Genomic DNA, 55632 nt, shown 5'->3' with positions numbered 1-55632 from the left:
GCCGGCGCCGTCGGTCGCCGCCGCGCTGATGGGCACCGACCACGTGCGGCTGCATCACGACCACCTGCTCGTGAAGGAGCCCGGCACGCGGCAGCGCACGCCGTGGCATCAGGACCAGCCGTACTACAACATCGAAGGCGACGACAACGTCAGCATGTGGATTCCGGTCGATCCGGTGCCGCTCGAATCGACGCTGGAATTCGTCGCGGGCTCGCATCGCGGGCCATGGCTGATGCCGCGCACGTTCATGGACAAGGAGGCGAAGTGGTTTCCGGAAGGCAGCCTCGCCGACCTGCCCGACATCGAAGCCGACCGCGCGGCGTTCCCGATTCGCCACTGGGCGCTCGAACCTGGCGACATGGTGTGCTTCCGGATGCTGACGCTGCATGCGTCGGGCGGCACGCAGAACCGCCGGCGCGCGTTCTCGATCCGCTTCGTCGGCGACGATGTCCGCCACGCGCCGCGCCGCTGGAAAACCTCGCCCGATTTCCCCGGGCTCGCGGCGCAACTGGCCGACGGCGCGCCGCTCGACCACCCGCTGTTCCCGGTCGTGTGGTCGCGCGATGCAGGGCAGGTCGGCGCGATCTGACCTGCTGTCACCCACACGGCGGCCGTTTCATGACGAAACGGCCGCCGTGCGTTCGGGGGCGTGCGTGCGCCGAAGGATCAGGTCGGGTGGCGCCCCGCGCCCGGCTTGAAGCGCGAGCCGAGCCGGTAGCGGTTGCCCGGATGCAGGAAGTGCACGAACGTGACGGGCAGCCCGTCCGTCCACGTGCGCCGCGTGAGCGTGAGGCACGGCTCGTCGGCGCGCATGTCGAGCAGCCGCGCCTGCTCGCCGGTGGGCAGCGACGCGTCGACGACGTGCTCGATTTCCAGTTCGTAGTGCGACACGTTGTTGTACAGGTACTCGGACGGCGGCTCGGCCTCGAAATCCTGGTCGATGAAGCCGGGCGCGGCGGCCGGGTTCACGTAGCGGTCCTCGAGCTGGATCGGGCGGCCGTTTTCCTCGTGCACGCACACCACGTGAAAGACCGGCGTGTTGACCGGCAGGCCGAACGCGGCGGCGACGTCGAACGACGCGGGTTCGCTCGACCGGCTCAGCACGCGGCAGCGATATTCGTGCCCGCGTGCGCGGATTTCGTCGCGGATGTGCGCGATCATCAGCAGGTTCGACTGCGGCTTCACCTCGGCGACGAAGGTGCCGACGCCCGCGATGCGCTTCAGCACGCCTTCCTCGGTCAGCTCGCGCAGCGCGCGGTTGACCGTCATGCGCGCGACGCCGAACTGCGCGGCGAGGTCGAGCTCGGACGGGATGCGGTCGCCGGGGCGCCAGTCGCCCGACTCGACGTTCTGGCGAACGAGCGTCTTGATCTGCTGGAACGGTGCGGTGGCCTTGGTGACCATCGGAAGATCCTTGCGCGAAGAAGTGACGAGGCTAGTCGTCGTGGCTGACGATGACCAGGATCTCCGCCTGCGCGGTGCCGAGGCTGCGCGTGCGGTGCGGGATGAGTGCGTTGAAATAGACTGAATCGCCAGCCCTGAGTTGCACCGTCTCGTTCGGAAATTCGATTTCGACGCGCCCCTTGTGCACGAACAGGAATTCCTCGCCTTCGTGCTCGCGGAACGTCGACGCGACGAATTCGTGCGGCGGATGCACGACGAACGGCAGCATCTTCTTCGGCGCGACGCCGGCCGCGATGCTCTCGAAGCGGTGCGCGTGGCGGTCGGCCGCCGCGCCCATCGCGGTGCGCTCGCCGGCGCGCGTGACCGTGATCAGCTCGCGGTTGCGGCTTTCCGAGAACAGTTGCTCGACGTCGACGTTCAGCGCCTTCGACAGTTTCAGCGCGACCGCGATCGACGGCACGCTCAGGCCGCGCTCGACCTTCGACAGGTAGCTCTTGGTGAGGCCCGTCTCGTCGGCCAGCACGTCGAGCGTCCAGCCCTTCTGTTTTCTGAGCAGCTTCAGGCGAATCGTCATGGGGCGCCAGGTGTCCTTCGAAAAACCGATTGTAACGCATGACACAAAGTGTCATTCGGTGTATCGTGTGTCGCGTGTGACCGGGGAAACGGCCGCGGACGGCGTGGCAGGCCCGGTCCATTCAGGAGGCGAACATGGCGGAAACGCTGAATTTGACGAAGGAAGCGCTGGTCGCGCTGGCGGAGCGGCGTCTGGACAACGCGGTGGGCGACAGCGGCTGGTCCGCGCGGCAAAAGCTCGCGCTGACGTGCCGGATCTTGTTCGACGCCGGCCACGACTCGGGCCTGGCCGGGCAGATCACCTGCCGCGCGGATGCGGCCGGCACGTACTACACGCAGCGGCTCGGGCTCGGCTTCGACGAGATCTCGGCCGCGAACCTGCTGCGCGTCAACGAGGATCTCGACGTCGTCGATGGCGAAGGCATTCCGAACCCGGCCAACCGGTTCCATACGTGGATCTATCGCGAGCGCCCGGACGTGAACTGCATCATCCATACGCACCCGGCGCATGTCGCGGCGCTGTCGATGCTCGAGCAGCCGCTCGTCGTGTCGCACATGGACACCTGCCCGCTGTACGACGACTGCGCGTTCCTGAAGGACTGGCCGGGCGTGCCGGTCGGCAACGAGGAGGGCGAGATCATCTCGAAGGCGCTCGGCGACAAGCGCGCGATCCTGCTGTCGCATCACGGGCAGCTCGTGGTCGGCAAGACGATCGAGGAGGCATGCATCCTCGCGCTGCTGATCGAACGCGCGGCAAAACTGCAACTGCTCGCGATGTCGGCCGGCGAGATCAAGCCGGTGCCGCCGGCCCTGGCGCGTGAAGCGCACGACTGGATCTCGAAGCCGAAGCGCGATGCGGTGACGTTCGACTACTACGCGCGCCGCGCATTGCGTACGCATCAGGATTGCGTCGCGTGAATCGGCGCATCGTTACCACTTCGCCAGACAATCATTGAGGAATGCATATCGTGTCCATCCTGCTGAAAGGCATCATTGCCTACCCGGTCACGCCATTCTCCGCCGACGGCGGCGTCGACCTGACCGCGCTCGATGCGTTGATCGAACGCCTGGTCGCCGACGGCGTTCATGCGATCGCGCCGTTGGGCAGCACCGGCGAAAGCGCCTACCTGTCCGATGCCGAATGGGAGGCCGTCGCCATCGCGTCGATTCGCGCGGTGCGCCGGCGCGTGCCGACCGTCGTCGGAATCTCGGATCTCACCACGGCGGGCGCGGTGCGCCGCGCCCGCTTCGCCGAGCAGGCCGGCGCCGATGCGGTGATGGTGCTGCCGGTGTCGTACTGGAAGCTCGGCAACGACGAGATCGTCGCGCACTATCGTGCGATCGGCGACGCGATCGGCATCCCGATCATGCTGTACAACAACCCGGCGACGAGCGGCGTCGACATGTCGCCCGAGCTGATCGCGACGATCTGCCGGACCGTCGACAACGTGACGATGGTCAAGGAGAGCACCGGCGACATCGGCCGGATGCACCGGCTCGCGCAATTGAGCGACGGGACGATCCCGTTCTACAACGGCAGCAATCCGATGGCGCTCGCCGCGCTGGCCGCGGGCGCGGCAGGATGGTGCACGGCCGCGCCGAATCTCAACGCCGCGTTGCCGCTCGCGTTGTTCGACGCGATGCGCACGGGCGACCTCGTGCGCGCCCGATCGGTTTTTCACGCGCAGTTGCCGTTGCTGCAGTTCATCGTCAACGGCGGGTTGCCGGTGACCGTGAAAGCCGGGCTGAGGCTGCGCGGCTTCGACGCCGGTGAACCGAGGCGGCCGCTGCTGCCGCTCGGCGAGGCACGCACGCGCGAACTCGAGCGCCTGCTCGCGGCGCTGCCGGACGGTGTGGCGGCATGAGCGGCGACGCGCGGCCGGCGATCGCGGCGGCCATCGGCGCGGTGCGGATCGGCGCGAGCCGGCCGCTCGCCGGTACGCCGCACGCGAGCGCGATCGACAAGCAGCCGGTGGATGCGCGCCTGTGGCTGGGCGCACTCGGGTTTGCCGGCGACGAGCAGGCCGATGCGCGGCATCACGGCGGCCCCGACAAGGCCGTTCACCACTACGCGCACGATCACTATGCGTGGTGGGCCGACCAGATCGGCGCACGCGACGTGCTCGCCCGGCCCGGCGCGTTCGGCGAGAACCTGTCGACGCGCGGCATCACCGAGCACGACGTGTGTCTCGGCGACGTGTTCACGCTGGGCGGCGCGGTGCTCCAGGTCTCGCAGTCGCGGCAGCCATGCTGGAAGCTCAACGCACGCTTCGACCATCCGCGGATGGCGGCGCTCGTGCAGCACAGCGGCCGGACCGGCTGGTACTACCGCGTGCTGCAGGAAGGCTGGGTGGCGGCGGGCGATGTGCTGGCGCTCCACGAGCGCCGCTACCCGCAATGGCCGCTGTCGACGGTGCTCGACGTGCTGTATCGCCGCACGCTCGACGTGGCCGCGCTCGATGCGCTGTGCGACGTGCCGCTGCTGCCGCCCGGCTGGCGCGCGATGCTGGAAAAACGCCGGACGGCGCGGCAGGTCGAGGACTGGACGAAGCGGCTCGAAGGATGACGGGCCGCGTCCGACGCCTACTGCGTCGGCAGATTGCGCACGTCGGCCGTCGGCTCGGTACCGAATGCGTCGCTCAGCGCATAGCCGATCAGTTGCCGGGCGGTCGCCTCGGGCGTCGCGAGCGCGCCGCTCGATTTCAACTGGTCGAATTTCTCGCGCATCGGGAAATTGTCTTCGTCGGTCGCGCGGATCGTGGCCTGCATGCCCGTATCGACGACGCCCGGCGCCACGCTGCAGATGCGCACCCCGCCGTTCGCGTCGAGCGCGACCGCGCGCGCATGGTGATCGAGCGCGGCCTTGGTCGCGCAGTAGATGCTCCAGCCCGCATATGCGTTGCGGGCCGCGCCGCTCGACAGGTGCACGATCCGGCATTCGGTCGCGGCCGATACGGCCTGCGCGAGCGCCGCCGACAGCATCAGCGGCGCGGCGACGTTCAGGCCGACCGCGCGGGCGACGATCGCCGGGTCCTGCGTGGCGAGCGGGCCGATCGGATCGACGATGCCCGCGTTGTTGAACAGCAGCACGAGCGACGCGCCGTCGACGAAGCGGCGCAGCGTGTCGCCGGCCAGCCAGCTCGCGATCGTCTTCGAGTCGGACAGATCGAGTTCGACCTCGGTCAAGCGCTCGCCGGCCCGTGACGCGAGCGACGGATGACGGCTGCGCGACACGCCGAGCACGGCGACGCCTTCCTGCAGCAGTTGTTCGGCGAGCGCCGCGCCGACGCCGCGGGTGTGTCCGGTGACGATGGCGCGCACGGGTGCGGAAGAAGATGCAGTCATGGTGGTGAACCGGTGAGGGGGTGAACGGGTTTGACGAGCGGCGCGCAGGCACGGCGGCAGCGCATTCAACGCGGGTGCTGCGTGGTGTCGACGTGTGAAGGCGGTCGTGTGCGGCGCCGCTGATATCGGGATGAACGTCTATCGTAGCGCCGGCATGCGCATCGCGCAAACGCCCGGCGCGCGCGAAGGATGAAGCTGCGGTGCCGCGCACGCGCATCGCCGCGCTGCGCCGCACGCTATCGCGCGCGCCGCTACGTCCGACGAAAGCCCGCTGCGGCAAGTCCGCACGCTGCTGCGCCAAGGGCGCCGGGCCGAGCGTCGCGAGCTATCATATGGCTCGCCCGTGCGCGATGCCGGACGGGCCGCGACCGTTTCCCTTCACCTGCTGCACGCTGCGATGTCACTCATGAACACCACGCCGGATACGCCCACGCCCCGCGCCCTTCGCGAACTCACGCCCCTCGAGGCCCGCATTCTCGGCGTGCTCGTCGAGAAACAGCACACGGTGCCGGATACCTACCCGCTGTCGCTGAACGCGCTGACCGCGGGCTGCAACCAGAAAACCGCGCGCGCGCCGGTGATGAACGTGAGCGAGGACGAAGTGACGACCGCGCTCGACGGGCTGAAGCACCTGAGCCTCGTGATGGAGGGCAGCAGCAGCCGCGTGCCGCGTTTCGAACACAACATGAACCGCGTGCTCGGCATCCCGAGCCAGGCGATCGCGCTGCTGACGATCCTGCTGCTGCGCGGCCCGCAGACGGCCGCCGAGCTGCGCCTGAACAGCGCGCGCCTGCACGGCTTCGCGGATATCTCGTCGGTCGAGGCGTTCCTCGACGAACTCGCGGCGCGCGCGCAACCGCTCGTCGTCCGGCTGCCGCGTGCACCGGGCGCGCGCGAGAACCGCTGGATGCACCTGATGTGCGGCGAGGTGAACATGGCCGACTTCGCGAGCGCGGACGCGGGCGGCGGCGCGGATTCGGTGCCGCCTTCCGAATTCGAGGCGCTGAAGGCCGAACAGAAGCGCCTTGCGGACGAAGTGACGCGCCTGAATGCGCTGGTTCAACGGATGGCGAGCGAACTCGGCATCGACGTTGACACGCCGGGCAACGCGTCCTGATCGCTTCCTGATGCAGTGCCGGCGGTGCGCGCGCACCGCCGCGTCACTTCAGCTTGATGCCCGGGACGAGGTAGCGCGCGCCGCCCGGTCTCAGGATCGGCTTGAGCGCGGCAAACGGGGCGTCGAGCTGCGGGCCGAGACAGGCACCCATTGCGTGACCGATGCCGGATACGACGAACGACAGCTTGCCCGGTGCATCGAGTTCGAACGCCAGATACTGCGGGAACACGTCGGCGCACGACAGCGAATCGCCGTCGCCGTCCGTCGGCTGGTTGCCCGGTGCGGCTTCGTCGCGCAGCCGCGCAATGAACTTCACCATCGCGGCGCTCGTTGCCGATTCACGGTCGTCGGCCGGCGCGGCCGCATCGATCACGCGATTCCAGTCGAGATACGCACCGCGCAGCAGGTCGAACGTGACCGGATCGTAGTGATTGGCCGGGTGCGCGCCGCCGCAGTACGTGCTGCCGGCTTCCACGATGCCCAGTGCCGCACGCGACAGCCACGTGACCGTCACGCGCTCGTCGTCGTAGCTGCCGAGCGTGCCGGCGGCCGGGCCGTCGTCGGTATAGCGGGTCGACGCGCATTCGAGCGCCGCGAGACTCATTTGCCAGTGCCGCTGTTCGAGCAGATGGTTGACGCGCGCCATCACGGTTGGATCGGGATGACGGCTCAGCCGCGGATACGCGAGCACCGTGCGCGGGTCACGCCACATCCGGTACGCAACCGTGCCGTCGCCAACCTCGGGGCCGACCGGCTGCGCATGCCCGGCGAGCTTCAACGTGGCATAAGGCGCGTGCTGCATGTCGATGTCCGCGCCGCGGGCGATGCCGCTGCCGACACCGCCCGCCACGAGCGCGGTGACGGCTTCGACCGAGCCGGGCGCAACCGCGTCGGGATCGTATGCCGCCACGCGGCGCAACGCGAAGGTACGTGTCTTGCCTGAACGCGCATCGGTCCATCGGCCGCGATAGCCGTCCTTGTCCCGCGTGCCCTGCCAGGTGGCCGCCCCATGATCGAAATCGGGCTTGTCGCTGTATTCCGGCGCGGAGCGCGCATTGTCCGGCAATTGCGTGCGCACGAGCGGCTCGACGAGTCGCGCGGGCTTGCCGCGCAGCGGAATATCGACGCCGAACTGCGCGTAGAAATAGCGACCCGAGATCGTGCCGTCCGCGGCCGGGCGATCGTCGAGTTCCATCACGACGGTGCCGGCGCCTTGCAGCGTCCCTTCATAGACGGTGCGCGGCGCGGCATTCGCAAAGCCCGCGTGCAGTGTGATCAGGACGCACGCGCTTCGGAAGAACGGGCGCATCAACGGCGATAACCGGGTGGTTTTCATGAGGATGGGGGAACGATGAAGGTGCATATCAACCAACACTGATCCGCGTCGCGCCCGCGTCGACGAGCCGGAACAGCAGATCCTCGACGGCCGTCTCCGGCGCGGAACCGAGATCCGCGTGGATGCGCCAGCCCTGTTCCGTGCGAACCGGTTCCGACAGGTAGTGAACGATGCCGTGCAGCCCGTCCTCGGCCGGCGTGTTCTCGTCGTCCGCGTCGAACCACGCGAGGAACCACGTCTTGAACGCATCGTTCGCGGTACTTTCGTCGAGACCGTCGGCTTCGACCGCGGCCCAGTCCCACACGAACGGCTGGATCGACACGGCCGCCGTTTCCAGTTCGAAGGCGAACGGCTCGAAATCCAGCTGCGTGGCCGAATCGACCATCGCGGGCTGGCCGGCCGCCTCGCCCTCGGTCGCGATGGTGTCGGCGCGGCACGGCAGCGCGAGCGGGCCTTCGGTGGCCAGCGTGCCGTCGGCGCGCCGGTAGGCGGGTTCGACGACGATCGCCGGTTGCGTGGCCGCTTTCGCGAGCAGGTCGGCATAGGGTTGGCGGATGGCGCGGAGCAGTTCGGAGACGGTCATCGTGGCGTGTCGGTTGAGCAGGAAGCGATCGGTCACGGGCAGGCGGTGCACGGCGCGGCCGACGTGGCACGACGGGCCGCCTCGCTATCGGACAGCCATGATCGTACGGTACTTCGCTCGAACGCGAACATTCGGCCGAACGGCCGGGGCGCTCGCCTCGCGTGGCAAGCCGGTTTAGACGTTTACCTTCAAACAGTCGAAAACGCATCTCGAACGCATTCGCGTTGTGCTTCAATGAATCAGCTTTGCAGTCCTACCAAATTACAGAATCGGAACAAACCGGATCATTCACTTACAGGAGACAGTCGATGGCACGGAAACGCCGTTGAAGCGGCAATCGAGATGGTCTGCAACACCGCCGAATTTCCTTCGATGCAAGCAGGTTATCCCAGGGGCCTCCACCCATGTCCTCCAGACGTTTCATGATGGCCGCGGCCGCGGTGTCGGCCGCACTGGCCGTCGCCGCATCGCCGGCCGGCGCCGCCGCACCGGCCGTTTCCGATCCGTTCTACACATACACCGGCACCACGCCGCTGGCATCGGTTCCACCGGGCACCGTGGTCAAGACGCGCAACGTCACCTATCACGTGGCCGGCATGCCGACCGCGGTGACCGCGCAGCAGCTGCTGTATCGCACCCACAACGCGCTGAACCAGCCGGTCGTCAACGTGACGTCGGTGATCCGCAGCCCGGTCAGCAACGGCCGGGCGATCTCGTACCAGTCGGCCTACGATTCGCTGAACCCGTACGACGAACCGTCGCAGGTGATCGCCGGCGACCGCGACGTGACCGAGGTGATCAACGTCGGCACGTTGCTGTACAGCGCGGAATCGATTCCGCTGGCGACGCTGCTGCTGCTCGGCTACAACGTCATCGTGCCCGATACCGAGGGCCAGACGGCCGATTTCGCGGCCGGCCCCGAATACGGGATGACGACGCTCGATTCGATCCGCGCCGCGCTCAATACGCCGTCGACCGGGCTGAGTCCGTCGAGCAAGGTCGCGATGATCGGCTATTCCGGCGGCGCGATCGCGACCAACTGGGCCGCGCAACTCGCGCCGAGCTATGCGCCCGACGTCAACCGGCAGCTCGTCGGTGCGGCGGAAGGCGGCGTGCTGGTCGATCCGGCGCACAACCTGCGTTACGTCGACGGCAGCATCGTGTGGGGCGGCGTCGCCGCGGCCGCACTGGCCGGGCTGTCGCGTGGCTACGGTTTCGACCTGACGCCGTACCTCAGCGAGACGGGCGTCGCCGTATTCAAGGACATCCAGAGCCAGTCGCTCGCGTACATCCTGCCGAAGTACACGGGCCTGCGCTGGGGCACGCTGTTCAAGCCGCAATACGCGAACGACATCAACAGCATTCCGGTGTACGTCACCTATGCGAACAAGGTGAATGCGGGGCTGGCCGCGTCGCCGACGATCCCGATGTTCATCGGCCAGGGCACCGCGGGCGCGCTGGACGGCACGTTCGGCAGCCAGGTGGGCGACGGCGTGATGCTCGCGTACGACGTGCGCGCGCTGGCGCAGAAATTCTGCGCCAGCGGCACGGCGGTCACGTACACCGAGTATCCGCTCGAACACGTGGGCGCGATCGTGCCGTGGGTGGCGGGCATGCTGCCGTGGCTCTACGACCGCTTCAACGGCAAAGCCGCGCCGAACAATTGCTGGCTGACGTCGCTGCTGCCGAGCAATTCGCTCGCGCCCGAGACGCTGCACTAGTCGCTGCCGCGCAACGCGGCGAACGGCGGGCGACCCTTTTACGGGTCGCTTTTTTTTGTCTCGTTTCGACGTCGGTCGCGTGACTGCGGCGGCCGCCGCCCGCACTGCCTCGCCGTACCCCGCTGCCACCTCGTCCGGGTGCCATAATCGAGCCTGCCCATCATTCCAGACAGACGTCCCCCGGAGAATCACCATGCAGAACCTCGACAATCCTTCCCACGATCGCGAGGTAGGCAGCGCCGACGCGACGCAGGACACCACCCGCATCGACGACGTCCGCATCGGCGCCGTGCGTCCGCTGATTTCGCCCGCGCTGCTGCTCGACGAACTGCCGGTGCCGGCCGCCACGCAGACGCTCGTCGAGGATACGCGCCGCGCGATCGGCGACATCCTGCACGGCCGCGACGACCGGCTGCTGCTCGTCGTCGGCCCGTGCTCGATCCACGATCACGACCAGGCGCTCGATTACGCGCGCCGGCTGAAGGTCGCCGCCGACGCGCTGAAGGACGACCTGCTGATCACGATGCGCGTGTACTTCGAGAAGCCGCGTACGACGGTCGGCTGGAAGGGGTACATCAACGATCCGCGCCTGGATGGCAGCTTCCGCATCAACGAAGGGCTGCGCGCCGCGCGGCAACTGCTGCTCGACATCAACGCGCTCGGCCTGCCCGCATCGACCGAATTCCTCGACCTGCTGAGCCCGCAGTACATCGCCGACCTGATCGCGTGGGGCGCGATCGGCGCGCGCACCACCGAGAGCCAGAGCCATCGCCAGCTCGCGTCGGGGCTGAGCTGCCCGATCGGCTTCAAGAACGGCACGGACGGCGGCGTGCAGGTCGCGTCGGACGCGATCGTCGCCGCGGCCGCGAGCCATGCGTTCATGGGGATGACGAAGATGGGGATGGCCGCGATCTTCGAGACGCGCGGCAACGACGATGCGCACGTGATCCTGCGCGGCGGCAAGAACGGCCCGAACTACGATGCGGAGCACGTCGAAGCGAGTTGCGCGGTGCTGCGCAAGGCCGGCTTGCGCGAGCAGGTGATGGTCGACTGCTCGCATGCGAACTCGAACAAGTCGCACGAGCGGCAGATCGAGGTCGCGCAGGACCTCGCGCGGCAATTGGGGCAGGGCGAGCACCGGATCGTCGGCGTGATGGTGGAAAGCCATCTCGAAGCCGGGCGGCAGGACCTGAAGCCGGGCGTGCCGCTGAAGTACGGCGTGTCGATTACCGATGCGTGCCTGAGCTGGACGCAGACGGAGCCGGTGCTCGACGTGCTGGCGGAGGCGGTGCGGCATCGCAGGGTGTATTCGCGGAATGCGTGATACCGCGTCGCGTCCCGGCGCCCGCCGCGTCATTCGCGGCGCTGCGACGATCGGCGGCGCGTCAGCGACGGCGTCCTGATCGACAGGCCGCGGCGCCTTTATTTTCGCGCCGCGCGCCCCGCTGTTCTGCGTGGTCCTTGATCCTGATCCGGTTTGCCCCACCGGCCACGTCGCACGCCGAACGCACGATCCGCCAATTGCCGCTACCATGAACTCCGTGTTGCACGCTGCGGCCCGGCCATGCCGGTCCGCCACGCACACACGCAATGGCGGCGCGGCCGGCCGCCATGCGACCGACGAAGCGCGGGGCGGCCATCCGCGGGGCGGCCATCTGTGGGGTGTCCATTCGCTGGGTGTGTACCGATCAGCCGTTGCGCCCGCGCCGCTTCGTTCCCGGAATCCACAACAACCGAACCGGAGTGCAACGCATATGAAGTTCTACAAGACCCTCATCGCAGCAACCGTCCTCGCGTCGAGCGTCAGCGCGCATGCGCAGATCGCGGGCGCGCAGCCCATCAGCGTGACCGTCGAGCAATCGCAGGCGCTGCTCGAAGGCTGGAGCGTGAAGAAGAGCGTGCTCGGCAAGACCGTCTACAACGACGAGAACCAGAAAGTCGGCAAGGTGCGCGACCTGATCGTCGCGCCGGACGGCTCGGTGTCGGCCGCGATCGTGTCGGCCGGCGGCTTCCTCGGCGTGGCCGCGCACGACGTCGCGGTGCCGATCGCGTCGCTCGACGTGCGCAACGGCAACATCTACCTGCCGGGCGCGACGAAGGAGGCGCTGAAGGCCACGCCGGCGTTCCAGTACGCGAAGGTGCCGTCGCCGCCGAAGCCGAAGAAGCTCGACGAAAAGCACTGATTTGCCCCTTCGCGCGGCACGCGTCGTACGTCGCGTGCCGCGCGTTCTCGCGACGGTCAGGTTGCGTCGAGTCCGCCGTCGACCGTGATCACCTGCCCCGTCATCCATGCCGCCAGCGGCGACGCGAGCGACACGATCCAGTTCGCGACGTCCGCGGGCTCGCCGCGCCGGCCAAGCGGAATGCGCGTGCGCTCCTGCGCCTTGATTGCTTCGATGTCGGGCGCCGACAGCTTCATCCGTTCCGACAGGAAGTCCGTTTCCGTCGGGCCCGCCGCGACGGCGTTCACGCGTACGCCCGCCGATGCGAGCTCGAGCGCCCAGCAGCGCGTCAGATGCTCGAGCGCGGCCTTGCTCGCTGCATAGTGCGACAGCAGCGCAGCGGCCTTGTGTCCGAACGTGCTCGACACGTTGACGATGCTGCCGCGGGCTGCTTTCAGATGCGGCAATGCGGCGGTCGCGAGCATCGACGGTCCGAGCGTATTGACTGAAAAGATCGCGCTGATCGCTTCGAAGGTAGCCGACCCGAGCGGCAGGATTGCACCTGCGCCCGCATTGTTGACCAGCACATCGAGCCGCCCCGCGAGTGCGACCGCTTCGTCGATCGTGCGCGCGGCATCGGCCGGATCGCCGGCGTCCGCGACCACGTAGTCGATACCGGGCGCGCTGCGCGCGGCGGCGGACAGCGCATCTTCACGGCGGCCCGTGATGACGACGCGCGCACCTTCGCGTGCGAACGCGACGGCCGCTGCCAGCCCGATGCCGGCGCCGCCGCCGGTAATGAGGACCACCTTGTTGTCGAATGACTGCATGACTTTCTCGTGAAGATGATGGGTTGAACGTGCGTGCCGTTTAGCGTTCGTGCGCATCGTCCGTCGGCGCCAGCGCCACCACGTGGCTGATCCCTTCGTGCGCCATCTTCGTATACGGACTGAAACGCTCGGTGTTGCGGACGAGTTCTTCCGCCACCGCGCGTTCGACGCCCGGCAGCCGCACGCGAATGTTCGCGTTCAGCATGAACAGTCCGTCCATCGGATCGCGGCAGAAGTCGATCGATGCGGACACCGAGGCACCGGCGATCGACACCCCCGCCCGTGCGGCCAGCAGGCTCAGCGCGCCATGAAAGCACGCCGCATAGCTGGCGGCGAACAACTGCTCCGGATTGGGGCCGTCGCCGGGCCCGCCGAGCGCGGACGGCAGGCGCAGCTCGACATCGAGCCGCCCGTCGTCGGAACGCGCGACGCCCGATGCGCGGCCATGCTCCGCCGCGCCGCCCGTGACGGTCACCGTCGTCGAGTACAGCGTCTGCGGTTCTCGTCCGCGATACCGGTCGAGCAGCGAGAGCGGCGGCGGGCGCAGCGGCGTCATGGCGTGCGTGATCCGGCTGTGGCGTTCAGCGCGCGAGCGCGTTCTGCCGGAACCACGCGTCGAAGGTCGTCGCGCCGAGGCGCGCACCGGCTGCCGGCACGAGCGTGTCGTCCTGCAGCACCGCGCCGAAGTAGTCGGCGCTGGCGTCGCGCGTCACCGTGCGCGCGTCGTGCGTCGCCGACAGGAAACGCTCGACCAGATCGGCGATCCGCACGCGCTCGGGGCCGCCGATTTCGGCGATGCCGTTGCGCGGCGCGTCGAGCGCGAAGTCGGTCACGGCGGCCGCGACGTCGTCCGATGCGATCGGCTGGAAGTGCGCGGTGGTCAACCGGACCGTATCGCCCTGCGCGCCGGCCTGCGCGATCGCGCCGACGAATTCGAAGAACTGCGTCGAGCGCACGATCGTGTACGGCACGCCTGCTTCGCGGATCAGGTTTTCCTGGATGATCTTGCCGCGGAAATATGCGCTCTGCTGCAGCCGGTCCGTGCCGACCACCGACAGCGCGACGTGATGGCGCACGCCGGCCGCGCGCTCCGCGGCGAACAGGTTGCGCCCCGACGCCTCGAAGAACGCCTTCACGGCCGCTTCCTCGAACGACGGCGAATTTGCGAGATCGACCACGACCTCCGCGCCGGCGAGCGCGTCGTCCAGTCCCGCCCCGGTGATCGTATCGACGCCGGTCGACGGCGCCGCCGCCACCGCGTCGTGGCCGCGTGCGATCAGGTTCCTGACGACCTTGCTGCCGATGAGGCCGGTACCACCAATCACGACGATTTTCACGATTGCTCTCCTTGAACGGGCGCGCGACATGCGCGCCGCTTGAATCTGCCGAAACCGGCGCTCATCGCGTTCGCGCGATCGGGCCCGGACCTTGCCGAACGGCGCCTTGCCGGATCCGGATGCGTGTCGAACAGCCTGCATCGTAGGCATGCGCCGCCCGATCCGGTAGGGTCCGGCAGGCCCTCACCGTGTTGTCGTGCATGCATCAATCGACGGTCTCCAGCGGCGCCATCGTCGTCATCGTCGTCAGGCACTGCAGGTCGCGCGCACGCGTCTGTTCGATCATGTAGTCGATGAACACGCGGATGCGCGTGGGCAGGTGCTTGCGGCTCAGGTAACAGAGATAGTGGCCGCCGTCGTCCGGCGCGTGCTGGCCGAGACAGCTCACCAGCCGGCCGTCGGCGAGCAGGTCGCACACCTGGTACGCGGGCAGTTGCGCGATGCCGAGGCCGTCAAGCGCCGCGCGCACGACGAGATCGATGTCGTTGAACGTGTGATGCGCGGCGAGCTGGCGCTGCTGCGTCAGCCCGTCGATCCTGAATTCCCATTCCGTCACGCGGCCCGATGCGGTGCACAGGTTGATGCAGCGATGTCGCGCGAGGTCGTCGACGTGGCGCGGCAGGCCGTGCCGGTGCGCATACGACGGCGACGCGCAGACGATCATCTGCATCGGAATCAGCCGGCGCGCGACGATCGCGCTGTCCTCCATGCGGCCGTCGCGAAACGCGACGTCGATGCGGTCGGCGGAGAAATCGGCCGGCCGGTCGTTCAACAGCAGGTCGAGCGTGATGTCCGGATAGCGCGCATGGAAATCGCGCAGCAGCGGCGCGACGACCTTGCGGCCGAAGCCGGGCGTCGAGCCGATGCGCAGGTGCCCGCTCGGCGGCCCGCTGCGCAGCTCGCGCATGTCCTCGAGCGCCTGCGCCAGGTGCTCGATGCCGGGCCGGCAGTTTTCGTAGAAGAGCTCGCCTTCGCGCGTCAGCGACATGCTGCGGGTCGTGCGCTGGAACAGGCGGGCGTCGAGCCGGTCCTCGAGCCGTTGCACGTGGCGGCTGACCGACGAGCGGCCGACGCCGAGGCGATCGGCCGCGCGTGCGAAGCTGCCCTCGGTGACGACGGCGAGGAACGTGACCACGCCGGCATAGCAGGTCGAGAAGCTGCGCGCGAACGGATCGTCGGCATCGGGGCGGCGAATGGAGGTGTCGGGCATGGGGGCGCTGGAATCGTGGTGTCCGTATGCGACTAGACGGTTCAGCGCTGCCGCCTGTGACACCGCCCGCCGCATTTTTTCAAAAAAAGGGCGCGGCGGCGTGCGAGCCGGTTATTTTTCCGGCACGAGCACGGGCGCGCCCTTGTCCTTCAACAGCAGCACGATGAACTTCGCGGGCCGCGTCCGGCTCGCGTTGCGTCCGACCGTGTGCAGATCGTTCGGGCCCTCGTAGAAGGTCTGGCCCGGTTTCAGCGTGACGGGCTCGCCGCCCTTCACCTGCATCACGATCGAACCCTCGACGACATAGACGAACGCGTCGGCGTGGTGGCGATGGACCGGGTCGACCGCGCCGGGCGGATACTCGACCGAGATCATCAGGGCTTCCTTGCCCGGGTACGCGTCGAGCGGCTTCGTCATCAGCGGCGTGACGATGGCCGAGGGCGCCGCTCGGGCGACGCCGGTCGCGGCGCCCGCGACGACGAGCGCGGCCGCGAGCACGTGTTTCATGCGAATCATGGTGGTGGCTTCCGGTGGGCCGCCGGCCGGCGGCCGGCAGCGAGGGAGGGGCGTGGCCTGCCGTCGGGCGCGGCCGTCAGGCGAGATTGGCCTTGTCGAGACCGAAGGCCTTGTCGGACGAGCCCGGCACGGTCCGGAACGCGACATTCGCGCGGTTCCAGCCGTTGATCGCCATCACTTCGAACGTCAGGTCCGACAATTCCTTTTCCGAGAGCTGGCCGCGCACACGGTCGTAGAGGTCGTCCGGCACGCCGTGCGCGGGCAGTGTCGTCAGCGCTTCGGTCCACGCGAGCGCGGCCCGCTCGCGCGGCGAGAAGAGCGTCGATTCGCGCCACGTCGCAAGATGATGCAGGCGCAGCTCGCGCTCGCCGTGGATGCGCGCCTCCTTCACGTGCATGTCGAGGCAGAACGCGCAGCCGTTGATCTGCGACGCCCGGACGGACACGAGATCGCGGATCGATTCCTCGATCGCGCTGTTGCGCAGCAGGTTGCTGAGTTCGAGGAATTTCCGGAACAGCTCGGGCGACTGTTGAATGTAGTTGAGACGCTGCGTCATGATTTCTCCTGGCGACGAAGAGGCTGGCCCGCGTTGCGCGGGCGTCGTGGGCGGCAGGGCGCCGCGCGAAATCATCTTAGGAGTGTGCACCGGGGCGCGGTAGCCACGTACAGGGACGCATCGTGTTGCGCGCGCTGCACCAATCCGGGCTCGACGGCGAGCGCGGCCGGCGCCGGCGCGCGGCGATGCGCGCGTCAGCCGGCGGCGCAGGCGCTCGCGATCCGGGCGAGCTTCTCCGGGTTGCGCTGCACGAGAATCCGGCCGATGCGCGTGCCGTCGGTGTCGAACGACATCGCCGATTCGAGTTGTCCGTCGATGAAGCGCAGCATCGCCCACTCGCCGTTCAGCACGACCGGCCGCATCTCGACGCCGCTGCCGCAGCGCAACCACGTCGCATAGAACAGTTGAGCGATGCGCCGGCCGCCGACCATCGGTTTCGGGAAGCTCTGGACGTGGCCGCCGCCGTCGCCGATCAGCATCGCGTCTTCGGCGAGCAACGCCTGGATCGACGGGAAGTCGCCTTGCGCGAGCGCATGCGTGAACGTCTGCAGCAGCCGGCGATGCGTTTCATGCGGCACCGCGTGCCGCGGCGGGGTGTCGTCGCGCAGCCGCGCGCGGGCCCGGCTGACGAGCTGCCGGCACGCGGCTTCGGTCTTGCCGATCGCGTCGGCGATCCGGTCGTAGTCGAATTCGAAGACTTCGTGCAGCAGGAACGCCGCGCGCGCTTCCGGCGTCAACCGTTCGAGCAACAGCAGGTACGCGACCGATACGTCGCTCGCGCGCTCCGTCATTTCCTCGGGCGTCGCGGGCGATTCGCCGAGCTCCGGCTCGGGCAGCCAGATACCCGTGTAGTGCTCGCGCCGGATCTTCGCCGCGCGCAGGCGATCGATCGACGTGCGCGTCGTGACCGCGACGAGCCACGCCTCGGCGTTCTCGATGCTGTCGCGCGCCGCGTCGTGCCAGCGTAGCCACACGTCCTGCACGATGTCCTCGGCATCCGCGACGGAGCCGAGCATCCGGTACGCGATCTTCTGCAGGCGCGGGCGCAGCGCGTGGAAGGTTTGTGCGTCGTCGGTCATGACGGCCACACTCCGCTGAAGCCGGCCGTCACGGGCCCGCTCAGGAACACGCTGCCGGCGCCGTCCCAGTGAACGGCGACGTCGCCGCCGTCGCAGGTCACCCGCACGGTATCGTCGAGCAGCCCGCGCCGGATGCCGTTGACCACCGCGCCGCACGAGCACGAACCGGAACCGAGCGGCACGCCGCCGCCGCGTTCCCAGATGCGCAGGCGAATGTGCGTGCGATCGATGACCCGCACGAAATGGACGTTGGTTTTCTGCGGAAACAGCGGATGTGCTTCGATCGCCGGGCCGAGTGCGGCGACGTCGAGCGTGTCGGGATCGTCGACGAAGAACGTGCAGTGCGGATTGCCCATGCTGCAGGCGGCCGGCGTGCCCGGCAGCGGCAGCGCGAGCGTGTCGGCGGCTTCGGCGAAGGGTATGTCCTGCCAGCCGAGCCGCGGCGCGCCCATCTCGACCTTGATCAGCCCGTCCGCATCCTGCGAACAATGCAGGCGGCCGCGATTCGTGCGCAGCACGATCGACGCCGCGCCGGTTTCCCGCATCAGCTTCCATGCGACGCCGCGCGTCGCGCTGCCGCAGGTATCGAGCGCCGAGCCGTCGGGGTTCCAGAACGCGACGCGCGCGGCCGCGTCGTCGCCGTCCGAGATCACCGCGAGCTGGTTGAAGCCGATGCCGCGATGCCGATCGCCCATGCGCCGCACGAGGTCGCCGTCGACGGGATGCGCGCGATCGTGTTTCCGACCGCGCAGGTCGACGATGACGAAGTCATCGCCATTCGCGTTCATCTTCTGAAATGCGATCGGCATGGGGATTCCGGAATGGAGGCAGGCAAATACTGTACGTGGCTCGCCGGTCGCGGGCAATCGTCGCCCGACGAGGTGCACGCGCCAACGATCTACGTAATTCTACGTAGATCGTCATACGTAGTTGTCCGCTTGTAAGCGGCCCCCGTCGCGCGGAATACTACGGCCCATCGCCGCAGTCTCCGCGAGGCTGCGGCACGGCGCATCGACGTCACGCGGGTTCGGCCCTCGCCGCATCCACTCAAAAACACATTGGAGACCAGGAGACGCCATGAATCGGGCTTCCAGTACCCTGCTCTGGATCGCGGTCGCGCTACTCGGCGCGTTCGCATTCGGCACGATCGCACTCGCGCACGGCGAGCGCGTCAGTGCCCTCTGGATCGTGATCGCCGCAGTCTGCGTGTATCTGATCGCGTATCGCTTCTACAGCCGTTTCATCGCCAGCAAGGTCATGCAGCTCGACGGGCTGCGGATGACGCCGGCGGTCAAGTACAACGACGGCCTCGACTACGTGCCGACCAACAAGTACGTGCTGTTCGGCCATCACTTCGCCGCGATCGCCGGCGCCGGGCCGCTGGTCGGCCCCGTGCTCGCCGCGCAGATGGGCTACACGCCCGGCATGCTGTGGATCCTGGCCGGCGTCGTGTTCGCCGGCGCGGTGCAGGACTTCATCGTGCTGTTCATCTCGACGCGCCGCGACGGCCGTTCGCTCGGCGATCTCGTCAAGATGGAGCTCGGCACGGTGCCCGGCGTGATCGCGCTGTTCGGCGCGTTCCTGATCATGGTGATCATCCTCGCGGTGCTCGCGCTGATCGTCGTGAAGGCGCTGACCAATTCGCCGTGGGGCACGTTCACCGTCGCCGCGACGATTCCGATCGCGCTGTTCATGGGCGTCTACACGCGCTACATCCGTCCGGGCCGCATCGGCGAAGTGTCGATCATCGGCTTCGTGCTGCTGATGGCGTCGATCGCGTTCGGCCAGCAGGTGCACGATTCGCCGACGCTCGCCGCGTGGTTCACGTTCAGCGGCACGCAGCTCACGTGGATCCTGATCGGCTACGGCTTCGTCGCGTCGGTGCTGCCGGTGTGGCTGCTGCTCGCGCCGCGCGACTACCTGTCGACGTTCCTGAAGATCGGCACGATCCTCGGCCTCGCGATCGGCATCCTGGTCGTCGCACCGGAACTGAAGATGCCCGCGCTGACGAAGTTCGTCGACGGCACGGGCCCGGTGTGGTCGGGCAACCTGTTCCCGTTCCTGTTCATCACGATCGCGTGCGGCGCGGTGTCGGGCTTCCACGCGCTGATCTCGTCGGGTACGACGCCGAAGCTGATCGACAACGAAACCAACGCGCGCTTCATCGGTTACGGCGCGATGCTGATGGAATCGTTCGTCGCGATCATGGCGCTGGTCGCCGCGTGCGTGATCGAGCCGGGCATCTACTTCGCGATGAACGCGCCGGCCGCCGTGCTCGGCTCGACGCCGGAAGCGGTCGCCAACACCGTCACGCAATGGGGCTTCGTGCTGACGCCCGACATGCTGACGCAGACGGCCAAGGCCGTCGGCGAAACGACGATCATCGCGCGGGCGGGCGGCGCACCGACGCTGGCCGTCGGCATGGCGCACATCCTGCACCAGGTGATCGGCGGCGAAGCGATGATGGCGTTCTGGTATCACTTCGCGATCCTGTTCGAGGCGCTGTTCATCCTGACGGCCGTCGATGCCGGCACGCGCGCGGGCCGCTTCATGCTGCAGGATCTGCTCGGCACGTTCCACCCGGCGCTCAAGCGCACCGAATCGCTGCCGGCGAACCTCGTCGCCACCGCGCTGTGCGTGGCTGCGTGGGGTTACTTCCTGTACCAGGGCGTGGTCGATCCGCTCGGCGGCATCAACACGCTGTGGCCGCTGTTCGGCATCTCGAACCAGATGCTCGCCGCGATCGCGCTGGTGCTCGGCACCGTCGTGCTGTTCAAGATGAAGCGCGAGCGCTATGCGTGGGTGACGATCGTGCCGACCGTGTGGCTGCTGATCTGCACGCTGACGGCCGGCTGGCAGAAGATTTTCGACGCGAACCCGAAGGTCAGCTTCCTCGCGCACGCCGCGAAGCTGCAGGCCGCGGTGGACGAAGGCAAGGTGCTCGCGCCGGCGAAATCGATCGCGCAGATGAAGCGGATCATCTTCAACGACTACATCGATGCGGCGCTGGCCGGGCTGTTCATCTTCGTCGTCGTGGCGATCGCGGTGTACGGCGTGATCGCCGTGCTGCGCGCGCGCCGCGAGTCGAAGCCGACCGTGCGCGAGACGCCGTACGAAGCGATGCCGGCCGCGCAGGCGCTCGGCAGCGGACGTTAAGGGGAGGCCGCGATGTTCAGCGATCTTGGCAGCGACCTGCGCAGCGCGGGGCGTTACCTCGGGCAGGCGTTGCGGCTGATGGTCGGCCTGCCCGACTACGATACCTACGTCGCGCACATGCGCGAAACGCATCCGGACCGCGAGCCGATGACGTACGAGGAATTCTTCCGCGAGCGTCAGAATGCGCGCTACGGGTCGGGTGCCGGGAAGTGTTGCTGACCCGGGCCGTTGCAATCACCTGACGAATCGGTCCGGTGATCGAAAGGGAAGCGCCGCGACGAATGTCGCGGCGCTTTTTCTTTGGCGGGCCGGCGGCGCGCCTCGCACGGCGCGCGCCAGCCGTTTGCCCGGGCGCAGCACGGCGATATCCGGCCGCCGGTATCATAGGGCTCCCTCTTTTCCCGATGGCCCCGCAGGAGAACACGTCGTGCATGCCGGTGAGCGTTTCAACAGCATTTCCCATCTCGTCGGCGCGGTACTGTCGGTGGCCGGCCTCGTCGCGCTCGTGACGATGGGCGCGCTCGAAGGCGACCCGTACAAGGTGGTGAGCTTCAGCGTGTACGGCGCGATGCTGATCCTGCTCTACGCGATCTCGACCGCGTATCACAGCGTGCGCAACCCGCGCCTGAAGGCGATCCTGCAGAAATGCGACCATTCGGCGATCTACCTGCTGATCGCCGGCAGCTACACGCCGTTCACGCTGGTCACGCTGCGCGGTCCGTGGGGCTGGTCGCTGTTCGGCGTGAGCTGGGGGCTCGCCGTGTTCGGCATCGTGCAGGAGCTGACGCTCGGGCGCCGCACGCGCCTGCTGTCGATGATCCTGTACGTGCTGATGGGCTGGCTCGCGCTCGTCGCCGTGCGTCCGCTGATCCATGCGCTGCCGCCGATCGGCACCGCGTGGCTCGTGGCCGGCGGCGTGATCTACAGCGCGGGGATCTACTTCTTCATCAACGACGAACGCATTCGCCACGGCCACGGCATCTGGCACCTTTTCGTGCTGGCCGGCAGCCTGTGCCAGTTCGTCAGTGTCGCGATGTATGTCGCGTGAGCGCACGGGGCGTCGAGCGGGTGACGCCCCGTGCGTGGCGCGTCGGCCGGAGTAGGCGCTACCGGCGCGCGGCGCCGCGCAGCGCGCTGAACCCGACCCATCCCCAGTACACGCGATGATGCGCGATCACCCCGTCGCGCAGATCCATCACTTCGACGAGATCCACCTGATCGCCGTCCGGCGTTGCGCGCGGGTATTCCCAGACGAGCTGACGGCCATTCGAGAAGAACAGCCCGGTCCGGTACCAGCGCCCGAGCGGGTTGTCCGGATTGCGCAGGCCGGCCGCGAAGAATGCGCCGATCGCGGCCTTGCCGTGCAGCACGCCGGAGCCGTGCGCGGGCAGCGTGGCGACGACGAGCGGGGTTTCGAGCACCGCGTCGTCGGCATACAGCGACATCAGCGCGTCGAGGTCGCGGGCGACGACGGCGGCGTGCCAGTCTTCATGGATGCGCCGGGCGTCGGCATCGGTGTCTGCGGGTGTCATGGCGGATTTCCGGAAGTCGATCACGGAAACCACTGTACGGGCGTATCGTCGCGAGACGTTTCACGTCGCCCCGAAACGTGGATGCCCCGCCGCGGCGAACGCGGCCGGACGTCGGCCCTCAGCCGGCCAGCGCGTCGAGATTGAGCGCATACGACTTGCCGATCCACACCGCGCAATCGCGATGGTCGCGCAGTTCGTCGTGCGTATTCGGATGCAGGAAGATGTCGAGCGCGCCGTGGTTCAGCACGAGCCACGGCACGATGTCGTCGAATCGGGCGGCGTCGAACGCGATCTGGTACGACCAGGCCGGATGCGGGCCGACGAGGCGTTCGTGAAAGCGGCCGAGTTCGATGACCGCGCCGAACCGCGCGTCGACGACCTGGCGAAACGCCCAGGCCGCGTCGCGGCTCGCCGCATCGAAATAGACGTGCGCGTGCCAGCTGTCGATGGCGGTAATGTCGAGGGCAGCCATGGAGGGACTCGATTGAAAAGGGAAATGCGTGAGATGCCGTGCGAAACGACCGATGCGTGATTATCGCGCGTCCTCGCCGCTTGCGTCGTGTCTCGATCCGGCAAGTCGATGCGGATGATTTGTCCTGCATCAGGAGAATCGGCCGATCCGCTGAAATCGTTTCGGCGCGATCCGCGTGCGCGATATCACGCCGGAGCCTTGCGGGCAGGCGCGCTGGCCGGCATCGCACCGGCAACACGTCATTTCGAAAATTGAAAGAGCGGCGTGAGCGCCCCACCGGATCGTCGCTAAAAATCCGATCAGGTCATTGAATGAAATAAAGAAATTCCATGCCGGCGGGATTCGCGAATGACGCGGTGCGCACGCCGAATGCCGCACCTGAAAATAACAATTGCGGATTCGGCTATTCAAGCGGGATGCGGCCCGACATACGATGATTTCAACGCATCGATGATGGATCGATGCGGAGACAACCATCTGGAGGCCATTATGCGATCCCTCGTTCCCGTTGCTGTTCTTTCCTGCGCACTGGTTGCGCTGCCTGCCGTCGGTTTTGCGCAGTCGATCGGCGCTGGCGATACCCCGCATGCCGCGCCGTTGACCTGGTCGGCGGCGCGTGCCGAGACCGATGTGCAGTTGATGCAGATGACGCGCGCGGGCTATCGCGCGACGACGGCCGGCAACCAGAACTATCCGCTCGCGATGCAGCGCGCCCTTGCGCGCGCGAACAACCCGATGCCCGACCGGTGGCGCGACGAGAAGGCCGCGATGGAAGCGCGGGCGGCCCGCGACGCGCAGACCGGCCATCCGGTGAAGGCGTTCTTCGTGAAAACCGCGTACTACCTGAAGGGCGAGAACACGTTTTGATGCAGGAGACGATCATGGCATGCCCCAACCGATTGTCCGGCGTGTGGCGTGCGTCGGCGATACGCAGGCTGCCGGAAGCGGGCTCGATGCGACGGCGCGCCGATGTGCACGGCATGCGACGCCGGGCGAACGCCCTGCGCGACGCGGGCCGCGGCGCCGTCGTGTGCCGTGGCGCGTGGCCGGGATCGGCGAAGGGCGACGTGTCCGCGAGCGGGGGCGAATCATGAAGGCTGCCCGAAAAGGTCGCCGCCATCCGCCATTGACGCGCGAATGGCTGCTGCCGCTGCCGCCCGCGCATGCCCGCGACATCTCGCTGAAATGCCACATGGCGCTGGTCGCGCTGCGCGGCGAGCACGGTAGCGAAACGCTGCTGATGCGGCTGCGCACGAGCGTGTATCTGGTGTTCCTCGCGCTCGACGATGCGGTCTCTCCGGACGCGACCATCGACCTGTGCGTCGACGCGGAGCGCGTGCTGGACGCGAGCGTGGCGCGCGCCGCGCAAAGCGGGGCATGGACGCTGCACGACGACGAATGCGCGGTACTCGAACGCGTGCTCGCCGCGAACGACGCGTGCGTCGCGACGCTCACGCGGCATCGGCTGGCCGAGCTGTGGCGTCATGTCTGCACGTTCGCCTCTGCCGAACAGCCGGGGCTCGTCGCGCAGGCCGCGGCGAAGATGCGGGAGCCGGCCGTTCTGCATTGAGTGGCTGCCCACGGGCCGTGTTTCATACGCGTCCGATTCCATCGCGCGGCCGCGCGCCGTCTAATGCCATGACTGGAACCCGGCGTGTCCGGACGACGATCCATCCTCGCGTTTGCGACGAGCATGCGTGTCGGCGCGAACGCATTCGTTTCGGTCAGGAGGAGCGATGGCGCTATACAGGAGCGGCGGCTACTTCACGTGCGGAAGTGGCCGCGCATTCAGCGAGAATCTGCCGCCGGGCAGCAAGGTGACGGTGGCGGGCATCTATCGATGCACCGTATGCGGCGACGAAATCGGCATTGCGAAAGCGCAGACGTTGCCGTCTGAGGAAGCGCATCCGCACGATCTCGATCCGCCGTCCGACCCGCTGCTCGATCCGGGCCCGACCGCCTGGCAACTGATCGCCGCGGCGGAGTCGCGCAGCTAGGCAACCGACGCTGGGCCTCGCACGCAGGGCGCAAGCGCTGCGCGTCACACGGCGTCCGTCAAAACAAAAAGCGCCACGGAGCGAATGAACTCCGTGGCGCTTTTTCGATTCCAGCCGCTGCGAAGGCGCGAACCTTCTCGCGGCGCAACGCGCGACTTAAGCGGCCGTTGCCGACTTCGCCGGCTTCTGCAGCTTGCCCTTGCCGGCGCGCTGGATTTCCTCGAGCTTGATCTCGACGTGGCGCGAGAACACGTACTCGGCCGGACGCTGCTTCGCGATCGAGATGTCCGGTGCGAACGGGCCGTCGGTCTTGATGCCCTTGCGGCTCACACGCAGCGCCTTCAGCGGGTTCGAGATCGTGTCCATCACGGCCGTCGCCTCGAAGCCGCAGTGGACCATGCAGTCCGCGCACTTCTCGTAGTTGCCGACGCCGTAGTTGTCCCACTCCGTCGTTTCCATCAGTTCCTTGAAGGTCTTCACGTAACCTTCGCCGACCAGGTAGCACGGCTTCTGCCAGCCGAACACCGTACGCGCCGGGTTGCCCCACGGCGTGCACTTGTACGTCTGGTTGCCGGCCAGGAAGTCGAGGAACAGCGACGACTGGCTGAACGACCAGCGCTTGCCGCCTTCGCCGCGCTTCAGGATTTCGCGGAACAGGTTCTTCGTCTTGTCGCGGTTCAGGAAGTGCTGCTGATCCGGCGCGCGCTCGTACGCGTAGCCCGGCGACACGGTGATGCCGTCGACGCCGATCGGGCCCAGCGTGTCGAAGAACTTCGCGACGCGCTCGGGGATCGCATCGTTGAACAGCGTGCAGTTGATGTTCACGCGGAAGCCGCGGCGCTTCGCTTCCTTGATCGCCGCGACCGCCTTGTCATACACGCCTTCCTGCGACACGGAATGGTCGTGCATGTCCTTGTCGCCGTCGAGGTGGACCGACCAGACGAAATACGGGCTCGGCTGGTAGTCGTCCATCTTCTTTTCCATCAAGAGCGCGTTCGTGCACAGGTACACGAACTTCTTGCGCTTCATGATGCCCTTGACGATTTCCGGCATTTCCTTGTGGAGCAGCGGCTCGCCGCCGGCGATCGACACGACGGGCGCGCCGCACTCGTCGACGGCCTGCAGGCATTCCTCGACGGACAGGCGCTGGTTCAGGATCGGATCCGGATAATCGATCTTGCCGCAGCCGTTGCACGCGAGGTTGCAGCGGAACAGCGGCTCGAGCATCAGCGCGAGCGGATAGCGTTTGTTGCCGGACAGGTGCTGGCGCACGATGTAGGCGCCGACACGGACTTGCTGGAGCAGCGGAATAGACAAGGGATGTCCTCCTTAAACTTCGCGGGCGACAGCTTGCGTGAGCTTCGCCGGCAACTTGAATTCGACTTTTTCTTCACGGCCCGCCATCGTCGCGACATCGACGGGCCCCAGCGCGCGCAGCGCGCTGATTACATCCTCGACCATCTCTTCGGGCGCCGACGCGCCGGCGGTCAGGCCGACCGTCTGCACGCCCGCGAACCATTCGGCCTTCACTTCCGAGCCGTCGGCGACGAGATAGCTCGGCACACCGCTTTCGGTGCCGATCTCGCGCAGGCGGTTCGAGTTCGAGCTGTTCGTCGCACCGACGACGAGCAGCACGTCAACCTGTTCGCTCAGCTCGCGCACGGCGGCCTGGCGATTCTGCGTGGCATAGCAGATGTCGCGCGTGTCCGGGCCGACGAGGTCGGTGAACCGGCGCTGCAGCGCTTCGATGATGCCGCGCGTGTCGTCGACCGACAGCGTGGTCTGCGTGATGTACGCGACCGGCGTATCGACGGGCAGCGTCAGCGTATCGACTTCGGCTTCGCTCTGCACGAGGATCACCTCGGCCGGAATCTGGCCGATCGTGCCCTCGACTTCCGGGTGGCCCGCATGGCCGATCAGGATCAGCCGGCGGCCCGCCGCGACGTACTGGCGCCCCTGCACGTGCACTTTCGTGACGAGCGGGCAGGTTGCGTCGAGCACGTCGAGCCCGCGCGTCTGCGCGTCGCGCTCGACCGTCTGGGCGACACCGTGCGCGCTGAAGATCGCGACAGCGCCGTGCGGCACCTCGTCGAGCTCCTCAACGAATCGTGCCCCTTTATTACGCAGATTTTCGACGACATGCCGGTTATGCACGATCTCGTGACGCACATAGACCGGCGCACCGTGCTGTTGCAGCGCGCGATCGACGATCTCGATCGCACGGACAACCCCCGCACAAAAGCCGCGGGGCTGGGCAAGGATGACTCGCATAGGTGAGCGAACTCCGACGACAGACGCCGGGGTTCGAGGAGCTGGCACTCGCTCGCTCGCCCCGGCTTGATGTTATGAAGGCAGGAACGAACCGGCCGGCCAGGCCCCGGAACCCCGAATTAATCGCGCATTTTAACCCTATCGGGCCGTCCGTGCTTTGGTGCTGTGTCGGCACCGTTGCAATTGCGGGAGAGCCGCGTCGGCGCTGGCGGGCGCGGAACCCAGTAAACTACGCGGTTTCGCGGGCGGCCGCTCCGGCTGCCCGGCGTCGCGCTCATTTCAAGGCCATTCGATGACCGTCGATTCTTACGCGTATTGCCCTTCCGTCCGTGCGGTTTCGGGCGTTTTGTTCCCGACCCCTATTAATTCCTACCCGGCCGGCGGGCGGCAGGAGGCAGGCCGATGATGCTGGCGCTTGCTTTCCTGGTGTCCGGCCTGTCGTTGGTGATCTGGATCGTGCTGCTCGTCGCGCGCGGCGGCTTCTGGCGCGCGCAGCCCGCGCGGCCGCTGCCGCCCGAGGCTCGCGGCGAGGCGGCCGAGGCGGGCTGGCCGGCCGTCGTGGCCGTGGTGCCGGCGCGCAACGAAGCCGACGTGATCGCTCGCGCGGCGACTTCGCTGCTCGAGCAGGACTATCCGGGCGAATTCCATCTGATCATCGTCGACGACCACAGCGACGACGGCACCGCCGACGCGGCCCGCGCGGCCGCGCTCGCGATCAACCGCGCCGACCGGCTGACGGTGCTGACCGCGAAGCCGCTGCCGGCCGGTTGGTCGGGCAAGGTGTGGGCGCAGTCGCAGGGGATCGCGGCCGTGCAGACGCTCGGCCTGCCGGCCGACTACCTGCTGCTGACGGATGCCGACATCGGCCATCCGCCCGACGCCGTCGCGCAACTCGTCACGCGCGCGCAGGCCGAGCGTCGCGATCTCGTGTCGCTGATGGTGCGGCTGCGCTGCGACTCGTTCTGGGAAAAGGCGTTGATTCCGGCGTTCGTGTTCTTCTTCGCGAAGCTGTACCCATTCTCGTGGATCAACAACCCGCGCAACCGGACGGCCGGTGCGGCCGGCGGCTGCATGCTCGTGAAGCGCACGGCGCTGGAAGAAGCGGGCGGCATCGAATCGATTCGCGGCGCGCTGATCGACGACTGCAGCCTCGCCGCGCAGATCAAGCACCGCGGCAGCGGCCGCCATCCGATCCGGCTCGATCTCGCCGATCGCAGCGTGTCGCTGCGCCCGTACGACAGCTGGCGCGACATCTGGAACATGATCGCGCGCACCGCGTTCACGCAGCTGCACTATTCGCCGCTGCTGCTGGCCGGCACGCTGCTCGGGATGACGATCATCTATCTGGTGCCGCCCGTCGTCGCGCTCGCCTACGGCGCGCGTGCATGGCCGGCGTGGCTCGCGTGGGCGTCGATGTGCGCCGCGTATGCGCCGATGCTGCGCTACTACCGGCGCTCGCCGCTGTGGGCGCCCGCGCTGCCGCTCGTCGCGCTGTTCTACGTCGGCGCGACGTTCGCGTCGGCGTGGCGTTACTGGCGCGGCAAGGGCGGCCAGTGGAAGGCGCGCGTGCAGGCGCCGGTGGATCGCTGAACGGGGCCGGGAGGCATGCCTCCCGGCAGCCGGACAGCAAACAGCCCGATCGGTGCGAACCGGTCGGGCTGTTTTATTTTCTGCCGTGTCGTATACCGATGCCGGCGCTTACCGCTGGGTCAGCATCATGTACATCTGGACCACGACGTCCGGCGAGAACGTGAACGGCACCCAGCCATAGCCCGTGTGGCGGGCGACCAGCAGACGGTCGCCGTTCGACTGCTTCTGCACGGCCATCATCGGGTTCTTCGTCGTCACGAAACGCCAGCCGGCCGGAATGCCGGGCGGCGGCTCCGGCTGCATCGACGCGCGTGCGTGCGCGAGTTCCTCGATCAGCTGGCCCAGTTGCTCCGGATGCAGCGTGATCGATTCGCCGTTGATGGTCAGCGTGAGTTCGTTCTGGGACGGGCGCGCGACGTGCAGCGTCGCCTTGTCGGCCGGCGCGGCAACGGTGTCGCTATCGGTTTCGGTTTCGCCCCCGGCGCCGGCTTGCGCCGCCGGGACGATCGCGGTTTCGGCGTCGGCGCCTGAAGTCGGCACTTCGGCTGCTTCGGCCGCAACCGGCGCGACTGCGTGCACGGCCGGCTCCGCTGCCGGCGTATCCGCCGGTGCCGGCTCGACGGCTTCGGCCGTCACCGCCGTGGCGGCCACCGCGTTCGTCGCGGCTTCCTTGACGACGGCCTCGACCAGCGCCTCGGCGTCGGCGATGGCCTTCGCGTGGTGCTGCGCGGCCGCTTCAGCCTGAGCGATCGCTTCGGTATGGCGCAGCGTGAGGGCTTCGGCTTCGGCGGTCGCCTCGGCGTGGCGTTGCGCGGCGGCTTCGGCCTGGGCGATCGCTTCGGCGTGACGCTGCGTGATGGCTTCCGCCTCCGCGGTGGCTTCGTCGTGACGCCGGGCGGCGGCCTGCGTGTCGGCGAGCGCCTGCGTGTGACGCTGGGCGAGCGCCTCGGCCTCGGCAATCGCGGCCATGTGGCGCTGCGCGGCTGCTTCGGCTTCGGCGGTCGCTTCCGCATGGCGCTTCGCGGCGGCTTCCGCTTCGGCGGTCGCCGCGGCATGACGTTGCGCGGCCGCTTCGGCTTCGGTCGCGGCGGCGTGATGGCGCTGCGCGGCGGCCTCGGCTTCGGCGATCGCCGCCGCGTGACGCTGCGACGCGGCTTCGGCATCCGCGTGACGTTGCGCGAGCGCTTCGGTCAGCGCGGTGGCTTCCGCATGGCGCTGCGAAGCGGCTTCGGCTTGCGCGGCGGCATCCGTATGACGTTGGGCGGCCGCTTCGGCGGCGGCGGTGGCATCGGCGTGGCGCCGCTGCGCGGCTTCGGCATCGGCGGCAGCGGCCGTGTGGCGCTGCGCGGCGGCCTGCGCGTCGGCTTCCGCCGCGGCGTGGCGCTCGGCCGCGGCCCGGGCTTCCGCTGCCGCGGCGCGCGCGAAGGCTTCCGCGCTGCGTGCCGCCTGCTGCGCGGCGTGGTGATCGTGGAGGAGCTGATCGACGCCCGTGGCGAGCGAAGCGATCTGATCGTTCAGGTTCATGCGTGTCTTCTCTGCGTAAGACCCGCGATTTTAACCGCTGCGCCGATGCCGGTCCGCGCGCGACGTGTAACAAAGTGCGCAAAGCGGCGCGAGGTGCGCCGCTTTGTGTTACTTGAGGTAGCCCGCCGAGCCGAACCAGTCCAGCGCATCGCGCAGCCCTTCGCGATACGGACGCGCACGGTAGCCGAGCTCGCGCTCGGCCTTCGCCGATGTGAAATACATCTTGTTCTTCGACATCCGCAGCCCGTCGACGGTGACGAACGGCTCCTTCTTCGTGAACTTCGCGACCGCTTCGGCACCGACCGCGAGCGGGTACAGCGGCCAGCGCGGCAGCGCGATCGTCGGCGCCTTGCGGCCCGTCATCTGCGCGATGTCCGCGAGCATCTGCTGCAGCGGCAGGTTCTCGCCGCCGAGGATGTAGCGCTCGCCGATCCGGCCGCGCTCGAGGGCGAGGAAGTGGCCGTGCGCGACGTCGTCGACGTGCACGAGGTTCAGCCCTGTATCGACGAACGCGGGAATCTTGCCGAGCGCGGCCTCGACGATGATGCGGCCGGTCGGCGTCGGCTTCACGTCGCGCGGGCCGATCGGCGTCGACGGGTTGACGATCACGGCCGGCAGCCCTTCGTCGGCGATCATCCGTTCGACCGCGCGCTCCGCGAGCACCTTGCTGCGCTTGTAGACGCCGATCGCCTGCTCGGCCGTGAGCGGCCGGTTCTCGTCGGACGGATCGCCGGCGCTCGTCACCTTCAGCGTCGCGACGCTGCTGGTGTAGACGATCCGCTCGACGCCTGCCGCGCGGGCCGCGCGCATCGTCGCGACCGCGCCTTCGAGGTTCGCGCGCTCGATCTCGTCGGGGTCGGGCGCCCACAGCCGGTAGTCGGCCGCCACGTGCAGCAGGTAGCGCACGCCGCGCAGCGCGGCGCGCATCGACGCCTCGTCGCGCATGTCGCCGGTGACGATCTCGGCGTCGAGATCCGCGACGTTCGTGCGCGGGCTGGTCGGGCGCACCAGCACGCGCACCGCATAGCCTTTCTGCTGCGCGATGCGCGCGACGGCCGAGCCGACGAAACCGGACGCGCCGGTGACGAGAACGAGATCGCGGGAGGTATCAGTCATGCGTTTCCTTCAGGGCCGCGCGGGCGGCGCGGCGGTTGGGCATCGGCGAGATTGTACGTGGTCGGCGTGCGCGGCGACGCCCGGCCGGCGCGTGTGCGAAGCGGCCGACGCGACTACAATGCCGGGCTTGAATGCAACGGGAGGGCGACGCAATGAGCCGCAATGAGCTGGACGAACGGATCGAGACCTACTATGTGCGGGTGCGCGGCGTCGTGCAGGGCGTCGGCTTTCGTCATGCGACGGTGCGCGAGGCGCATGCGCTGAAGCTGCGCGGCTGGGTCGCGAATCTCGAGGACGGCACCGTCGAGGCGATGATCCAGGGCCCCGGCGCGCAGATCGACCGGATGCTCGCGTGGCTTCGCCACGGGCCGCCCGCCGCGCGCGTGACCGAGGTGACGTTCGAGGAACGCCGGACCGAGAAGCGCTTCGAACGCTTCCAGCAGCAGTAAGAGGCGCACAACGATCATGACGGGGTATCCGGAGGCGGGGCGCGGCCTCATGCTGTCGGTGATGGCGTCGACGCTGTTCGCGCTGATGTCGGCTTACGCGAAACTGCTCGCGCCGCTCACGGGCCTCGACATCTTCGCGTGGCGCGTCGTGTGGACCGCGCCGGGCGCGCTCGCGCTGATCGCGCTGCGCGGCCGCTGGCCGGCGCTCGTCGGGCTGGCGCGGCGCTGCGCGCGCGACTGGCGCCTGCTGATCGCGCTGCCGGTGAGCGCGGCGCTGCTCGGCGTGCAGCTGTGGCTGTTCCTGTGGGCGCCGCTGCACGGCCGCATGCTCGAAGTGTCGCTCGGCTATTTCTTGCTGCCGCTGACGATGGTGCTCGTCGGCCGCTTCTACTATCACGAGCGGCTCGACCCGCTGCAATGGGCGGCGGTCGCCTGTGCGGCGCTCGGCGTCGCGCACGAGGTGTGGGTGACGCGCGCGTTCGCATGGCCGACGCTGGTCGTCGCGCTCGGCTATCCGCCGTATTTCGTGCTGCGCCGGCGCATCAACGCCGATTCGCTGGCCGCGTTCGCGATCGAGATCGCGCTGCTGTGCCCGATCGCGCTCGCGATGGTCGCGACGAGCACCACGCGCGTCGCCGGCCATCCGCTGCTGTGGGCCGTGCTGCTGCCGGGGCTCGGCATCCTCAGCACGCTCGCGCTGGCGAGCTACCTGAAGGCGAGCCGGATGCTGCCGATGGCGCTGTTCGGGATTCTCGGCTACGTCGAGCCCGTGCTGCTCGTCGTGGTGTCGCTGCTGCTGCTCGGTGAAACGCTGAGCGTCGCGCAGCTCGCGACGTACGGGCCGATCTGGGTCGCCGTCGCGCTGACCGCGTGGCACAGCGCGATGCTGATGCGGCGGCTGCCCGCGCGCGGCTAACCGCATCGTCGCGATGCGCCGGCCGCGCGGAACGCGCCGCGCAGCGCGCTTCATCCGAGCGTCGAACACCGCGCGTTGTGTCGCCGACTCCCGCCGACTCCCTCGATCCTGACCGCCAACTGGCGACGCGCTGACGCGAATCTGGCGACGCTGCCTGCTTCGCCGCGCAACGCTCGCGCTTGTAATCGAACAGAAGATTCGGTTGCACTTTGTTACTTAGGGTCTCCCCTGATCGGCTACTAGACTGGCCTGACCGACTTCCCTTCGTATGCAGCTTTTCCATGAACGGTCACCTCCGCGCCAAGCCGGCCGGGTTGGCGCGATGCGAGCATACGCGTATCGCCGCCGATCGCGCTCGCCTGCCTTTTCCCGATCCTTTCCACGGTGCGCGTCGCACCGCCGCCGCACAGGTGGGCTCATGTCGTTGAGCCCGCCGCCTTCCGTCACGGTCCAGCCGTCGCGCGGCGGCCGCCTGATCGAAATCGACTTCTTCCGCGGGCTCGTGCTGTTGATGATCGTCGTCGATCACATCGGCGCGAGCGTGCTGTCGCGCGTGACGCTGCACGCGTTCGCGCTGTGCGACGCGGCCGAGGTGTTCGTGTTCCTCGGCGGCTTCGCGACCGCGAGCGCATACGGCGCGATCGCCGAGCGGCACGGCGCGCGCGCCGCGCAGCGGCGTTTCGTGCGGCGCGCGATGCAGATCTACCGCGCGTTTCTCGCGACGTCGACGCTGATGCTCGTCGTGTCGGTGGTGCTCGATCACTACGGGATCGATGCGCCGAACCTCGCGCTCGACGACGTCAGCGTGATGCTCGCGTCGCCGCTCACGGGCGCCGCCGAGCTGCTGACGTTCCAGCGCCAGCCGTATCTGGCGTCGGTGCTGCCGATGTACGTGCTGTTCGCGCTCGCGTCGCCGGTGCTGGTGCCGTTCGCGCGGCGCCATCCGTGGCTGCTCGTGGCGCTCAGCGTCGCGTCGTGGCTGGCGGCGGGCTGGCTCGGCCCGGAACTGCTGGACACCGACGGTTTCCGCTGGAGCTTCAATCCGTTCGCGTGGCAACTGATGTTCGTCGCCGGCGTGCTCGCGCGCTGCCAGCCGTTCTACCGCCGCATCGCGCTCGGCCGCTGGGGCGCCGCGGCGACCGGGCTCGCATGCGCGATCGTGCTCGGCTGCGCGAGCTACAAGCTGTTCTCGGGGCTGCCGGTGCCGGAAGGCGTGCTCAAGCGCGATCTCGCGCTGCCGCGCGTCGTGAGCTTCGCGGCCGTCGCGTGGCTGATGGCCGATTGCGTGCGCTTCGGCTGGATCGCGCGGATCGCACAGGGCGTGCGGCCCGTCGTGGCGGTCGGCCAGCGCGGGCTGATCTGCTTCGTCGCGGGCGCGGCGATCTCGCTCGTGATCGATTCGCTGCTGCATCCGGCCGTGCGCAGCGCCGATCTGCGGCATGTCGGCGTGGGCCTCGTGGCCGACGCATGCGCGGTCGGGCTGATGATGGCGGTAGCCGGTTCGGGAACGTGGATCGCGCGATGGCGCGGCGCGGCGGCGTAGGCGCGCGACGGATGCGGGCGGCGCGGCAGGCGCCGCGCGGCGTCAGTGAGGTGAGCCGATACGGGAGCGGGGCGTGGCGGATGCGTCGTCGGATTCGGCGTCTTCGCGTTCGTCCTGCGCCGGGTCGTCGCGCTCCGCGAGGACCGCATCGGCTTCGGCCGCGGCCCGGGCGGCGCGCATCGCGGTGCAGCGCTGCGCGTGCCGGATGTCCGACAGAATCCTCAAAAGCCGCGTCGTCTTGCTTTTCATCGTGTTCTCCCGCCAGTGCGCATCGCGCGAAGCGGATGCGTTGCCTGCAACCAGTGTAGGACGCGTTCGCGTGTCTGGCGGGAGAATGTGGCGTGCGAGCCGCACGCCGAGGGATAGTCCTTACTGCGCGGCGGTGGCGGCCTGCGCCTGCAGCGCTTCTTCGCGGCGCTCGTCGGTGCAGCGCTGATGCTGGCGCGACAGGCGGTTCATCAGCGGCAGCAGCAGCAGCGCGAGCAGCATGCCGATCGCGGCGAGCCAGCCGAGCTTCTCGAACAGCGACAGGTAGAGCGGCAGCGATTCGGTGGCCGGCAGTTCGTGCGACGGCATCTGCGCGAAGTTCGCGACGACGCTGCCCAGATACTGCGACACGCCCGTCGCGACGAAATACGCGCCCATCATGAAGCCGCTCATGCGCGCCGGCACGTAGCGGGCGATCATCGCGAGGCCGAGGCCGCTCACCAGCAGCTCGCCGAGCGAGTACAGGCCGTAGCCCCACACCATGAACCACGACGACACGCGGCCGTCGACCGCGTAGCGGCCGCTGATCGTGAACACCAGGTAGCCGGCGGCGACCGCGCCGAAACCGAGCGCGTACTTCGCCGCGACCGGCAGGTCGCGGCCGCCCTTCGCGACGGCGTTGTAGACCCACACGAGCACCGGGCTCAGCAGCATGATCCAGATCGGGTTCAGCGCCTGGAACTGCGCGGCGCTCCACGTGAACAGCGTCGTGCCGAACAGCATGAAGCGCGGATCGACGTTGCGCAGCGCGAACAGCGTCAACGACGTCGACATCTGCACGTAGAAGATGAAGAACAGGATCACCTGGCCGATCAGCACGAGCGCCGCGATCAGGCCCGCGCGCTCCGAGCGCTCCGACTTCGCGATCATGTACGCGAAGATCGCGAGGATCGCGAATGCCGCCGTCCACACGCTCGCGACCGCGAGCTGCTTGTGCTGCAGCACGTACAGCGTGATCAGCGCGAGCCCGACGCCGCCGGCCGCGACCGCGCCGAGGCGCTTCCAGCGGATCGGCTCGTCGTCCGGCTGCGAGCCGACGTGCGCGAGCGTGCGGTGCATCAGCATGAAGTTGAGGATCGCGAGCAGCATGCCGCCGCAGCAGACCGCGAACGCGGTGTGCCAGCCCCAGTGATCCTTGATCCACGGCGTCGCGAGCATCGACACCGTCGAGCCGATGTTGACCGCCATGTAGTAGATCGTGAACGCGCTGTCGATGCGCGCGTCGTCGCCTTCGTAGATGCGGCGCACGAGGTTCGCCGCGTTGGCCTTGAACAGGCCGTTGCCGACGACGATCACGCCGAGCGACGCATACATGTACGTCAGGTGATCGTTCGGCACCGCGAGCATCAGGTAGCCGGCGCACAGCACCGACGCGCCGATGATCATCGTGCGGCGGGCGCCGAGCACCTTGTCGCCGATCCAGCCGCCGATCGACGGCGCGGCGTAGACGAGTGCGGTGAACGCACCCCAGGTCAGGTTCGCGTGGCTGTCGGTGAAGCCGAGCCGGTCGACCATGAAGAGGACCAGGAGCGCGGCCATGCCGTAGTAGCCGAAGCGCTCCCACATTTCGATGAGGAAGACCGTCGTAAACGATCGGGTTTGGGAAACAGGTGAATGCATCATCAATCTCGTTGAAACGGACGGCACGGATCACGCGTCGTCTTGGGTCGAACTGGCGCCGGTGCACAATCGGCCGGATAGGCTTGTGCAGGCGATGGAACAGTCGGGCGGTTAGCCCGGGCCGGGGTCGGACACCGCCTGATGGGGCGGGGAAGGTCCCCGACCGGCGCGCGCATGGTAGCGGGTGCCGGTCCGGTGCGACAGGTGGGCGCTACCTAGGGAAACTCCCGATGTGGCAGCAGCTTTCAGCAACATTCGTCTCATCATCTAGTTGTAAGCATTGGCGCAGGTCCTCCGAAGATTCCCGGAGAGCCGCTTGCAGCTTGCCTGTGAAGCCGGCGAGTCTGGCAAGATAGCGCGTCGTTTCGTTCGCTTCGTGCCCTGTTTAGTGCACCAGGCTCAACACCGAAGACGTGTACGAACCCGAAGATTAAGCTATCTCTAATTAACTTAGTTACTTTCCATCAAACATTTTTTGACGATCACTTTTCGGCCTGCTATGGTTCCCCCCACTGAAAACTCGCGATCGGCAGACGCTGTCGCACTCGGCAGCAAGATTCGCGCGTTGCGCCAACGTCTGAAGCGCACGCTCGACGACACCGCTACCGCCGCGGGGATTTCGAAGCCGTTTCTGTCTCAAGTCGAGCGCGGGCTCGCGTCGCCGTCACTGACGTCGCTGGCCGGTATCGCCCACGCGCTCGGTGTGACGGTGCAGTACTTCGTGGATACGCCGAGTGAAGAACGCTCGGTCTGCCGAGGCGATCAGTTGCGCTTCTTCGGGTTCGCCGATTCGACGAACCTGTTCGCGAGGCTGACGAACGTGTCCGAAGGGCGCCAGCTGGAGGCGATCCTCGTGAGGATGCCGCCGGGGCAGAAACGGTCCGAGGTGACGACACATGCAGGAGAGGAGTTCCTGTACGTGATTGAAGGGGAAGTGTCGCTGACGCTGGAAGGCAAGACGTTCGTCCTGCAGGCCGGTGACAGTTCGCACTATCAGTCGACGGTCCCGCACAGCTGGGTCAACACCGCGAAGATCGAGTCGGTGGTGGTCTGGGTCGGGACACCGAGGCTGTTCTAACGCACAGGTATTCCTTCGTTTCTTCGACGGGATGCCTGTCGAAAGAAATGTAAGGAATACTAACATGCAATACGAGAACCACGGGCCTCCTCAATCGCTGCACCCGTCAGCGTCTCACGCGTAAGCCGCGGCATCCGCCGCGCGACGCTCACCGAACACACCTTCTCAAGACTGCCACGATGAAATCCTTGCATGCCATGTCGGCCGTGCTGGCCGCGCTCGCCCTGACGGCGCCCGTCGCCCACGCCGTGACCGTTCCGTCCAACGTCACGCTCGCTCCGCAACAGGACCTGACGCGACAGGTGCCCGCCGAAGTCGAGTCGCTCGACCCCGCGCACATCGAATCGTGGACCGGCAACACGATCGGCCTCGACCTGTTCGAAGGGCTCGCGCGCATCGATGCGGCCGGCCAGGTCGTGCCGGGCGTCGCGCTGTCGTGGGAACGCAAGACGCCGCAGACGTGGATCTTCAAGCTTCGCCACGACGCGAAGTGGAGCAACGGCCAGCCGGTGACGGCCGCCGATTTCGTCTATTCGTGGCAGCGCCTCGTCGATCCGAAGACGGGCTCGAAATACACGATCCTCGTCGAGTTCATCAAGAACTCGAAGGACATCATCGCGGGCAAGGCCGCGCCGTCGACGCTCGGCGTGCGCGCCGTCGATCCGTACACGCTCGAGGTGACGACCGACGTGCCCGTCGCGTTCTTCCCCGAACTGACCGCGATGGCGCCGCTCGCGCCGGTGAACAAGGACGTGGTCGCGAAGTTCGGTGACGCATGGACGCGCCCGGGCAACATCGTCAGCAACGGCGCGTACCAGCTCGTCGACTGGCAGCCGAACAACCGCATCGTGGCGACGAAGGACGCGAAGTACTGGAACGCGTCGAAGGTCGTGATCAACAAGGTCACGTACCTGCCGATCGAAAGCGACGAAACCGCGATGCGCATGTACCAGGCCGGCCAGATCGACTACAGCTACTCGATCCCGTCGGGCATCTTCCAGCAGGTCAGCAAGCAGTTCGGCGCCGAACTGCGCCCGGGCCTGCAGCTCGCGACCTATTACTACTACCTGAACAACAGCGACGCGGCGCTGAAGGACAAGCGCGTGCGCCAGGCGCTGTCGATGGTGATCGATCGCGACGTGCTGACGTCGAAGCTCACGCAGGCCGGCGAGAAGCCGATGTATGGGCTGATGCCGAACGGCACGAAGGGCGTGCAGCCGTTCACGCCGGAATGGGCGTCGTGGCCGATGGCCAAGCGCATCGCGACCGCGAAGGACCTGCTGAAGCAGGCTGGCTACTCGGACGCGAAGCCGCTGTCGTTCACGCTCACGTACAACACCAACGACCTGCACAAGAAGGTCGCGCTGTTCACCGCATCGGAATGGCGCACCAAGCTCGGCATCACCACGAAGCTCGAGAACGTCGAGTTCAAGGTGCTGATGAAGCAGCGGCATGACGGCAAGGTGCAGATCGCGCGCGACGGCTGGTTCGCCGACTACAACGACGCGATGACCTTCTTCGACCTGATCCGCTGCGGCAGCTCGCAGAACACCGTCGGCTACTGCAACAAGCAGATGGACGCGCTCGTCGACGAAGGCAACCAGAAGCTCGACGACCAGGCGCGCACCGCGCTGCTCACGCAGGCGCACGACATGGCGATGAAGGACACGCCGATGGTGCCGCTGTTCCAGTATTCGGCCGATCGTCTCGTGAAGCCCTACGTGGGCGGCTATTCGCTGAAGAACGTGATCGACATGCGTGCTTCGCAGGACCTGTACCTGATCAAGCACTGAGCGGAGCGATCATGCTGGCCTATGCATTGAGGCGCACGTTGTGGGCGGTGCCGACGATCCTCGCGGTCATCACCGTCTGCTACCTGCTGCTGCATTTCACGCCCGGCGGCCCGTTCGATACGGAGAAGCAGCTGTCCGCCGCGACGCTCGCGAACCTGAACGCGAAATACCACCTCGACGAGCCGCTGTGGAAGCAGTACCTGCTGTATCTCGGCTCGCTGCTGCACGGCGATCTCGGCCCGTCGTTCCGTTACGTCGACTGGTCGGTGAACGATCTCGTGAAGAAGGCGCTGCCGGTGAGCCTCGGCGTGGGCGGCGTATCGATCCCGGTCTCGATCGTGCTCGGCGTGCTGCTCGGCACCGTCGCGGCCGTGCGCCGCGACAGCGTGATCGACCGCTTCGTGATGCTGATCGGCAACTTCGGCAACGTCGTGCCGCCGTTCGTGCTCGGGCCGGTGCTCGTGTGGATCTTCGCGATCCTGCTGAAGACGTCGGCCGGCAACGGCTGGCTGCCGGCCGGTGGCTGGGGCGACGGCGGCTGGCAATACCGGCTGCTGCCGATCGTGCTGCTGACCTTCATCAACGTGTCGCTGCTCGCGCGCGTGATGCGCGGCTCGATGATCGAGACGCTGTCGAGCAACTACATCCGCACCGCGCGGGCGAAGGGCCTGCCGGGCTCGACGATCGTGCTGCGTCATGCGCTGAAGCCCGCGCTGATGCCGGTCGTGTCGCTGTTCGGCACGGTCTGCATCACGTCGATCACGGCGGCCGTCGTCACCGAATCGGTGTTCGCGCTGCCGGGCCTCGGGCAGCTCGTCGTGAACGGCGCGATCAACCGCGACTACACGCTGGTGCTCGGCCTCGTCGTGCTGACGACCGTCTGCGCGGTGCTGTTCAACCTGCTGGTCGACCTCGCGTACGCGTGGCTCGATCCGCGCATCCGTTATTGAGCGAGGCACAGCGATGACTCCGACCACTCCCGTCGTCGGCCTGCCCGTGCAGACCGATTCGCCGCCGCGTTCGCGCTCGCCGCTCGAGCTGGCGTTCGCGCGCTTCCTTCACAACCGCGCGGCCGTGTTCAGCCTCGTGCTGCTCGCGCTGATCACGCTCGCGTGCTTCGTCGGCCCGTGGCTGCTCGCGGCCGATCCCGCCGCGAGCGACTGGGGCGCGATCAGCCTGCCGCCGACCTGGGCGAACCAGCACTGGTTCGGCACCGACGAGCTCGGCCGCGACCTGCTCGTGCGCACGCTGATCGGCGGCCGCGTCTCGATCGAGGTCGGCCTGCTCGGCACGCTCGTGTCGGGCCTGTTCGGCGTCGCGTGGGGCGCGACCGCGGGCTTCGCGGGCGGCCGCGTCGACTCCGTGATGATGCGCGTCGTCGACATGATGTACGCGATCCCGTACCTGCTGATCGCGATCCTGATGATGACCCTGTTCGGCCGCTCGTTCATGCTGGTCGTGCTGACCATCAGCGCGTTCTCGTGGATCGACATGGCGCGCGTCGTGCGCGGCCAGACGCTGTCGCTGCGCAATCGCGAGTTCGTCGACGCGGCGCGCGCGATCGGCGTGTCGCCGGGGTCGATCGTGCTGCGCCACGTCGTGCCGAACCTGCTCGGCGTGGTCGTCGTGTACGCGACGGTCTCGGTGCCGAACATCGTGCTGACCGAATCGGTGCTGTCGTTCCTCGGCCTCGGCGTGCAGGAACCGATGACGAGCTGGGGCGTGCTGATCCAGGACGGCGCGCAGAAACTGGAATCGATGCCGTGGCTGCTGCTGGCCCCGGCCGTCATGCTGTGCGTGACGCTCTACTGCGTGAACTTCGTCGGCGACGGCCTGCGTGACGCGCTCGACCCGAAGGATCGCTGAAGATGGCAGCTCTATTGGAAGTGGAAAATCTCGGCGTGCGCTTCACGCGCAAGGATGCGCCGCCGATCGACGCCGTGAACGGCGTGTCGTTCTCGCTCGAAGCCGGCAAGACGCTCGGCATCGTCGGCGAATCGGGCTCGGGCAAGAGCCAGACCGTGATGGCGCTGCTCGGCCTGCTGGCCGGCAACGGCACGACGACCGGCACCGCGCGCTACCGCGGCGACAACCTGCTCGAGATGGATACGCGCGCATTGAACGCCGTGCGCGGCGACCGCATCGCGATGATCTTCCAGGATCCGATGACGTCGCTCAATCCGTTCCTGACGATCGAGCGGCAGATGACCGAGACGCTGCAGCTGCATCGCAAGCTGTCGCGCAAGGAAGCCACGAAGCGCGCGATCGACGCGCTCGAATCGGTGCGCATTCCCGACGCGGCGCGCCGCATCCGCATGTATCCGCACGAGTTCTCGGGCGGCATGCGGCAGCGCGTGATGATCGCGATGGCGCTGCTGTCCGAGCCGGAAATCCTGATCGCCGACGAGCCGACCACCGCGCTCGACGTGACCGTGCAGGCGCAGATCATCGACCTGCTGCGCGAGCTGAACCGCGAGCGCGGCACCGCGATCGTGCTGATCACGCACGACATGGGCGTGGTCGCCGGCCTCGCGGACGACGTGATGGTCATGTACGCGGGCCGCACCGTCGAATACGCGCCGGCCGACTCGATTTTCGCGGCGCCGTCGCATCCGTACACGATCGGCCTGCTCAACGCGTTGCCGCGGCTGACCGATGCGGACGATGCGCCGCTCGTCGCGATTCCCGGCAACCCGCCGATGCCCGGCACCGCGCCGGCCGGCTGCGCGTTCGCGAAGCGTTGCACGTATGCGGAAGAACGCTGCGGCGCCGCGCGCCCGGCGCTCGAAACCTATGGCGCCGCGGGCGCGGTGCGCGCGTGCCACCGCCCGGTGGCCGATCTGACGGGAGGTCTGCGATGAGCGTCGATGAACGCCGCCCAGCCGGCGCGACGGACGACACGCTGCTGTCCGTCGAGAACTTGAAGGTGCATTTCCGCGTGCCGCTCGGCGGCTATCCGTGGTCGCCGAAGGGCACGCTGCGCGCAGTCGACGGTGTGTCGTTCGACGTGAAGCGCGGCGAGACGGTCGGGCTCGTCGGCGAATCGGGCTGCGGGAAGTCGACGCTCGCACGCGCGCTGATCGGCCTCGTGCCGATGACGGCCGGCACCGTGAAATGGCGCGGCCAGGCCGTCGCGCCCGATCACCTGCGCGGCACCGCGATGCGGCGCGAAGTGCAGATGATCTTCCAGGATCCGCTCGCGTCGCTCGACCCGCGCATGACGATCGAGCAGGTCGTCGCGGAACCGCTCGTCACGCATCACGCCGGCCTCGGCCGCACCGAAGTGCGCCGCCGCGTGGTCACGATGCTCGAACGCGTCGGCCTGAACGCGCATCACCTGCTGCGTTATCCGCATGAATTTTCCGGCGGGCAGTGCCAGCGCGTCGGCATCGCGCGTGCGCTGATCGGCGAGCCGAAGCTCGTGATCTGCGACGAACCCGTATCGGCGCTCGACGTGTCGATCCAGGCGCAGATCGTGAACCTGCTGCGCGATCTTCAGCGTGAACTGTCGTTGTCCTATCTGTTCGTCGCGCACGACCTGGCGGTGGTGAAGGCCATCAGCCAGCGCGTGCTCGTGATGTATCTCGGCCGCGTGATGGAGTTCGGCACGCGGCAGGACGTGTACGGCGTGCCGCAACACCCGTACACGAAGGCGCTGCTCGATGCGGCGCCGACGCCGGAGCCGGCGCGCGAGCGTGCTCGCCGTCCGATGCTGCTGGCGGGCGAGATGCCCTCGCCGCTCAACCCGCCGTCCGGCTGCGCGTTCCGCACGCGCTGCCCGGTCGCGATCGACGCGTGCGCGCAGGACGTGCCGCTGCCGGAAGTACGGCACGGCTCGGCGGCGCGCGTCGCGTGCATCCGCGCGGGCGCGGCGTGATGTGAAGTGACGCAGCAAACATAACCAAGGCAGGTCAACAGGGGTAGGTGCGGCGCGAACGATCTTCGCGCCGCGGGTACAGGCGCGTCCTTAGCCGGGCTCGCCGGGGGGCTGGAAGCGGATCGCAACCGGCGTGGACGATATCAACACAAGACGAGAATGATGATGAAAAAGCAGAAGACGATCGGGACGGCATCGAAGATGCTGCTTGCATGGGGACTGCCGGCGCTCGCCGGCGTCTCGCTGACGGGTGTCGCGCACGCGGACGACGCAGTGCCGCTGACGGTCGCGCAGGCCGCACCGGCCGCCGGTACGGGCACGGCCGTTGCGCAGGCGCCGACCCAGAACGCCATTGTCAACGCCGAGGCGACCCAGGCCGTCACGCCGCCCGACGAGCCGTCGGCGCAGTCGAAATCGAAGGGCTTCATCGCCGACAGCCATCTCGACTTCCTGTTCCGCAACTATTCGGACATCCTCGACAACAAGGGCGGGCCGCACCGCCATGCGTGGGTCCAGGGCGTGATGGCGAACTTCGAGTCCGGCTATACGGCGGGCCTGATCGGCTTCGGCGTGGACGCGTCGCTGTACGCGGGCCTGAAACTCGACGGCGGCGCGGGCGCCGGCAACATGGTGCACGTGGCGAAGGGCGGCGGCGGGTCGAACCAGCTTGCATGGGCGTACCCGGGCATCTACGACGTGAAGGCGCGCATCTCGAACACGGTGGTCAAGTACGGTCTGCAGGCCGTCGACAACCCGTTCATGGAGCAGCACGACAACCGTGCGCTGCCGCCGACGTTCCTCGGCGCGACGATCGTCAGCAATGAATTCAAGAACGTGATGCTCGAGGCCGGCAGCTTCACGAAGACCGACGCGCGCGGTCATACGACGCTCACCAACCTGACGACGCAATACGGCGGCACGCGCGTCAATCGCCTGACCTACGTCGGCGGCACGTGGGACTACTCGCCGAACGGCGAAGTCGCGCTGTACGCGAACCAGGCCGACGACGTGTGGCACCAGTACTACGCGTCGGTGAAGCACAGCATCGGCAGCCCGCAGACGATCAAGTGGACCGGCTTCGGCAACGTCTACTCGACGCACGACACGGGCGATGCGCTGCAGGGCAAGATCAACAACAACGCGTACAGCCTGTCGGTGGCCGCGCAGCACGGCCCGCACGAGCTGCTGCTCGGCTTCCAGCAGGTGCTCGGCGACCAGTTCTTCGACTACCTGAACGAAACGAACGGCATCTTCCTGACCAACTCGATGGACGTCGACTACAACGCGCCGCACGAAAAGTCGCTGCAGCTGCGTTACACGTTCTACGGCAAGGAAGCGGGCCTGCCGGGCTTCAAGGCGATGGTGTGGGGCGTGACGGGCTGGGGCGCGGACGGCAGCGCGGGTGCGGCGAACGACCCGAGCAAGTCGAGCATCTACTGGAGCAACGGCGCGCCGGTGCAGGGCCGTCACCACGAGTTCGGCTTCATCCCGTCGTACACGTTCCAGAGCGGCAAGCTGAAGGACACGAAGGTCACGTTCATCGCGATGTGGCACAACGGCTCGTCCCACTACTCGGACGCGACCAACAAGGAATACCGTCTGGTCGTGAACCTGCCGCTGCACGCGTTCTGATGCGAAGGGGGCGCAACGCCCCCTGTCCGGACCCGGTGCGGCCGGCCCGCGATCGGTGCGATCAGGCCGGCTTGTGCCATCCCGCTACGGCATCGTTCGCGGCGGGTGTTTCTTCCACGAGCGACGTGAGCTGGCGGCCCGTGTCGCGCCATGCGTCGAGGCCGCCGCGCAGCGCGAGCGCATCGGTGAAGCCTGCATCGAGCAGGCGCTTCGCCATCAGCGCGGCCGTCACTTCGTTCGGGCACGAGCAATAGACGACGAACTTCTGCGTGAGCGGATAGCGCGCGACGATGTCGCCGATCTGGCGCTCGTCGGCGAACTGTGCACCGGGAATCGTGAACGGGTCGAGCTTGCGGTGCTCGGGCGAGCGGACGTCGAGCACCACCGGGGCGGCAGTGTCGCGCAGCAGCACGTCGAGCTCGTCGACGCCGATCCGCGCGTTCGCGAGCTGGCGGATCAGCGCGCGGCGGCGCATCCACCGCACGGCCGCATAGACGGCGAGCAGCGCGACGATCACCAGCAGCACCGCACGGCCGAGGCGGCTCGCGCCGGCGAACAGCCAGTCGATCTGCCGGTAGAACACGAGGCCGGCCATCAGCCCGACGATCGTCCACAGCGCGGCGCCGAGCGCGTCGTAGCCGGCGAACGTGCGGTAGCGCGTGCCGAGCGCACCGGCCATCGGCACCGACACCAGCGACAACCCCGGAATGAAGCGCGCGACCGCGAGCACGCGCACGCCGTAGCGGCCGAAGAAGCGCTCGGTCTTTTTCACGCAGGTATCGCGCGACAGCGACAGCCGGCAGATCGTCTTCAGCGTCGTGCCGCCGTAACGCCGCCCGGCGACGTACCAGACCGTGTCGCCGATCAGTGCGCCGAGCACGGACAGCGCCACGACCGTCACGAGCTGCGAGCCGATCATCGCCGGATGCATCGCGGACATCGCGCCGAACAGCACGAGCGTCGGCATCGCGGGCACCGGCAGGCCGATAGCCGCCGCGAGCACGTTGGCGAACACGAGAAGCGGCCCGTACTGGGCGACGAGGTCACGGAGCATGACGGCTGGCCGAAAAGGAAACGCGTGGGCAGGAAATGCAGATGGGCCGATTATCGGCCTTTTTCAAGGCAGCGGCGGGAATGACGGAAAGCGCCTGACGGCGGCAGGGGGATGTCGGTGAGCCGGCGCGTGGCACGCGGCTCACCGTCCGGAATCAGGAAGGCGTGCGGGCGAGCGAGGCGGCGCCATGGTTTTCGCCGGGCAACTCGGCGCCGTGCGAGCGGATCGCCGCGATCAGTTCGGCCGGCGTGATCTCGTAGCGGACCTCGCGATGGATGCCGGGCTTGCGTTCGTCGATCTCGATCAGCAGCACGCTCTTGCCGTCGCCGGTCGCTTCGAGCCGGAGCGAGCGCAGTTCGCGGCCGTCGGCCGGGTCGTGTTCGGTGAGCAGGGTCATTGCCCCGGATGAGCCGGTAGTGCGCATCGAACCTATCCTCGTATCGTGTCGTGGATGCCGGAGCGGCAAAGATGTCTTTGTTGAATACGGCTTGACGCAGTTTAACGCGAACGGGCCGCGACACGGAGCATTTTCGTGGGGGTGAAATGAGGGCTGCACCACCGATCCCTCTGATGTTTGAGCCGCGCCGGGCGGGCGTCTCAGCCGGATCGGGCACCGGGTGAAACCGGTGCCCGACCGGCGTTCGCGGCTACGCCGGCGCGGGTGGCGACACGCGCTGCGCCGCGCGTCGCCGCGGCGGCGTCAGAAGCGGTCGGCGAGCCCCATTGCCGGGTCGCTCACCGAGTGGCGGCCGGTTTCCACGCGGCCGGCCACGCGGCGCGAGAAGCTCGCGTCGCTGTCGGCGGTGACGATGAAGTCGTACCAATGGCCGGTCGAGTCGAGTTTCCAGTGCAACTCGGACTGGTCGCCGGCGCGCACCGTGACGGTCCAGGTGGTGCCGGTGCCGTGGCCATGACCGTTGCCGCGGTCGTCGTTTCCGCCGTGCCCGGACAGCAGCCCGTAGACCTGGTTCGATTTCACCGTGAAGCGCACCGCGCCGCCGCCGTCGTTGCGCAGCCGCAGATGGAGGTTGCCGCTCGCGCCCGCATAGCCGACGCGCACTTCGGGGTGCGGCGCACGCGCGCCGGCCAGACGGCTCAGGTCGCCGGTGAAGCGGCGGTGATAGCCGTTCGGGCCGAGCACCCACAGGTCATATTTGCCGCCATTGTCGGCGCGCGCGGCCCAGTCGCCGTGCAGCGTCTTGCCCGGCTCGACGACGTAGCGCTGCGGCAGCCGGTCGAGGTGCAGCTTGTCGTAGACGTGAAACACGGCGGCGGCATGGCCGGTGTTCGCGAACTTCAGCGTGACCGTGCCGGCGCCGGCATCGGTGCGCGCGCTCGCGTGCAGTTCGTACGGCAACGCGCGCGACGGGCGCACGCCGGTCGCCTGCGTCGGCAGCGCGGGCGTGGCGGGCGGCACGATCTTCGGCGCGGTTTGCTGCGCGGCGCTCAGCGCGTCGACCTGGCTTTTCGTCGTACGGCCCGCGAGCGTCGGCAGCGGCTCGTTGTTCGGCGTGCGGAAGTTGAACGCGCTCGTCAGGTCGCCGCACACCGCGCGGCGGTACGCGCTGATCTGCGGCTCCGCGACGCCGAAGCGCTTCTCGAGGAAGCGCAGCGTCGACGTGTGGTCGAACACCTGCGAGTTGACCCAGCCGCCGCGGCTCCACGGCGACACGATCCACATCGGCACGCGCGGGCCCGGGCCGTACGGACGGCCGTCGACGGCCGGCTGGCTCGACGTGGCCGGCGTGAAGTCGTGGTATTCGACCGCGACGTCGGCGGCCGACAGCGTATGGCCGCCCGCGAGCGTGCCGTCGGGGTTGCGCGACGGCACGGCCGGCGACGGCATGTGGTCGAAGAAACCGTCGTTCTCGTCGTAGTTGACCAGCAGCACGGTCTTGCTCCAGACCTCCGGGTTCGCCGTCAGCGCGTCGAGCACGGCCTGCACGTACCAGCCGCCCTGCGCGGGGCTCGACGGCCCCGGGTGTTCGCTGTACGCGGACGGCGGGATGATCCACGACACTTCCGGCAGCTTGCCGTTGCGGATGTCGTCGCGGAACGTCTCGAGAAAGCCGTACGGCATCGTGTTGCCGAAGCCCTTCGCGAGCGGGCTCAGCGGGTCGTCGATCGCCGGATCGTAGAACGCGCCGGCCGCCGTCACCGGCTGCGTGATGTCGGTCGACGCGACGTACGTGGGCCGGCGCGCGGCCGGCATCTGCTCGATCGCCGCGCGCCAGTGGCGGAAGCTCATCATCTCGTTGCAGCCGAAGTTGTCGATCAGGCTCTGGTAGACCTTCCAGTTCACGCCGGCCTGTTGCAGCCGGTCGGCATAGGTCGTCCAGGTCCAGCCCTGGCTCGACGGGCCGATGTCGTTGCCGCCGTTGAACTGGTTGTTCAGCGCGGCGATCTTCACGCGGTTGCCGTCGGCCGGGCTGATGCCGTTCGGGCCGTTGGTGCCGCTCCAGTAGAACAGGCGGTTCGCGATCGTGCCCGTGTGCATCCCGCAGTGGTAGTGGTCGCACAGCGTGAACGCATCGGCGAGCGCGCGCTGGAACGGCACCTCGGCCGCGTCGTAGTAGCCCATCGACAGCGGCGTCTTCGCGTCGGGCCAGCGGTTCATCCGGCCGTGGTCCCACGCGGCCTGCGCATCGGCCCACGTGTGCGGCGTGCCGCCCGCGCGCTGCGCGTTGCCCTGGCGCGCGTCGAGGTGATACGGCGTCACGGTCGCGGCGGGCGTCGCCTTCGTGTACGCCTGGTAGAACACGTCGCGGCCGTTCGGCGACGGCACCGCGAAGCGGTCGCCGTAGCCGCGCACGCCCTTGAACGTGCCGAAGTAGCTGTCGAACGCACGGTTCTCCATCATCAGCAGCACGACGTGCTTGACGTCCTGGATGGTCCCCGTTTCGTGGAAGGCGGGAATCGCGAGCGCGCGGCGGATGCTTGGCGGAAACGCGGACAGCGCGGCGGCGGCGAGGCCGGAACCGGCGGTTTGCTGAAGGAATTTGCGGCGTGACGTCATGGCGTTCGGATCCTGTGAGGGTGGGAGCGTTCGTGCGTTCGTCTGGCGGTGCCCGGGCGTCGTCTCGCGCCGGAACGACCGGCGATGCGTGCGCGTTGGGCGCATCGGACGCCTGTTGCGGCGGTGCGCGCATCGCCCGATGCGCGACGTCGCGCGGCTGCCGCGGCCGCCGTCGCGATCCTGCGCGCCGTGCGCTCGTGATGCGCGGAGCAGGAGTCGGCACACACCGGGCCGGCGCATGCCGGGCTGGGGCAGCGCCCAGTCTAGGGACGCGACATGACGCAGGCGTGATGAAGAAATGACATCGCATGTCGCGCATGCGACGTTGCGTGCGCAACGATTCGTTCGAGCGCGATGCGAGATCGAAAACGGTAAGAAATTACCGATCGCCGCACGCGTGACCGGTCAGAATTTTCCGGATGGGCGCGGATCGCGCGAGCGCCCTTGGTTGCGGATGCAACCTGACGTGCAACGGCGTGACACCCGTGTTTCAAATGCGTGAAATCGGCTAAGCTCAATGCGTTGCTGCGTGCCTGCGCAGTCCGCGCGTTCGGCGCGACTTTTCGGAACCGGCCCACCCATGACCGATATCACGATCCGGCACAGCGAGACGCACGACGTCGACGCGATCCGGCAGATCGCCGCGCATCCCGCGGTGTACATGAATACGTTGCAGCAGCCGTTTCCGTCGCTCGAAAAATGGCGGAAGCGGCTCGACAACGTGCGCGAGCACGGCGTGAGCCTCGTCGCCGAAATCGACGGCACGGTGGTCGGCCATCTCGGTCTGCATCTCGAGCCGAATCCGCGCCGGCGCCACGCGGCGGCGCTCGGCATGATGGTCGACGCGGCGCGTCACGGGCGCGGCATCGGCGGTCGGTTGCTCGCGGCCGCGATCGATCTCGCGGAGAACTGGCTGAACATCACGCGTCTCGAGCTGACCGTGTTTACCGACAACCGCGCGGCGATCGCGCTCTACGAGAAACACGGTTTCCGCATCGAGGGCGAATCGCCGGATTACGCGTTGCGCGACGGCGTGCATGCGTCCGTGTATCACATGGCCCGGCTCAAGGCGCGGCCGTGAAGGGCCGGCCGCTGCGGACGTGACGGCACACGCGGCCGCGATGCCGCGCGTCATATTCAATCGAGAATTCGTTCGTTTTCCTTCGGCTGTACCCGTCGTATCGTCGAACGATTTGCCGGTCGCCGCGGCCGGCTTCGCTTTTCCGTATCGATGCATGCGCGGCGCTGCAGGTCGGCCGGCCTCGTCGTCATCGCTTCACGGCCCTCGTTGCGTGCGCGGCATCTCCCTGAAACCGTCTTGTTCAACGGAACCCGCTTCGATGAAAACCGTTCTTCGCAATCTCACCGCCGCCTGCCTGTTCGCCGCCGCCGGTGCGGCGCTTGCCGCTGCCGCGCCCGCGGGCGCCCCGGTGGCGAACGCATCGCCCGACGGTGCGCATCTGCCGCCCGGCATCGCGTGGCAACACGGCGACGTCGACGCCGCATTCGCGCTCGCGAAGCGCGAGGGCAAGCCGCTGCTGCTGTACTGGGGCGCGGTATGGTGTCCGTCGTGCAACCAGGTGAAGTCGACGATCTTCAGTCAGCAGGCCTTCAAGACGCGCTCGTCGTTCTTCGTGCCCGTGTATCTCGACGGCGATACCGAGAGCGCGCAGAAGCTCGGCGAGCGTTTCAAGGTGCACGGCTATCCGACGATGATCCTGTTCCGCCCCGACGGCACCGAAGTGACGCGGCTGCCGGGCGAAGCCGATCTCGACCGCTACATGCAGGCGCTGTCGCTCGGGATGACGGCCGCGCACCCGGTGCGGCAGACGCTCGCGATGGCGCTGAAGAACGGCGCGTCGCTGACGCCGGACGAATGGCGCCTGCTGGCCGACTATTCATGGGATACCGACGGTGCGCTGCCGGTGCCGGCCGATCGCGTCGCGCAGACGCTGCAGTCGCTCGCGCAACGCGCGCGGGCGGCCGGGGCGAAAGCCGAAGCGGCGCGCTTCGCGCTGAAGTCGGCGGTGGTCGCCGCCTCGGACGACCCGACGCAGGCCGGTGCGCTCGACAAGGCCGCGCTGGCCGATTCGCTGCGCACGGTGCTGCACGATGCCGCGCTGTCGCGGGCCGATTCGGACGTGCTGGTCGCGGCCCCTGCGCGCGTGGTGGCGTATCTCGGCGGCGACGACGCGCAGCGCACGAAATTGCGCGGCGCGTACGACACGGCGCTGGCGCGCCTGTCGACCGACACCACGCTGTCGTCGATCGACCGGCTGATGGCGCTGCACGGCCGCGTGTTGCTCGCGCGCGGCGATGCGCGCAAGGGCACGCCGGCTGCGGCACCGGCGCTGGCCGACACCGCGCGCAACCAGATCGCCGCGTCGGTGCAGGGCGCGGCGAACGCGTACGAGCGGCAGGCGCTCGTCAGCGAAGGCGCGGACACGCTGACCGACGCCGGCCTGTACGACGAATCGGATGCGTTGCTGAAGGCCGAGCTGCCGCGTTCGTCCACGCCGTACTATTTCATGTCGGGGCTGGCCGCGAACGCGAAGGCGCGCGGCGACAAGGCGGCGGCGCTCGACTGGTATCGCAAGGCGTACGACGCGGCGAACGGGCCGGCGACGAAGCTGCGCTGGGGCGCGACTTACTTCGCGAATGCGGTGGAGCTGGCGCCGAACGATGCGGCGCGCATCGAAGGAATTGCCGCCAGTGTGCTCGCGCAGGCCGACAAGACCCGCGACGCGTTCTACGGCGCGAACCTGCGCGCGCTGACCAAGGTCGTCACGCAGTTGAACCGCTGGCGCGGCAGCGGCGCGCACGACGCGTCGGTCAGGTCGGTCGTCAAGCAGTTCGACGGTGTGTGCGGGAAGCTGCCGGCCGGCGATCCGCAGGCGGCGGCGTGCGCGAAGCTGATCCAGCCCGTGAAGGCGTAACGACGCGCGAGCGCATCGTCGAGCGGGCCGGACGTTCCGTTACCGGCCCGACTGCGACGACGCGCCGCGGTCGCTGCCGTATCCGGCGTCGTGCTGGCGGGCGATCTTCGCTTCGGCGGACATGATGCTGGCCGGATAGAACCAGTCGCTCGACTGGAAGCCGGCCTGCTTGAGCGCCTTGACTTCGGCGTGGACCTGCGCGCGCGTGAGCGGCTGGTTCGACTGGGCTTGCGCGGCAAACGGGGCCGAGACGGCCAGGGCGATGGCGACGGCAGGGATCAGGCGCTTCATGATCGGGACCTCCACGATTCCGGTGAATCGCAGCGCTTCGTTCGTCGAAGCGCCAGGCGACGTTGAAACCAGTGTAGGCCCGGGCGGAGATGTGAAAAATGCGATCGCGCCCAACGCAGTGTTTTGCTCTCGGCAACAATCGGCGGATGGCGGCAGGGCCGCGCAATGCGGCCGGGCGGCCCCACGCGCGCGGGCACGGTGGCGTGGATTGGGCCTGATTCGCCGGGCAGGGAAATGAAATCGGACCGGATGCGCATTCCGGAATCCGTTCCGGTGCGCATGCGGTCCGATCCTGAAGCGCGATGCGGACGGCGACGGACGAACGCCGCCTCGATGCCAGGGCTTACACGAGCCCCGTGGCGTAGTAGACGGCGATCACGAAGAACACCGCGAGCGTCTTGATGACGGTGACAGCGAAGATGTCGCGATACGACTCGCGGTGCGTGAGGCCCGTGACCGCGAGCAGCGTGATGACCGCGCCGTTGTGCGGGAGCGTGTCCATGCCGCCGCTCGCCATCGCGACGACCCGGTGCAGTACGTCCATCGGGATGTTGGCCGCCTGTGCGCCCTTGATGAACAGGTCCGACATCGCGGCGAGCGCGATGCTCATGCCGCCGGACGCCGAGCCCGTGATGCCGGCGAGCGAGCTGACCGACACGGCAGCGTTGACGAGCGGGTTCGGGATGCTCTTCAACGCATCGCTGACGACGAGGAAGCCCGGCAGCGCGGCGATCACGCCGCCGAAGCCGTATTCCGACGCGGTGTTCATCGCGGCGAGCAGCGCGCCGGCGACGGCGGCCTTGGAGCCGGCCGCGAAGCGGTCGCTGACACGCTTGAATGCCGTCAGCACGACCAGCACGATACCGAGCAGCAGCGCAGCCTCGACCGACCAGATCGCGACGACGGTCTTGATCGACGTCGTGACCGGCGCATGCACGCCGGGCAGCACGTCCGGCGCGACCGTGTACGACGCGGCGCCGTACCACTGCGGGATCAGCTTCGTGAACGCGAAGTTCGACACGCCGACGAGGATCAGCGGCAGGATCGCCAGCGCGGGATGGGGCAGCGCCTTCGCCTCGACGCGTTCCGGCTCGTTGACGAGCGACGTGCCGTAGCCTTCGCCCTTCGCCATCGCCGAACGGCGGCGCCATTCGAGATACGTGAGGCCGACGACGATGATGAACAGCGAGCCGATCGTACCGAGCGCGGGCGCGGCCCAGGCGGTCGTCTTGAAGAACGTGGTCGGGATGATGTTCTGGATCTGCGGCGTGCCGGGCAGCGAATCCATCGTGAACGAGAACGCGCCGAGGGCGATCGCGCCGGGCATCAGTCGTTTCGGGATGTTGCTCTGGCGATAGAGTTCGGCCGCGAACGGATAGACCGCGAACACCACGACGAACAGCGAGACACCGCCATAGGTGAGCAGCGCGCACACCGCGACGATCACCGCATTCGCGCGCGAGCGGCCGATGTAGCGGATCGCCGCATGGACGATCGATTCGGAGAACCCGGACAGTTCGATCACCTTGCCGAACACGGCGCCGAGCATGAAGACCGGGAAGTACAGTTTGACGAAGCCGACCATCTTCTCCATGAAGATGCCGGAGAAGACCGGTGCGACGGCGGCGGGTTCGGTCAGGAGCACCGCGCCGAGCGCGGCGATCGGCGCGAACAGGATCACGCTGTAGCCGCGATACGCGGCGAACATCAGGAACGCCAGCGCGGCGAGGACGATCACGAAAGACAAGGGAGTCTCCTAATGGCTTTGGTTGTTGTTCGATCGCGCGACGCGCCGCGGACCGGCTCAGGTTCGTGCAGGTTTCGTGCCATCGACCGGATTGCGCCGCCGGACATGGGCCCGCCGGCGGCCGGCGGGCCCGCGCCGGCGCAAGTCTGACGATTCTACATAAAACGTCTCCATCCGGAGACGTTTCGGCCATCCGGTCACCCCTCGAAATCGTGCAGGGCATTCCCGGACAACGCATTGCGACGTGTCTCCATAGTGAGATAATCCGTCTCGTTCCGGAGACATCCGGTCGACGATACACGGAGACGAAGACACGATGATGAACGACTGGGCGCGCCTGCCCGTCAACTACGGCGACGTGCTGCGGCGCGCCGCCGAGTCGCTGTTCCGGACTTTCGAGGATTCGAGTGCGGGCACGGTGGTCGTCGATCGCGACGCGCGCGTCGTGTGGATGAACGAGCGTTACGCGGCGCGCTTCGGTTTCGCCGATCCGCAGCAGGCCGTCGGCCTCGACTGCGAGGCCGTGATCCCGAACAGCCTGATGCGGGAGGTGGTGTCGACCGGGCAGCCGATCCTGCTCGACATCATGGAGACGGGCCGCGAGCCGCTCGTCGTCACGCGCCTGCCGTTGAAGAACGAAGCCGGCGAGACGGTCGGCGCGATCGGCTTCGCGCTGTTCGACCAGTTGAAGACGCTCACGCCGATTTTTTCCCGCTACGCGCAGCTTCAGCAGCAACTGATCGCGACGCAGCGCTCGCTCGCCCAGGCGCGCCGCGCGAAATACACGTTCGCGAGCTTCGTCGGCACGAGTGCCGCGAGCCTCGAGACCAAGCGCCAGGCGCGCCGCGCGGCGCAAGTCGATTCGCCGGTGCTGCTGCTCGGCGAGACGGGCACCGGCAAGGAGTTGCTCGCCCATGCGATTCACGCGGCGTCGGCGCGTGCGCTCCAGCCGCTCGTGACCGTCAACGTCGCCGCGATTCCCGACACGCTGCTCGAAACCGAATTCTTCGGCGCGGCGCCGGGCGCGTACACCGGTGCCGATCGGAAGGGACGCGTCGGCAAGTTCGAGCTGGCCGATCGCGGCACGCTGTTTCTCGACGAGATCGGCGACATGCCGCTGCCGTTGCAGGGCAAGCTGCTGCGCGTGCTGCAGGACAAGGAGTTCGAGCCGGTCGGCTCGAACCGGATCGTGCGCGCGGACGTGCGCATCATCGCCGCCACGTCGGCCGACCTGCCGGCGCTGGTGACGGCCGGGCGTTTTCGCGCGGATCTCTATTACCGGCTGAACGTGCTGACGATCCATGCACCGCCGCTGCGCGAACGCGCATCCGACATCGCGGCGCTGGTTTATGCGACGCTCGAGGAGCTGGCCGCCCAGCACGGACGCGCCGCGCACTGCGAGCTGACCGACGATGCGCTGCGGATGCTGTGCGCGTATCCGTGGCCCGGCAACGTGCGCGAGTTGCGCAATACGCTCGAACGCGCGCTGATGCTGTCGGACCGTTCGGTGATCGATGCGCGCGCGCTCGCGCCGTTTCTCGGGCCGGTGCGGATCTCGCCGGACGGCGCGGCGCCGGCGCAGCAGGGTGGCGCGGTGCCGGCCGAACAGCGCGCGGACGATGCGTCGACGGCATCCGGTGCGCCGGCCGCCTCGTATGCCGATGCGCTGGCGGCGTGGGAGCGTCAGTTCCTGACCGACGCACTCGCGGCCTGTGACGGGAAGGTCGTCGAAGCGGCCGCGCGCATCGGCATCGGTCGCGCGACGCTGTACAAGAAACTGGCGGCGCTCGGCATCGACCGATAGGCCGATCGGCGATGCCGATGCGGCCCGATGTAACGCATCGAACAGGAGAATTGAAATGAACGCGTCCCACCCGTGAACGTGAGAGCAGAAAAAGGGGTGGACCCTCACGGGCCAACGGCATCGATGTGCCCAAGTGGAAAATGCACGCATTTCCCGGCAACCGGAGGATCCACGATGAACAG

Annotated in this window: 54 protein-coding genes (1 of these 54 only partly in view); 28 read left to right on the top strand and 26 right to left on the bottom strand. The window is 68.0% G+C overall.

The annotated features are described in order from the left end of the window. Nucleotides 1-589, top strand: partial view of a phytanoyl-CoA dioxygenase family protein gene (locus H0X91_RS25935; protein ID WP_006485056.1) — the 3' portion only. It extends 260 nt beyond the left edge of the window; 589 of the gene's 849 nt are visible here — the last part of the coding sequence; the start codon falls outside the window, past its left edge; it ends in the stop codon at nt 587-589. Nucleotides 590-666: 77 nt separating this feature from the next. Here H0X91_RS25935 and hutC read toward each other — a convergent pair whose 3' ends face one another. Both hutC and H0X91_RS25925 read right to left on the bottom strand, forming a co-directional pair. After that, nucleotides 667-1404, bottom strand: a complete 738-nt coding sequence (gene hutC, locus H0X91_RS25930) for a histidine utilization repressor (RefSeq protein WP_006485039.1) — start codon at nt 1402-1404, stop codon at nt 667-669. Between the two features lie 31 nt (nt 1405-1435). Further along, complete coding sequence (locus tag H0X91_RS25925; protein ID WP_006485051.1) at nt 1436-1978, bottom strand: helix-turn-helix domain-containing protein; 543 nt, start codon at nt 1976-1978, stop codon at nt 1436-1438. A 134-nt stretch (nt 1979-2112) separates the two neighbouring features. Between H0X91_RS25925 and H0X91_RS25920 the strand changes: the two genes are divergently transcribed. The 3 genes from H0X91_RS25920 to H0X91_RS25910 are packed head-to-tail and all read left to right on the top strand — an operon-like array spanning nt 2113 to nt 4543. Beyond that, the gene (locus H0X91_RS25920; protein WP_006494319.1) at nt 2113-2895 is read left to right on the top strand and encodes an aldolase; all 783 of its coding nucleotides are present in this window, start codon (nt 2113-2115) and stop codon (nt 2893-2895) included. A 50-nt stretch (nt 2896-2945) separates the two neighbouring features. After that, the gene (locus tag H0X91_RS25915; RefSeq protein WP_012493634.1) at nt 2946-3842 is read left to right on the top strand and encodes a dihydrodipicolinate synthase family protein; all 897 of its coding nucleotides are present in this window, start codon (nt 2946-2948) and stop codon (nt 3840-3842) included. Next, nucleotides 3839-4543 carry an MOSC domain-containing protein gene (locus H0X91_RS25910; protein WP_196433474.1) on the top strand — a complete coding sequence of 235 codons (705 nt, stop codon included), beginning with the start codon at nt 3839-3841 and terminating at the stop codon, nt 4541-4543. Before H0X91_RS25915 ends, H0X91_RS25910 begins: the two co-directional genes overlap by 4 nt. Nucleotides 4544-4560: 17 nt before the next feature. Here the strand turns inward: H0X91_RS25910 and H0X91_RS25905 are convergent, their stop codons facing one another. Next, nucleotides 4561-5322: an SDR family oxidoreductase gene (locus H0X91_RS25905; protein WP_020979491.1), complete on the bottom strand. Its 762-nt coding sequence runs from the start codon at nt 5320-5322 to the stop codon at nt 4561-4563. Between the two features lie 406 nt (nt 5323-5728). Here H0X91_RS25905 and H0X91_RS25900 point away from each other — a divergent pair, with 406 nt between their 5' ends. Further along, the gene (locus H0X91_RS25900) at nt 5729-6439 is read left to right on the top strand and encodes a YceH family protein (RefSeq protein ID WP_012493633.1); all 711 of its coding nucleotides are present in this window, start codon (nt 5729-5731) and stop codon (nt 6437-6439) included. Nucleotides 6440-6482: 43 nt separating this feature from the next. Here the strand turns inward: H0X91_RS25900 and H0X91_RS25895 are convergent, their stop codons facing one another. Beyond that, nucleotides 6483-7748, bottom strand: a complete 1266-nt coding sequence (locus tag H0X91_RS25895; RefSeq protein ID WP_196433473.1) for a hypothetical protein — start codon at nt 7746-7748, stop codon at nt 6483-6485. Between the two features lie 55 nt (nt 7749-7803). Continuing rightward, a complete protein-coding gene (locus H0X91_RS25890) occupies nt 7804-8358 on the bottom strand; it encodes a hypothetical protein (RefSeq protein WP_080323072.1) in 555 nt (184 codons plus the stop codon). A gap of 404 nt (nt 8359-8762) precedes the next feature. On the opposite strand from H0X91_RS25890, the gene H0X91_RS25885 reads away from it, so the two are divergent. The 3 genes from H0X91_RS25885 to H0X91_RS25875 all read left to right on the top strand — a co-directional run bounded on the left by H0X91_RS25885 (nt 8763) and on the right by H0X91_RS25875 (nt 12262). Further along, entirely contained in the window at nt 8763-10079 is a 1317-nt protein-coding gene (locus H0X91_RS25885; RefSeq protein WP_196433472.1) for a lipase family protein, read from the top strand. 193 nt (nt 10080-10272) lie between these two features. Next, complete coding sequence (locus H0X91_RS25880) at nt 10273-11403, top strand: 3-deoxy-7-phosphoheptulonate synthase (protein ID WP_011694899.1); 1131 nt, start codon at nt 10273-10275, stop codon at nt 11401-11403. A gap of 430 nt (nt 11404-11833) precedes the next feature. Then, a complete protein-coding gene (locus tag H0X91_RS25875; protein ID WP_006485034.1) occupies nt 11834-12262 on the top strand; it encodes a PRC-barrel domain-containing protein in 429 nt (142 codons plus the stop codon). 56 nt (nt 12263-12318) lie between these two features. Here H0X91_RS25875 and H0X91_RS25870 read toward each other — a convergent pair whose 3' ends face one another. The 8 genes from H0X91_RS25870 to dapF all read right to left on the bottom strand — a co-directional run bounded on the left by H0X91_RS25870 (nt 12319) and on the right by dapF (nt 18578). Then, nucleotides 12319-13071, bottom strand: a complete 753-nt coding sequence (locus H0X91_RS25870) for an SDR family NAD(P)-dependent oxidoreductase (protein ID WP_006485028.1) — start codon at nt 13069-13071, stop codon at nt 12319-12321. Between the two features lie 40 nt (nt 13072-13111). Continuing rightward, a complete protein-coding gene (locus H0X91_RS25865; protein ID WP_006485024.1) occupies nt 13112-13627 on the bottom strand; it encodes an Ohr family peroxiredoxin in 516 nt (171 codons plus the stop codon). Between the two features lie 25 nt (nt 13628-13652). Further along, the gene (locus H0X91_RS25860) at nt 13653-14408 is read right to left on the bottom strand and encodes an SDR family oxidoreductase (protein WP_012493629.1); all 756 of its coding nucleotides are present in this window, start codon (nt 14406-14408) and stop codon (nt 13653-13655) included. 205 nt (nt 14409-14613) lie between these two features. Beyond that, a complete protein-coding gene (locus H0X91_RS25855) occupies nt 14614-15618 on the bottom strand; it encodes a LysR family transcriptional regulator (RefSeq protein ID WP_006485021.1) in 1005 nt (334 codons plus the stop codon). 111 nt (nt 15619-15729) lie between these two features. Then, nucleotides 15730-16134 carry a cupin domain-containing protein gene (locus H0X91_RS25850; RefSeq protein WP_006485044.1) on the bottom strand — a complete coding sequence of 135 codons (405 nt, stop codon included), beginning with the start codon at nt 16132-16134 and terminating at the stop codon, nt 15730-15732. 76 nt (nt 16135-16210) lie between these two features. Beyond that, nucleotides 16211-16690, bottom strand: a complete 480-nt coding sequence (locus tag H0X91_RS25845; RefSeq protein ID WP_006485066.1) for a carboxymuconolactone decarboxylase family protein — start codon at nt 16688-16690, stop codon at nt 16211-16213. Between the two features lie 194 nt (nt 16691-16884). Further along, nucleotides 16885-17769 (bottom strand): RNA polymerase sigma-70 factor, encoded by an 885-nt coding sequence (locus H0X91_RS25840; protein WP_060211052.1) that lies wholly within the window; start codon nt 17767-17769, stop codon nt 16885-16887. After that, nucleotides 17766-18578, bottom strand: a complete 813-nt coding sequence (gene dapF / locus H0X91_RS25835) for a diaminopimelate epimerase (protein ID WP_058902426.1) — start codon at nt 18576-18578, stop codon at nt 17766-17768. The genes H0X91_RS25840 and dapF overlap by 4 nt, the downstream gene beginning before the upstream one ends. Before the next feature lie 268 nt (nt 18579-18846). Here dapF and H0X91_RS25830 point away from each other — a divergent pair, with 268 nt between their 5' ends. From H0X91_RS25830 to trhA, 3 genes are all read left to right on the top strand, one after another. Beyond that, on the top strand, nt 18847-20925 hold the full coding sequence (locus H0X91_RS25830) for a carbon starvation CstA family protein (RefSeq protein WP_006485014.1): 2079 nt from the start codon (nt 18847-18849) through the stop codon (nt 20923-20925). Between the two features lie 12 nt (nt 20926-20937). Beyond that, the gene (locus H0X91_RS25825) at nt 20938-21144 is read left to right on the top strand and encodes a YbdD/YjiX family protein (protein ID WP_006480280.1); all 207 of its coding nucleotides are present in this window, start codon (nt 20938-20940) and stop codon (nt 21142-21144) included. 208 nt (nt 21145-21352) lie between these two features. Continuing rightward, a complete protein-coding gene (gene trhA, locus H0X91_RS25820) occupies nt 21353-21973 on the top strand; it encodes a PAQR family membrane homeostasis protein TrhA (RefSeq protein WP_006494332.1) in 621 nt (206 codons plus the stop codon). A gap of 58 nt (nt 21974-22031) precedes the next feature. On the opposite strand, the gene H0X91_RS25815 is transcribed toward trhA, so the two are convergent. Then, a complete protein-coding gene (locus H0X91_RS25815; protein ID WP_196433471.1) occupies nt 22032-22457 on the bottom strand; it encodes a nuclear transport factor 2 family protein in 426 nt (141 codons plus the stop codon). Between the two features lie 118 nt (nt 22458-22575). Next, entirely contained in the window at nt 22576-22929 is a 354-nt protein-coding gene (locus tag H0X91_RS25810) for a DOPA 4,5-dioxygenase family protein (protein WP_006494334.1), read from the bottom strand. Between the two features lie 489 nt (nt 22930-23418). Between H0X91_RS25810 and H0X91_RS25805 the strand changes: the two genes are divergently transcribed. From H0X91_RS25805 to H0X91_RS25795, 3 genes are all read left to right on the top strand, one after another. Beyond that, entirely contained in the window at nt 23419-23796 is a 378-nt protein-coding gene (locus tag H0X91_RS25805; protein ID WP_196433476.1) for a hypothetical protein, read from the top strand. A 223-nt stretch (nt 23797-24019) separates the two neighbouring features. Further along, nucleotides 24020-24499: a hypothetical protein gene (locus tag H0X91_RS25800; RefSeq protein ID WP_006485040.1), complete on the top strand. Its 480-nt coding sequence runs from the start codon at nt 24020-24022 to the stop codon at nt 24497-24499. Between the two features lie 166 nt (nt 24500-24665). Then, nucleotides 24666-24926, top strand: coding sequence for a hypothetical protein (locus H0X91_RS25795; protein ID WP_006485063.1), 261 nt, complete (start codon nt 24666-24668; stop codon nt 24924-24926). Nucleotides 24927-25082: 156 nt separating this feature from the next. On the opposite strand, the gene hpnH is transcribed toward H0X91_RS25795, so the two are convergent. Continuing rightward, on the bottom strand, nt 25083-26243 hold the full coding sequence (hpnH, locus tag H0X91_RS25790) for an adenosyl-hopene transferase HpnH (protein WP_006480287.1): 1161 nt from the start codon (nt 26241-26243) through the stop codon (nt 25083-25085). 12 nt (nt 26244-26255) lie between these two features. Next, nucleotides 26256-27197, bottom strand: a complete 942-nt coding sequence (gene ispH, locus H0X91_RS25785; RefSeq protein WP_006485062.1) for a 4-hydroxy-3-methylbut-2-enyl diphosphate reductase — start codon at nt 27195-27197, stop codon at nt 26256-26258. A gap of 402 nt (nt 27198-27599) precedes the next feature. On the opposite strand from ispH, the gene H0X91_RS25780 reads away from it, so the two are divergent. Beyond that, entirely contained in the window at nt 27600-28787 is a 1188-nt protein-coding gene (locus tag H0X91_RS25780) for a glycosyltransferase (RefSeq protein WP_006494339.1), read from the top strand. 108 nt (nt 28788-28895) lie between these two features. On the opposite strand, the gene H0X91_RS25775 is transcribed toward H0X91_RS25780, so the two are convergent. Both H0X91_RS25775 and hpnA read right to left on the bottom strand, forming a co-directional pair. Continuing rightward, nucleotides 28896-30311, bottom strand: a complete 1416-nt coding sequence (locus H0X91_RS25775) for a hypothetical protein (RefSeq protein ID WP_058902424.1) — start codon at nt 30309-30311, stop codon at nt 28896-28898. A gap of 108 nt (nt 30312-30419) precedes the next feature. After that, on the bottom strand, nt 30420-31427 hold the full coding sequence (hpnA, locus tag H0X91_RS25770) for a hopanoid-associated sugar epimerase (RefSeq protein WP_006483842.1): 1008 nt from the start codon (nt 31425-31427) through the stop codon (nt 30420-30422). A 152-nt stretch (nt 31428-31579) separates the two neighbouring features. Here hpnA and H0X91_RS25765 point away from each other — a divergent pair, with 152 nt between their 5' ends. From H0X91_RS25765 to H0X91_RS25755, 3 genes are all read left to right on the top strand, one after another. Then, nucleotides 31580-31876, top strand: a complete 297-nt coding sequence (locus tag H0X91_RS25765) for an acylphosphatase (RefSeq protein WP_006480292.1) — start codon at nt 31580-31582, stop codon at nt 31874-31876. Nucleotides 31877-31892: 16 nt separating this feature from the next. Next, nucleotides 31893-32792 carry an EamA family transporter RarD gene (gene rarD, locus H0X91_RS25760; protein ID WP_058902423.1) on the top strand — a complete coding sequence of 300 codons (900 nt, stop codon included), beginning with the start codon at nt 31893-31895 and terminating at the stop codon, nt 32790-32792. Between the two features lie 418 nt (nt 32793-33210). After that, complete coding sequence (locus H0X91_RS25755; protein ID WP_006490174.1) at nt 33211-34335, top strand: OpgC domain-containing protein; 1125 nt, start codon at nt 33211-33213, stop codon at nt 34333-34335. Nucleotides 34336-34377: 42 nt separating this feature from the next. Here the strand turns inward: H0X91_RS25755 and H0X91_RS25750 are convergent, their stop codons facing one another. Then, nucleotides 34378-34584, bottom strand: coding sequence for a hypothetical protein (locus H0X91_RS25750; RefSeq protein WP_006490170.1), 207 nt, complete (start codon nt 34582-34584; stop codon nt 34378-34380). Between the two features lie 120 nt (nt 34585-34704). Continuing rightward, complete coding sequence (locus tag H0X91_RS25745; RefSeq protein ID WP_006490183.1) at nt 34705-36225, bottom strand: peptide MFS transporter; 1521 nt, start codon at nt 36223-36225, stop codon at nt 34705-34707. A 496-nt stretch (nt 36226-36721) separates the two neighbouring features. Here H0X91_RS25745 and H0X91_RS25740 point away from each other — a divergent pair, with 496 nt between their 5' ends. The 7 genes from H0X91_RS25740 to H0X91_RS25710 all read left to right on the top strand — a co-directional run bounded on the left by H0X91_RS25740 (nt 36722) and on the right by H0X91_RS25710 (nt 44602). Next, nucleotides 36722-37300 carry a cupin domain-containing protein gene (locus H0X91_RS25740; protein WP_006490124.1) on the top strand — a complete coding sequence of 193 codons (579 nt, stop codon included), beginning with the start codon at nt 36722-36724 and terminating at the stop codon, nt 37298-37300. A gap of 179 nt (nt 37301-37479) precedes the next feature. Then, on the top strand, nt 37480-39093 hold the full coding sequence (locus H0X91_RS25735) for a peptide ABC transporter substrate-binding protein (RefSeq protein ID WP_058902421.1): 1614 nt from the start codon (nt 37480-37482) through the stop codon (nt 39091-39093). Nucleotides 39094-39104: 11 nt separating this feature from the next. Further along, nucleotides 39105-40043, top strand: coding sequence for an ABC transporter permease subunit (locus H0X91_RS25730; protein ID WP_006490137.1), 939 nt, complete (start codon nt 39105-39107; stop codon nt 40041-40043). A gap of 13 nt (nt 40044-40056) precedes the next feature. Next, nucleotides 40057-40959, top strand: a complete 903-nt coding sequence (locus H0X91_RS25725; protein ID WP_006490122.1) for an ABC transporter permease — start codon at nt 40057-40059, stop codon at nt 40957-40959. A gap of 2 nt (nt 40960-40961) precedes the next feature. Continuing rightward, nucleotides 40962-41954 (top strand): ABC transporter ATP-binding protein, encoded by a 993-nt coding sequence (locus H0X91_RS25720; RefSeq protein ID WP_034203161.1) that lies wholly within the window; start codon nt 40962-40964, stop codon nt 41952-41954. After that, entirely contained in the window at nt 41951-42970 is a 1020-nt protein-coding gene (locus H0X91_RS25715; protein ID WP_006490168.1) for an ABC transporter ATP-binding protein, read from the top strand. Before H0X91_RS25720 ends, H0X91_RS25715 begins: the two co-directional genes overlap by 4 nt. A gap of 165 nt (nt 42971-43135) precedes the next feature. Then, nucleotides 43136-44602 (top strand): OprD family porin, encoded by a 1467-nt coding sequence (locus H0X91_RS25710; protein WP_034178623.1) that lies wholly within the window; start codon nt 43136-43138, stop codon nt 44600-44602. A gap of 61 nt (nt 44603-44663) precedes the next feature. Here H0X91_RS25710 and H0X91_RS25705 read toward each other — a convergent pair whose 3' ends face one another. The 3 genes from H0X91_RS25705 to H0X91_RS25695 all read right to left on the bottom strand — a co-directional run bounded on the left by H0X91_RS25705 (nt 44664) and on the right by H0X91_RS25695 (nt 48672). Continuing rightward, nucleotides 44664-45656 carry a DedA family protein/thiosulfate sulfurtransferase GlpE gene (locus H0X91_RS25705; protein ID WP_006490157.1) on the bottom strand — a complete coding sequence of 331 codons (993 nt, stop codon included), beginning with the start codon at nt 45654-45656 and terminating at the stop codon, nt 44664-44666. 154 nt (nt 45657-45810) lie between these two features. Continuing rightward, the gene (locus H0X91_RS25700) at nt 45811-46080 is read right to left on the bottom strand and encodes a hypothetical protein (RefSeq protein ID WP_012493620.1); all 270 of its coding nucleotides are present in this window, start codon (nt 46078-46080) and stop codon (nt 45811-45813) included. 276 nt (nt 46081-46356) lie between these two features. Continuing rightward, complete coding sequence (locus H0X91_RS25695; RefSeq protein ID WP_196433470.1) at nt 46357-48672, bottom strand: phosphocholine-specific phospholipase C; 2316 nt, start codon at nt 48670-48672, stop codon at nt 46357-46359. 580 nt (nt 48673-49252) lie between these two features. Here H0X91_RS25695 and H0X91_RS25690 point away from each other — a divergent pair. Both H0X91_RS25690 and H0X91_RS25685 read left to right on the top strand, forming a co-directional pair. Further along, nucleotides 49253-49753: a GNAT family N-acetyltransferase gene (locus H0X91_RS25690; RefSeq protein ID WP_196433469.1), complete on the top strand. Its 501-nt coding sequence runs from the start codon at nt 49253-49255 to the stop codon at nt 49751-49753. Nucleotides 49754-50012: 259 nt separating this feature from the next. Continuing rightward, entirely contained in the window at nt 50013-51608 is a 1596-nt protein-coding gene (locus H0X91_RS25685) for a thioredoxin family protein (RefSeq protein ID WP_196433468.1), read from the top strand. A 39-nt stretch (nt 51609-51647) separates the two neighbouring features. On the opposite strand, the gene H0X91_RS25680 is transcribed toward H0X91_RS25685, so the two are convergent. Both H0X91_RS25680 and H0X91_RS25675 read right to left on the bottom strand, forming a co-directional pair. Beyond that, nucleotides 51648-51899: a DUF4148 domain-containing protein gene (locus tag H0X91_RS25680; RefSeq protein ID WP_006490126.1), complete on the bottom strand. Its 252-nt coding sequence runs from the start codon at nt 51897-51899 to the stop codon at nt 51648-51650. Nucleotides 51900-52242: 343 nt separating this feature from the next. Beyond that, nucleotides 52243-53646, bottom strand: a complete 1404-nt coding sequence (locus tag H0X91_RS25675; protein ID WP_006490148.1) for a GntP family permease — start codon at nt 53644-53646, stop codon at nt 52243-52245. A 316-nt stretch (nt 53647-53962) separates the two neighbouring features. On the opposite strand from H0X91_RS25675, the gene H0X91_RS25670 reads away from it, so the two are divergent. After that, nucleotides 53963-55450, top strand: coding sequence for a sigma-54 interaction domain-containing protein (locus H0X91_RS25670; protein WP_006494351.1), 1488 nt, complete (start codon nt 53963-53965; stop codon nt 55448-55450). Nucleotides 55451-55632: the final 182 nt, after the last annotated feature.

The organism is Burkholderia sp. 9777_1386 (genome assembly GCF_015712265.1).
GTDB classification, from domain to species: domain Bacteria; phylum Pseudomonadota; class Gammaproteobacteria; order Burkholderiales; family Burkholderiaceae; genus Burkholderia; species Burkholderia cenocepacia.
The sequence above is the reverse complement of the archived record's forward strand: the minus strand, read 5'-3'. Positions and strand labels throughout refer to the sequence as shown.

Coding starts and splice junctions, on each gene's coding strand:
- hutC (WP_006485039.1), bottom strand. CDS start 1,404: ATGGTCACCAAGGCCACCGCACCGTTCCAGCAGATCAAGACGCTCGTT.
- H0X91_RS25925 (WP_006485051.1), bottom strand. CDS start 1,978: ATGACGATTCGCCTGAAGCTGCTCAGAAAACAGAAGGGCTGGACGCTC.
- H0X91_RS25920 (WP_006494319.1), top strand. CDS start 2,113: ATGGCGGAAACGCTGAATTTGACGAAGGAAGCGCTGGTCGCGCTGGCG.
- H0X91_RS25910 (WP_196433474.1), top strand. CDS start 3,839: ATGAGCGGCGACGCGCGGCCGGCGATCGCGGCGGCCATCGGCGCGGTG.
- H0X91_RS25905 (WP_020979491.1), bottom strand. CDS start 5,322: ATGACTGCATCTTCTTCCGCACCCGTGCGCGCCATCGTCACCGGACAC.
- H0X91_RS25900 (WP_012493633.1), top strand. CDS start 5,729: ATGAACACCACGCCGGATACGCCCACGCCCCGCGCCCTTCGCGAACTC.
- H0X91_RS25895 (WP_196433473.1), bottom strand. CDS start 7,748: ATGCGCCCGTTCTTCCGAAGCGCGTGCGTCCTGATCACACTGCACGCG.
- H0X91_RS25890 (WP_080323072.1), bottom strand. CDS start 8,358: ATGACCGTCTCCGAACTGCTCCGCGCCATCCGCCAACCCTATGCCGAC.
- H0X91_RS25885 (WP_196433472.1), top strand. CDS start 8,763: ATGTCCTCCAGACGTTTCATGATGGCCGCGGCCGCGGTGTCGGCCGCA.
- H0X91_RS25880 (WP_011694899.1), top strand. CDS start 10,273: ATGCAGAACCTCGACAATCCTTCCCACGATCGCGAGGTAGGCAGCGCC.
- H0X91_RS25875 (WP_006485034.1), top strand. CDS start 11,834: ATGAAGTTCTACAAGACCCTCATCGCAGCAACCGTCCTCGCGTCGAGC.
- H0X91_RS25870 (WP_006485028.1), bottom strand. CDS start 13,071: ATGCAGTCATTCGACAACAAGGTGGTCCTCATTACCGGCGGCGGCGCC.
- H0X91_RS25865 (WP_006485024.1), bottom strand. CDS start 13,627: ATGACGCCGCTGCGCCCGCCGCCGCTCTCGCTGCTCGACCGGTATCGC.
- H0X91_RS25855 (WP_006485021.1), bottom strand. CDS start 15,618: ATGCCCGACACCTCCATTCGCCGCCCCGATGCCGACGATCCGTTCGCG.
- H0X91_RS25850 (WP_006485044.1), bottom strand. CDS start 16,134: ATGATTCGCATGAAACACGTGCTCGCGGCCGCGCTCGTCGTCGCGGGC.
- H0X91_RS25845 (WP_006485066.1), bottom strand. CDS start 16,690: ATGACGCAGCGTCTCAACTACATTCAACAGTCGCCCGAGCTGTTCCGG.
- H0X91_RS25840 (WP_060211052.1), bottom strand. CDS start 17,769: ATGACCGACGACGCACAAACCTTCCACGCGCTGCGCCCGCGCCTGCAG.
- dapF (WP_058902426.1), bottom strand. CDS start 18,578: ATGCCGATCGCATTTCAGAAGATGAACGCGAATGGCGATGACTTCGTC.
- H0X91_RS25830 (WP_006485014.1), top strand. CDS start 18,847: ATGAATCGGGCTTCCAGTACCCTGCTCTGGATCGCGGTCGCGCTACTC.
- H0X91_RS25825 (WP_006480280.1), top strand. CDS start 20,938: ATGTTCAGCGATCTTGGCAGCGACCTGCGCAGCGCGGGGCGTTACCTC.
- H0X91_RS25815 (WP_196433471.1), bottom strand. CDS start 22,457: ATGACACCCGCAGACACCGATGCCGACGCCCGGCGCATCCATGAAGAC.
- H0X91_RS25810 (WP_006494334.1), bottom strand. CDS start 22,929: ATGGCTGCCCTCGACATTACCGCCATCGACAGCTGGCACGCGCACGTC.
- H0X91_RS25805 (WP_196433476.1), top strand. CDS start 23,419: ATGCGATCCCTCGTTCCCGTTGCTGTTCTTTCCTGCGCACTGGTTGCG.
- H0X91_RS25800 (WP_006485040.1), top strand. CDS start 24,020: ATGAAGGCTGCCCGAAAAGGTCGCCGCCATCCGCCATTGACGCGCGAA.
- H0X91_RS25795 (WP_006485063.1), top strand. CDS start 24,666: ATGGCGCTATACAGGAGCGGCGGCTACTTCACGTGCGGAAGTGGCCGC.
- ispH (WP_006485062.1), bottom strand. CDS start 27,197: ATGCGAGTCATCCTTGCCCAGCCCCGCGGCTTTTGTGCGGGGGTTGTC.
- H0X91_RS25780 (WP_006494339.1), top strand. CDS start 27,600: ATGATGCTGGCGCTTGCTTTCCTGGTGTCCGGCCTGTCGTTGGTGATC.
- H0X91_RS25775 (WP_058902424.1), bottom strand. CDS start 30,311: ATGAACCTGAACGATCAGATCGCTTCGCTCGCCACGGGCGTCGATCAG.
- hpnA (WP_006483842.1), bottom strand. CDS start 31,427: ATGACTGATACCTCCCGCGATCTCGTTCTCGTCACCGGCGCGTCCGGT.
- H0X91_RS25765 (WP_006480292.1), top strand. CDS start 31,580: ATGAGCCGCAATGAGCTGGACGAACGGATCGAGACCTACTATGTGCGG.
- rarD (WP_058902423.1), top strand. CDS start 31,893: ATGACGGGGTATCCGGAGGCGGGGCGCGGCCTCATGCTGTCGGTGATG.
- H0X91_RS25755 (WP_006490174.1), top strand. CDS start 33,211: ATGTCGTTGAGCCCGCCGCCTTCCGTCACGGTCCAGCCGTCGCGCGGC.
- H0X91_RS25750 (WP_006490170.1), bottom strand. CDS start 34,584: ATGAAAAGCAAGACGACGCGGCTTTTGAGGATTCTGTCGGACATCCGG.
- H0X91_RS25745 (WP_006490183.1), bottom strand. CDS start 36,225: ATGATGCATTCACCTGTTTCCCAAACCCGATCGTTTACGACGGTCTTC.
- H0X91_RS25740 (WP_006490124.1), top strand. CDS start 36,722: ATGGTTCCCCCCACTGAAAACTCGCGATCGGCAGACGCTGTCGCACTC.
- H0X91_RS25735 (WP_058902421.1), top strand. CDS start 37,480: ATGAAATCCTTGCATGCCATGTCGGCCGTGCTGGCCGCGCTCGCCCTG.
- H0X91_RS25730 (WP_006490137.1), top strand. CDS start 39,105: ATGCTGGCCTATGCATTGAGGCGCACGTTGTGGGCGGTGCCGACGATC.
- H0X91_RS25725 (WP_006490122.1), top strand. CDS start 40,057: ATGACTCCGACCACTCCCGTCGTCGGCCTGCCCGTGCAGACCGATTCG.
- H0X91_RS25720 (WP_034203161.1), top strand. CDS start 40,962: ATGGCAGCTCTATTGGAAGTGGAAAATCTCGGCGTGCGCTTCACGCGC.
- H0X91_RS25715 (WP_006490168.1), top strand. CDS start 41,951: ATGAGCGTCGATGAACGCCGCCCAGCCGGCGCGACGGACGACACGCTG.
- H0X91_RS25710 (WP_034178623.1), top strand. CDS start 43,136: ATGAAAAAGCAGAAGACGATCGGGACGGCATCGAAGATGCTGCTTGCA.
- H0X91_RS25705 (WP_006490157.1), bottom strand. CDS start 45,656: ATGCTCCGTGACCTCGTCGCCCAGTACGGGCCGCTTCTCGTGTTCGCC.
- H0X91_RS25700 (WP_012493620.1), bottom strand. CDS start 46,080: ATGCGCACTACCGGCTCATCCGGGGCAATGACCCTGCTCACCGAACAC.
- H0X91_RS25695 (WP_196433470.1), bottom strand. CDS start 48,672: ATGACGTCACGCCGCAAATTCCTTCAGCAAACCGCCGGTTCCGGCCTC.
- H0X91_RS25690 (WP_196433469.1), top strand. CDS start 49,253: ATGACCGATATCACGATCCGGCACAGCGAGACGCACGACGTCGACGCG.
- H0X91_RS25685 (WP_196433468.1), top strand. CDS start 50,013: ATGAAAACCGTTCTTCGCAATCTCACCGCCGCCTGCCTGTTCGCCGCC.
- H0X91_RS25680 (WP_006490126.1), bottom strand. CDS start 51,899: ATGAAGCGCCTGATCCCTGCCGTCGCCATCGCCCTGGCCGTCTCGGCC.
- H0X91_RS25670 (WP_006494351.1), top strand. CDS start 53,963: ATGATGAACGACTGGGCGCGCCTGCCCGTCAACTACGGCGACGTGCTG.